This is a genomic window from Streptomyces sp. NPDC020807, assembly GCF_040641575.1.
In the GTDB taxonomy this organism is placed as follows: domain Bacteria; phylum Actinomycetota; class Actinomycetes; order Streptomycetales; family Streptomycetaceae; genus Streptomyces.
Genome location: NZ_JBFADU010000023.1, coordinates 1 through 55,155, shown reverse-complemented (window position 1 = coordinate 55,155; position 55,155 = coordinate 1). Strand labels below are relative to the sequence as shown.

Annotated in this window: 53 protein-coding genes and 8 tRNA genes (1 of these 61 only partly in view); 43 read left to right on the top strand and 18 right to left on the bottom strand. The window is 73.0% G+C overall.

The features are described 5' to 3' along the window. Nucleotides 1-1,334: the 3' portion of an MFS transporter gene (locus AB0G79_RS26755; RefSeq protein ID WP_360810690.1), read on the top strand. 211 nt of this gene lie to the left of the window's left edge; the window shows 1,334 of its 1,545 coding nt (coding positions 212-1,545); its start codon lies beyond the left edge, outside the window; its stop codon occupies nt 1,332-1,334. 92 nt (nt 1,335-1,426) lie between these two features. On the opposite strand, the gene AB0G79_RS26750 is transcribed toward AB0G79_RS26755, so the two are convergent. Further along, nucleotides 1,427-2,098 (bottom strand): lysophospholipid acyltransferase family protein, encoded by a 672-nt coding sequence (locus AB0G79_RS26750; RefSeq protein WP_360810689.1) that lies wholly within the window; start codon nt 2,096-2,098, stop codon nt 1,427-1,429. A 227-nt stretch (nt 2,099-2,325) separates the two neighbouring features. Between AB0G79_RS26750 and AB0G79_RS26745 the strand changes: the two genes are divergently transcribed. From AB0G79_RS26745 to AB0G79_RS26735, 3 genes are all read left to right on the top strand, one after another. Beyond that, complete coding sequence (locus AB0G79_RS26745) at nt 2,326-3,537, top strand: glycerophosphodiester phosphodiesterase (protein WP_360810687.1); 1,212 nt, start codon at nt 2,326-2,328, stop codon at nt 3,535-3,537. A gap of 113 nt (nt 3,538-3,650) precedes the next feature. Continuing rightward, nucleotides 3,651-4,214: a sigma-70 family RNA polymerase sigma factor gene (locus AB0G79_RS26740; RefSeq protein WP_360810685.1), complete on the top strand. Its 564-nt coding sequence runs from the start codon at nt 3,651-3,653 to the stop codon at nt 4,212-4,214. 36 nt (nt 4,215-4,250) lie between these two features. Beyond that, a complete protein-coding gene (locus tag AB0G79_RS26735) occupies nt 4,251-4,754 on the top strand; it encodes a GNAT family N-acetyltransferase (RefSeq protein WP_360810683.1) in 504 nt (167 codons plus the stop codon). A gap of 29 nt (nt 4,755-4,783) precedes the next feature. Here AB0G79_RS26735 and AB0G79_RS26730 read toward each other — a convergent pair whose 3' ends face one another. Next, the gene (locus AB0G79_RS26730; RefSeq protein ID WP_360810681.1) at nt 4,784-5,230 is read right to left on the bottom strand and encodes a hypothetical protein; all 447 of its coding nucleotides are present in this window, start codon (nt 5,228-5,230) and stop codon (nt 4,784-4,786) included. A gap of 2 nt (nt 5,231-5,232) precedes the next feature. Next, nucleotides 5,233-5,595, bottom strand: coding sequence for a hypothetical protein (locus tag AB0G79_RS26725; protein WP_360810679.1), 363 nt, complete (start codon nt 5,593-5,595; stop codon nt 5,233-5,235). A gap of 576 nt (nt 5,596-6,171) precedes the next feature. Between AB0G79_RS26725 and AB0G79_RS26720 the strand changes: the two genes are divergently transcribed. The 8 genes from AB0G79_RS26720 (at nt 6,172) to AB0G79_RS26685 (ending at nt 17,371) form a co-directional block, all read left to right on the top strand. Further along, nucleotides 6,172-7,230: an ATP-binding cassette domain-containing protein gene (locus AB0G79_RS26720; protein WP_360810677.1), complete on the top strand. Its 1,059-nt coding sequence runs from the start codon at nt 6,172-6,174 to the stop codon at nt 7,228-7,230. Beyond that, complete coding sequence (locus tag AB0G79_RS26715; protein WP_360810675.1) at nt 7,227-7,895, top strand: methionine ABC transporter permease; 669 nt, start codon at nt 7,227-7,229, stop codon at nt 7,893-7,895. Before AB0G79_RS26720 ends, AB0G79_RS26715 begins: the two co-directional genes overlap by 4 nt. A 95-nt stretch (nt 7,896-7,990) precedes the next feature. After that, nucleotides 7,991-8,854: a MetQ/NlpA family ABC transporter substrate-binding protein gene (locus tag AB0G79_RS26710; RefSeq protein WP_360810673.1), complete on the top strand. Its 864-nt coding sequence runs from the start codon at nt 7,991-7,993 to the stop codon at nt 8,852-8,854. Nucleotides 8,855-9,020: 166 nt separating this feature from the next. Further along, nucleotides 9,021-9,656 (top strand): GNAT family N-acetyltransferase, encoded by a 636-nt coding sequence (locus AB0G79_RS26705; RefSeq protein WP_360810671.1) that lies wholly within the window; start codon nt 9,021-9,023, stop codon nt 9,654-9,656. 130 nt (nt 9,657-9,786) lie between these two features. After that, entirely contained in the window at nt 9,787-11,097 is a 1,311-nt protein-coding gene (gene cbiE, locus AB0G79_RS26700; RefSeq protein ID WP_360810669.1) for a precorrin-6y C5,15-methyltransferase (decarboxylating) subunit CbiE, read from the top strand. Between the two features lie 303 nt (nt 11,098-11,400). Beyond that, complete coding sequence (gene cobT / locus AB0G79_RS26695; protein WP_360810667.1) at nt 11,401-15,027, top strand: nicotinate-nucleotide--dimethylbenzimidazole phosphoribosyltransferase; 3,627 nt, start codon at nt 11,401-11,403, stop codon at nt 15,025-15,027. Nucleotides 15,028-15,234: 207 nt separating this feature from the next. Continuing rightward, a complete protein-coding gene (cobA, locus tag AB0G79_RS26690; RefSeq protein ID WP_360810665.1) occupies nt 15,235-16,467 on the top strand; it encodes a uroporphyrinogen-III C-methyltransferase in 1,233 nt (410 codons plus the stop codon). Between the two features lie 85 nt (nt 16,468-16,552). Continuing rightward, complete coding sequence (locus AB0G79_RS26685; RefSeq protein ID WP_360810663.1) at nt 16,553-17,371, top strand: RNA methyltransferase; 819 nt, start codon at nt 16,553-16,555, stop codon at nt 17,369-17,371. An 86-nt stretch (nt 17,372-17,457) separates the two neighbouring features. Here AB0G79_RS26685 and AB0G79_RS26680 read toward each other — a convergent pair whose 3' ends face one another. Next, nucleotides 17,458-18,672, bottom strand: coding sequence for a serine/threonine-protein kinase (locus AB0G79_RS26680; protein ID WP_360810661.1), 1,215 nt, complete (start codon nt 18,670-18,672; stop codon nt 17,458-17,460). Nucleotides 18,673-19,180: 508 nt separating this feature from the next. Between AB0G79_RS26680 and AB0G79_RS26675 the strand changes: the two genes are divergently transcribed. The 3 genes from AB0G79_RS26675 (at nt 19,181) to AB0G79_RS26665 (ending at nt 20,834) form a co-directional block, all read left to right on the top strand. Continuing rightward, nucleotides 19,181-19,348, top strand: a complete 168-nt coding sequence (locus AB0G79_RS26675) for a hypothetical protein (RefSeq protein ID WP_360810659.1) — start codon at nt 19,181-19,183, stop codon at nt 19,346-19,348. Nucleotides 19,349-19,501: 153 nt separating this feature from the next. Further along, entirely contained in the window at nt 19,502-20,473 is a 972-nt protein-coding gene (locus tag AB0G79_RS26670; RefSeq protein ID WP_360810657.1) for an aminoglycoside phosphotransferase family protein, read from the top strand. A gap of 76 nt (nt 20,474-20,549) precedes the next feature. Then, nucleotides 20,550-20,834, top strand: a complete 285-nt coding sequence (locus AB0G79_RS26665; protein ID WP_360810656.1) for a zf-TFIIB domain-containing protein — start codon at nt 20,550-20,552, stop codon at nt 20,832-20,834. A 49-nt stretch (nt 20,835-20,883) separates the two neighbouring features. Here the strand turns inward: AB0G79_RS26665 and AB0G79_RS26660 are convergent. The 6 genes from AB0G79_RS26660 to AB0G79_RS26635 all read right to left on the bottom strand — a co-directional run bounded on the left by AB0G79_RS26660 (nt 20,884) and on the right by AB0G79_RS26635 (nt 21,475). Continuing rightward, nucleotides 20,884-20,958: transfer RNA gene (locus AB0G79_RS26660), tRNA-Val, on the bottom strand. Nucleotides 20,959-20,996: 38 nt separating this feature from the next. After that, nucleotides 20,997-21,068, bottom strand: a tRNA-Val gene (locus AB0G79_RS26655). Nucleotides 21,069-21,106: 38 nt separating this feature from the next. Then, a tRNA-Val gene (locus AB0G79_RS26650) sits at nt 21,107-21,178 on the bottom strand. Nucleotides 21,179-21,212: 34 nt separating this feature from the next. Continuing rightward, nucleotides 21,213-21,284: transfer RNA gene (locus AB0G79_RS26645), tRNA-Val, on the bottom strand. Nucleotide 21,285: 1 nt separating this feature from the next. Further along, nucleotides 21,286-21,359 (bottom strand) — tRNA-Cys (locus AB0G79_RS26640). A gap of 43 nt (nt 21,360-21,402) precedes the next feature. Further along, a tRNA-Gly gene (locus tag AB0G79_RS26635) sits at nt 21,403-21,475 on the bottom strand. Between the two features lie 232 nt (nt 21,476-21,707). Here AB0G79_RS26635 and AB0G79_RS26630 point away from each other — a divergent pair. The 3 genes from AB0G79_RS26630 to AB0G79_RS26620 are packed head-to-tail and all read left to right on the top strand — an operon-like array spanning nt 21,708 to nt 24,494. Further along, nucleotides 21,708-22,775, top strand: coding sequence for a chorismate-binding protein (locus tag AB0G79_RS26630; RefSeq protein WP_360810654.1), 1,068 nt, complete (start codon nt 21,708-21,710; stop codon nt 22,773-22,775). Then, nucleotides 22,772-23,596, top strand: a complete 825-nt coding sequence (locus AB0G79_RS26625) for an aminodeoxychorismate lyase (RefSeq protein ID WP_360810652.1) — start codon at nt 22,772-22,774, stop codon at nt 23,594-23,596. Before AB0G79_RS26630 ends, AB0G79_RS26625 begins: the two co-directional genes overlap by 4 nt. Before the next feature lie 58 nt (nt 23,597-23,654). Beyond that, complete coding sequence (locus AB0G79_RS26620) at nt 23,655-24,494, top strand: GNAT family N-acetyltransferase (protein ID WP_360810650.1); 840 nt, start codon at nt 23,655-23,657, stop codon at nt 24,492-24,494. Nucleotides 24,495-24,552: 58 nt separating this feature from the next. Here the strand turns inward: AB0G79_RS26620 and AB0G79_RS26615 are convergent, their stop codons facing one another. Then, on the bottom strand, nt 24,553-25,068 hold the full coding sequence (locus AB0G79_RS26615; RefSeq protein WP_360810648.1) for a DsbA family protein: 516 nt from the start codon (nt 25,066-25,068) through the stop codon (nt 24,553-24,555). A gap of 149 nt (nt 25,069-25,217) precedes the next feature. Between AB0G79_RS26615 and AB0G79_RS26610 the strand changes: the two genes are divergently transcribed. After that, nucleotides 25,218-25,634 carry a hypothetical protein gene (locus AB0G79_RS26610; protein WP_360810646.1) on the top strand — a complete coding sequence of 139 codons (417 nt, stop codon included), beginning with the start codon at nt 25,218-25,220 and terminating at the stop codon, nt 25,632-25,634. Between the two features lie 110 nt (nt 25,635-25,744). Continuing rightward, nucleotides 25,745-25,909: a hypothetical protein gene (locus tag AB0G79_RS26605; protein ID WP_360810644.1), complete on the top strand. Its 165-nt coding sequence runs from the start codon at nt 25,745-25,747 to the stop codon at nt 25,907-25,909. A 34-nt stretch (nt 25,910-25,943) separates the two neighbouring features. Here the strand turns inward: AB0G79_RS26605 and AB0G79_RS26600 are convergent, their stop codons facing one another. Both AB0G79_RS26600 and AB0G79_RS26595 read right to left on the bottom strand, forming a co-directional pair. Continuing rightward, nucleotides 25,944-26,501: a CGNR zinc finger domain-containing protein gene (locus tag AB0G79_RS26600; RefSeq protein ID WP_360810642.1), complete on the bottom strand. Its 558-nt coding sequence runs from the start codon at nt 26,499-26,501 to the stop codon at nt 25,944-25,946. A 191-nt stretch (nt 26,502-26,692) separates the two neighbouring features. Continuing rightward, entirely contained in the window at nt 26,693-27,106 is a 414-nt protein-coding gene (locus tag AB0G79_RS26595; RefSeq protein WP_015032345.1) for an SsgA family sporulation/cell division regulator, read from the bottom strand. A 189-nt stretch (nt 27,107-27,295) separates the two neighbouring features. On the opposite strand from AB0G79_RS26595, the gene AB0G79_RS26590 reads away from it, so the two are divergent. Further along, a complete protein-coding gene (locus AB0G79_RS26590; protein ID WP_360810640.1) occupies nt 27,296-27,718 on the top strand; it encodes a TIGR02611 family protein in 423 nt (140 codons plus the stop codon). A 65-nt stretch (nt 27,719-27,783) separates the two neighbouring features. After that, nucleotides 27,784-27,858: transfer RNA gene (locus AB0G79_RS26585), tRNA-Val, on the top strand. 58 nt (nt 27,859-27,916) lie between these two features. Here the strand turns inward: AB0G79_RS26585 and AB0G79_RS26580 are convergent. Further along, complete coding sequence (locus AB0G79_RS26580; RefSeq protein WP_360810638.1) at nt 27,917-30,421, bottom strand: hypothetical protein; 2,505 nt, start codon at nt 30,419-30,421, stop codon at nt 27,917-27,919. Between the two features lie 81 nt (nt 30,422-30,502). On the opposite strand from AB0G79_RS26580, the gene AB0G79_RS26575 reads away from it, so the two are divergent. Together AB0G79_RS26575 and AB0G79_RS26570 are read left to right on the top strand one after the other, a co-directional pair. Continuing rightward, on the top strand, nt 30,503-30,949 hold the full coding sequence (locus AB0G79_RS26575; RefSeq protein WP_360810636.1) for an SRPBCC family protein: 447 nt from the start codon (nt 30,503-30,505) through the stop codon (nt 30,947-30,949). Nucleotides 30,950-30,988: 39 nt separating this feature from the next. Beyond that, nucleotides 30,989-31,060: transfer RNA gene (locus AB0G79_RS26570), tRNA-Val, on the top strand. Between the two features lie 100 nt (nt 31,061-31,160). Here AB0G79_RS26570 and AB0G79_RS26565 read toward each other — a convergent pair. Beyond that, nucleotides 31,161-31,889 carry a 3'-5' exonuclease gene (locus tag AB0G79_RS26565; RefSeq protein ID WP_360810634.1) on the bottom strand — a complete coding sequence of 243 codons (729 nt, stop codon included), beginning with the start codon at nt 31,887-31,889 and terminating at the stop codon, nt 31,161-31,163. A gap of 120 nt (nt 31,890-32,009) precedes the next feature. Between AB0G79_RS26565 and AB0G79_RS26560 the strand changes: the two genes are divergently transcribed. From AB0G79_RS26560 to thrS, 3 genes are all read left to right on the top strand, one after another. Then, nucleotides 32,010-32,576 carry a DUF4365 domain-containing protein gene (locus AB0G79_RS26560; protein WP_360810632.1) on the top strand — a complete coding sequence of 189 codons (567 nt, stop codon included), beginning with the start codon at nt 32,010-32,012 and terminating at the stop codon, nt 32,574-32,576. After that, a complete protein-coding gene (locus tag AB0G79_RS26555) occupies nt 32,576-33,895 on the top strand; it encodes a hypothetical protein (protein ID WP_360810630.1) in 1,320 nt (439 codons plus the stop codon). Before AB0G79_RS26560 ends, AB0G79_RS26555 begins: the two co-directional genes overlap by 1 nt. Before the next feature lie 163 nt (nt 33,896-34,058). Beyond that, nucleotides 34,059-36,035: a threonine--tRNA ligase gene (gene thrS / locus AB0G79_RS26550; RefSeq protein ID WP_360810628.1), complete on the top strand. Its 1,977-nt coding sequence runs from the start codon at nt 34,059-34,061 to the stop codon at nt 36,033-36,035. 15 nt (nt 36,036-36,050) lie between these two features. On the opposite strand, the gene AB0G79_RS26545 is transcribed toward thrS, so the two are convergent. Continuing rightward, nucleotides 36,051-36,761: an ion channel gene (locus AB0G79_RS26545; protein ID WP_360810626.1), complete on the bottom strand. Its 711-nt coding sequence runs from the start codon at nt 36,759-36,761 to the stop codon at nt 36,051-36,053. 65 nt (nt 36,762-36,826) lie between these two features. On the opposite strand from AB0G79_RS26545, the gene AB0G79_RS26540 reads away from it, so the two are divergent. After that, nucleotides 36,827-37,390 (top strand): HIT domain-containing protein, encoded by a 564-nt coding sequence (locus AB0G79_RS26540; protein WP_360810624.1) that lies wholly within the window; start codon nt 36,827-36,829, stop codon nt 37,388-37,390. Nucleotides 37,391-37,427: 37 nt separating this feature from the next. On the opposite strand, the gene AB0G79_RS26535 is transcribed toward AB0G79_RS26540, so the two are convergent. Together AB0G79_RS26535 and AB0G79_RS26530 are read right to left on the bottom strand one after the other, a co-directional pair. Continuing rightward, nucleotides 37,428-39,083 (bottom strand): hypothetical protein, encoded by a 1,656-nt coding sequence (locus AB0G79_RS26535; protein WP_360810622.1) that lies wholly within the window; start codon nt 39,081-39,083, stop codon nt 37,428-37,430. Between the two features lie 233 nt (nt 39,084-39,316). Further along, complete coding sequence (locus tag AB0G79_RS26530; protein WP_360810620.1) at nt 39,317-41,527, bottom strand: elongation factor G-like protein EF-G2; 2,211 nt, start codon at nt 41,525-41,527, stop codon at nt 39,317-39,319. 294 nt (nt 41,528-41,821) lie between these two features. Here AB0G79_RS26530 and pgsA point away from each other — a divergent pair, with 294 nt between their 5' ends. The 15 genes from pgsA to AB0G79_RS26455 all read left to right on the top strand — a co-directional run bounded on the left by pgsA (nt 41,822) and on the right by AB0G79_RS26455 (nt 55,013). Beyond that, nucleotides 41,822-42,481: a phosphatidylinositol phosphate synthase gene (gene pgsA / locus AB0G79_RS26525; protein ID WP_360810619.1), complete on the top strand. Its 660-nt coding sequence runs from the start codon at nt 41,822-41,824 to the stop codon at nt 42,479-42,481. Beyond that, a complete protein-coding gene (locus tag AB0G79_RS26520; protein WP_360810617.1) occupies nt 42,478-43,392 on the top strand; it encodes a phosphatidylinositol mannoside acyltransferase in 915 nt (304 codons plus the stop codon). Before pgsA ends, AB0G79_RS26520 begins: the two co-directional genes overlap by 4 nt. Then, complete coding sequence (locus tag AB0G79_RS26515) at nt 43,389-44,540, top strand: glycosyltransferase family 4 protein (protein ID WP_360810615.1); 1,152 nt, start codon at nt 43,389-43,391, stop codon at nt 44,538-44,540. The genes AB0G79_RS26520 and AB0G79_RS26515 overlap by 4 nt, the downstream gene beginning before the upstream one ends. Before the next feature lie 200 nt (nt 44,541-44,740). Continuing rightward, nucleotides 44,741-45,376 (top strand): MBL fold metallo-hydrolase, encoded by a 636-nt coding sequence (locus AB0G79_RS26510; protein ID WP_360810613.1) that lies wholly within the window; start codon nt 44,741-44,743, stop codon nt 45,374-45,376. Nucleotides 45,377-45,387: 11 nt separating this feature from the next. Next, on the top strand, nt 45,388-45,930 hold the full coding sequence (locus AB0G79_RS26505; protein ID WP_360810611.1) for a hypothetical protein: 543 nt from the start codon (nt 45,388-45,390) through the stop codon (nt 45,928-45,930). Nucleotides 45,931-46,044: 114 nt separating this feature from the next. Then, nucleotides 46,045-46,959, top strand: coding sequence for a pyridoxal 5'-phosphate synthase lyase subunit PdxS (gene pdxS, locus AB0G79_RS26500; protein ID WP_184932491.1), 915 nt, complete (start codon nt 46,045-46,047; stop codon nt 46,957-46,959). A 6-nt stretch (nt 46,960-46,965) separates the two neighbouring features. After that, nucleotides 46,966-47,556: a pyridoxal 5'-phosphate synthase glutaminase subunit PdxT gene (gene pdxT, locus AB0G79_RS26495; RefSeq protein ID WP_360810609.1), complete on the top strand. Its 591-nt coding sequence runs from the start codon at nt 46,966-46,968 to the stop codon at nt 47,554-47,556. 62 nt (nt 47,557-47,618) lie between these two features. Further along, entirely contained in the window at nt 47,619-48,371 is a 753-nt protein-coding gene (locus AB0G79_RS26490; RefSeq protein WP_360810607.1) for a YebC/PmpR family DNA-binding transcriptional regulator, read from the top strand. Between the two features lie 146 nt (nt 48,372-48,517). After that, entirely contained in the window at nt 48,518-49,105 is a 588-nt protein-coding gene (gene ruvC, locus AB0G79_RS26485) for a crossover junction endodeoxyribonuclease RuvC (RefSeq protein WP_360810605.1), read from the top strand. Then, the gene (gene ruvA / locus AB0G79_RS26480; protein ID WP_360810603.1) at nt 49,102-49,734 is read left to right on the top strand and encodes a Holliday junction branch migration protein RuvA; all 633 of its coding nucleotides are present in this window, start codon (nt 49,102-49,104) and stop codon (nt 49,732-49,734) included. The genes ruvC and ruvA overlap by 4 nt, the downstream gene beginning before the upstream one ends. A gap of 47 nt (nt 49,735-49,781) precedes the next feature. Beyond that, nucleotides 49,782-50,873, top strand: a complete 1,092-nt coding sequence (gene ruvB / locus AB0G79_RS26475) for a Holliday junction branch migration DNA helicase RuvB (protein ID WP_360810600.1) — start codon at nt 49,782-49,784, stop codon at nt 50,871-50,873. 165 nt (nt 50,874-51,038) lie between these two features. Continuing rightward, on the top strand, nt 51,039-51,494 hold the full coding sequence (gene yajC / locus AB0G79_RS26470) for a preprotein translocase subunit YajC (RefSeq protein ID WP_360810598.1): 456 nt from the start codon (nt 51,039-51,041) through the stop codon (nt 51,492-51,494). Between the two features lie 141 nt (nt 51,495-51,635). Further along, a complete protein-coding gene (gene secD / locus AB0G79_RS26465; RefSeq protein ID WP_360810596.1) occupies nt 51,636-53,396 on the top strand; it encodes a protein translocase subunit SecD in 1,761 nt (586 codons plus the stop codon). A 1-nt stretch (nt 53,397) separates the two neighbouring features. Then, complete coding sequence (gene secF, locus AB0G79_RS26460; protein WP_360810594.1) at nt 53,398-54,465, top strand: protein translocase subunit SecF; 1,068 nt, start codon at nt 53,398-53,400, stop codon at nt 54,463-54,465. Then, entirely contained in the window at nt 54,462-55,013 is a 552-nt protein-coding gene (locus AB0G79_RS26455; RefSeq protein WP_360810592.1) for an adenine phosphoribosyltransferase, read from the top strand. The genes secF and AB0G79_RS26455 overlap by 4 nt, the downstream gene beginning before the upstream one ends. Nucleotides 55,014-55,155 lie beyond the last annotated feature (142 nt).

The window sequence follows — 55,155 nt, the reverse complement described above, 5'->3', positions numbered from 1 at the left end:
CCGGACTCCTCGTCTCCATGGGCAGCCTCGGCGACCGCATCGGCCGCAAGAAGCTGCTGCTCATCGGCGCCACCGCCTTCGGCGCCGTCTCGGTCCTGAACGCCTACGCGACCAGCCCCGAGATGATGATCGTCGCCCGCGCCCTCCTCGGCGTCGCCGGCGCGACCCTCATGCCGTCCACCCTGGCGCTCATCCGCAACCTCTTCCACGACCCGCGCGAGCGCAGCCTCGCCATCGGCATCTGGGGCGCCATGGCCTCGGCCGGCATGGCCGTCGGACCGGTCGTCGGCGGGTTCCTCCTGGAGCACTTCTGGTGGGGCTCGGTCTTCCTCATCAACCTGCCCGTCATGGCCGTCCTGGTCGTCGTCGGCGCGAAGCTGATCCCCGAGTCGAAGAACCCGAACTCGGGCCCCTGGGACCTCCCCAGCGTCGCCCTCTCCCTCGTCGGCATGATCGGCGTCGTCTACGCGATCAAGGAACTGGCCTCCCACGGCCTCTCCCTCGACGCGGTCGTGGCCGCCCTCGCCGGTGTCGCCGCCCTGACCGGGTTCGTCCGCAGGCAGCTCACCCTGCCCATCCCGCTCCTGGACATGCGCCTGTTCCGCCACCGCGGCTTCTCCGGCGCCGTCCTCGCCGACCTCCTGACCATCCTCGGCCTCTCCGGTCTGGTCTTCTTCCTCTCCCAGTTCCTCCAGCTGGTCCAGGGCCGCCAGCCCCTGGAGGCCGGTCTCGCCGAGCTCCCCGCCGCGATCGGTGCCGTCACGGCCGGTCTCGCCGCCGGTCTCGTCGCCCGCCGGTTCTCCGTGCGGTCGGTCGTGGCGGGCGGTCTCGCCGCCATCGGACTCTCCCTCGCCGTCCTGACGAGCATCGACCAGTCCACCGGCTACCCGATGCTCGGCGCGAGCCTCCTCGTCGTCGGTGTGGGCAGTGGCTTCGCCTTCACCGTCACCGCCGACGTGATCCTGTCCAGCGTCCCGAAGGAACAGGCCGGCGCGGCCTCCGCCGTCTCCGAGACCGCGTACGAGCTCGGCGCCGCCCTCGGCATCGCCGTCCTCGGCTCGATCGTGACGGGTGTCTACCGAGGCTTCGCGACCCCGGCCGGCGTCCCCTCCGGTGTCGCCTCGGCCGCCCACGAGTCCCTCGGCGGCGCGGTGGAGGCCGCCGGCGCCCTCGCCCCGGACGAGGCCACCGCCCTGGTGACCGCCGCCCAGGACGCCTTCGTCGACGGCCTGCGCATCGCCGCCGGGGTCGGCGCGGCGTTCCTCCTCGCGGCCGCCGTCGCCGCCTGGTTCCTCCTGAAGGGCCAGAAGCTGGAGGACGGCGTCAGCCACTGACGCACCCGGAAACGCGAAGGTGCCCCGTACGGCCGATCGCCGTACGGGGCACCTTCACGCGTTCACGCGTATACGAGACCGCCGGACGGGCCCTACGCGGCCTTCGCCTTCGTCGCGTACATGTCCACGTACTCCTGCCCGGACAGCCGCATCACCTCGGCCATCACCGAGTCCGTCACCGCCCGCAGCACGTACCGGTCGCGGTCCATCCCGTCGTACCGCGAGAACTCCATCGCCTCGCCGAAGCGGACCGTCACCCTGCCCGGTCGCGGGAACCCGGCGCCGCCGGGCTGGATCTTGTCCGTGCCGATCATCGCGAACGGCACCACCGGCGCGCCCGTCATGAGCGTCAGCCGGGCGATGCCCGTACGGCCCCGGTACAGGCGGCCGTCGGGGGAGCGGGTGCCCTCCGGGTAGATCGAGAAGATCTTGCCCTCCTCCAGGACCCGGCGTCCGGTCATCAGCGCCGCGACACCGCCGCGGCCGCCGTCCCGGTCCACCGGGATCATGCCGACGCTGGTGAAGAACCAGGCCATCGCCCAGCCCTTGAGGCCCTTGCCCGTCACGTACTCGTCCTTGCCGATGAAGTAGACCGGGCGGTCCAGGCAGATCGGCATGATCATCGAGTCGATGAAGGTGAGGTGGTTCCCCGCGAGGATCACGGGACCGGTCCCCGGGATGTTCTCGGCGCCCTCCACGCGGGGGCGGAACATCAGGCGCATGACCGGCCCGAGCACTGCCTTGATGATCGCGAGACGGGACAACGGTTCCTCCGGTGGGACGCGGTCGGTCGACCTGTCGAGCTGACGGTGCAGCTGGCGACGATACTCGCGGGTCCCGGTCGTCCGCACATCGGGTTCATCGAGTGGATACGCAGTGTTGACGTGTGTTTCCGCCATGTTCGGCGGAGGTCAAGCCGCTGGAGGGGCGCCGTGCCTAGCGTCGGAGACCCCCGTTGACAGGTGCGGGACATCACACAGGAGGAGTCCACATGACACAGGGCGCAGGCCGGACCCCGGCGCGGCGGACCGTTCTCGGAGCGGCCGGAGCGGCGGCGGTACTGGGAGCCTCCACGGCCCTCCCCACGGGCACCGCCCACGCCGCCGGGGCGGGCGGCGCCGCGGCCGGGGGCGCGGCCGGGGATGCCGCCGACCGCCGCACCGGCCACGGCCGCGGCTACCGCTCCCTCCCCGTCCCGACCGTCATCGCCCACCGCGGCGCCAGCGGCTACCGCCCCGAGCACACCCTCGGCTCCTACCGCCACGCCCTCGACCTCGGCGCCCACGTCATCGAGCAGGACCTCGTCCCCACCCGGGACGGCCACCTCGTCTGCCGCCACGAGAACGACATCACCGGCACCACCGACGTCGCCGACCACCCCGAGTTCGCCTCCCGGCGGACCACCAAGAGCGTCGACGGCACCTCGATCACCGGCTGGTTCACCGAGGACTTCACGCTCGCCGAGCTCAGGACCCTCCGCGCCAAGGAGCGCATCCCGGCCACCCGCCAGGAGAACACCCTCTACGACGGCCGCTGGACCGTCCCCACCTTCGAGGAGGTCCTGCGCTGGGCCGAGGACGAGGGCCGTCGCCGGGGCCGCGAGATCTGGCTCCACGTCGAGACGAAGCACCCCACCTACTTCCGCTCCCTCGGCCTCGGCCTCGAGGAGCGCCTCGCGAAGCTGCTGCGCCGGTACGGGCGCCACCGCGCCAACTCCCCGGTCTTCCTCCAGTCCTTCGAGCCGAGCAGCATCCAGCGCCTCGCCGGCCTCGTCGACTCCCCGCGCGTGGTCCTGCTCTCCGGCGCCGGCACCCGCCCCTGGGACTTCGTCGAGGCGGGGGACCCGCGCACGGTCGCCGACCTCGTCACGCCCGAGGGCCTGCGCTGGATCGCCTCGTACGCGCAGGGCATCGGCCCCACGCTCGACCTGGTGATCCCGAAGGACGCGTCGGGCCGCCTCACCGCGCCGACCGCGCTCGTCCGCGACGCGCACGCCGAGGGCCTGGTCCTCCACCCGTACACGCACCGCAACGAGAACGCCTTCCTGCCCGCCGACTTCCGCCGGGGCACGGACCCGACGGCGTACGGCGACGCCTTCGGCGCACTGGGGCGGTACCTGGGGACGGGGATCGACGGCATCTTCTCCGACAACCCGGACACGGCCCTGCTCGCGGCGGCGGAGCTGGACGCCGACCGGGTCTGAGAGAGGCCGAGGGGGCGTACGGTCCGGCCGCCGCCGGGCTCGTACGCCCCCCTCACGGGTGGTTTGGGCCCGGTACGGCAACCGCCGCCGTGAGCACGGACATCGTGCCGGACATGACCACCCCCGAAACCCGCCCCGCCCCCGAGTCCACCCGCGGCCTCCTCGCCGCCCTCGCCCCGCTCCTCGCCGCCGAGTCCGACGCCGAGGCCCCCGCCGCCGGTGTCGACCCCGGCGACCTCGAACAGGCCGTCTGGCTCCGCCTCCTGGAGCGACTGCGCGACACCGGCGCCCCCGACCGCCCCGCCGACTGGCTGCGCCGCGCCGTCCGCGCCGAGGCCCGCAGGGCCCGCAGGAACGCCGACCGGGAACGCCCGTACCCCGGCGAACCCGCCCCGGGGCCGGACGCCGACGTCCCGCACGGCTCCCCGGAGGGCTCGCTCCTCGTCGCCGAACGGCACCGCACCCTGCGCGCGGCCGTCACCCGTACGCCCGGCCGCTGCCCCCGGGTGCTCGCCGCCATGCTCGACCCGGAGGACCCCACCTACCGAGAAATCGCAGGAGAGTTGGGTATCTCACAGGGCAGTCTGGGGCCGATGCGTTCCCGTTGCCTGGGATGCCTGCGCAGAATGCTGGCTGCAGAGGTTCCCGTCCCCGGCCGACGGGGAAGGGTGCGATAAACCGACGGCGAAGCACATGAGCGGGAGGCGGCACACATGGGCCTGAGCGTGACCATCTCGGCAGCGGACGCGCGGGACGCGGAGCACATCCTGAAGCTGCAGTACCTCTGCTACCAGAGCGAGGCGGAGCTGTACGGGGACTGGTCCATCGAGCCGCTCACCCAGACGCTCGACGCCCTCCGCGCGGAGCTGGCCGAGGGGTACGGCCTCGTGGCCCGGCTCGGCGACGAGGTCGTCGCCTCCGTGCGGGCCCGCCTCGACGAGGACGGCACGGTACGGATCGCCAAGCTCATCGTCCACCCGCGCATGCAGCGCCACGGCCTCGGCAGCCGGCTGCTCGACGGCATCGAGCGGCACTTCGCCGCGGCCGACGAGACCGCCTCCTCCGCGGAGACGGCGGCGGCCAAGCGCTTCCAGCTCTTCACCGGCCACCGCAGCGAGGTCAACCTGCGGCTCTACCGCAGCAGGGGGTACGAGCAGGTCGGCACCCGGGAACTCGGCCCGAAGCTCACGCTCGTGACCCTGGAGAAGGCCGCCTAGGCGCCCTTCGTGACCCTGGAGAAGGCCGCCTAGGCGCCCTTGGCCGCCTTCCGCAGCCACCAGATGCCGGTCAGCGGCAGCAGCACCGGAATGAAGACGTAGCCGTATCCGAAGTCCGACCAGACCGTCGCGTCGGGGAAGGCGGACGGCTCGACCAGCGTCCAGGTCCCCACGACCAGCACGCCCGCGAGCTCGGCGGCGCAGCAGAACAGCGCCGCCCTGCGGGCCTTCTCCCCGCCGCGTACCAGCGTGTACGTGATGAAGACGTAGACGGCCGCGGCCACCGCCGACAGGCTGTACGCGAGCGGCGCGCGGTCGAACTCGGTGGCGATCTGGTAGATCGACCGGGAGACCGCGCCGACCGACATCACGCCGTACAGCCAGACGAGCAGCATGCCCGGGCCCGTGACCAGCCGGGCCCTGCCCTGAGTGCCGGTGCCGGTGCCCGTGCCGGTCTCGGGTTCGGTCGCGGTCATGGTCAGCCCACCGTCCAGATGTCGTAGAGACGCACTTCCAGCACGGCGAGGACGACCGCTCCGGCCGCCACCGTCGCCGAACCCCACCGGCTCCGCTCGGCGAGCGACATGAAGCCCGCGATCGGGACCGCGCACAGCGCGCCCAGCAGATAGGCGACGAAGATCGTCGTGCCCTCCTCGGCCTTCTCGCCGCGCGCGAGCTGCACGATGCCGACGATCAGCTGGACCAGGACGAGGAAGGTCACCACGGCCATGCCGATGAAGTGCCAGTCCTTGGTCGGCTGGTCGCGGTAGGCGGCGAAGCCGCACCAGGCGGCGAGGGCGAGCGCGGCCACGGAGACCGTGACCGTCAGGGCGTCGAGCATGCGCCCGAGGGTATTACGGGCCGAAGGGCCCAGGACGCGCGCCCCCCTGCGCCCGGACCGGGCGCACGTGGCCTTGGCCACACCCGACGCCCGACGGGGGGTCGCCGACCGGCCGCACCCGTTTCGTCCCGGAACCCGTTCGGCGCAGGCCATGCGCGGGGGAGCGGCGTCCGGGGCCGGTGAAGAGGTGTCCGTATGACGTCTCAACTGGCATCTCAACGCCGTCCGCTATTCGGACACCCCGCTTTCGTTCGCGAGTGCGCATGCTTTACTTGCAGACATGACCACGACGAGCAGCCGCACCCTTGCGACCGAGGCGAACACGACGCCCGGTGCTCGTTGTATGTGTCGAATGTGCGCCTTCTGAGGGCCCCCGCCTGAGTTTCGCGCCCCGAAGCGAGACCCGACGGCCGTGCCGATCCTCCCGCCATCCGGCGGCGGACCGTGCCCGCCCCGCGCACCCCGCTGACCCCCGGCCACCCGCCGGACCGGCTTGATGTGCGCCGACTGTCCGAAAGACGAACGCCACGTGCCCGGCGGAACCCGCGCCGCGCACTCGACAGTGACGGAAATCCTGTGATCACCACATCGGGCCTGACCAAGGTCTACGAGTCGCGCGGCCGCCAGGTCACCGCGCTGGACGGCGTCGACCTCCACGTCCGCGAGGGCGAGGTCTTCGGCGTGATCGGCCAGAGCGGCGCCGGCAAGTCCTCGCTCATCCGCTGCGTCAACCTCCTGGAGCGCCCCACCTCCGGCACCGTGACCGTCGACGGCGTCGACCTCACCGCCCTCGCCGGGAAGAGCCGCCGCGCCGGCAAGGACCTCCGCCGCGCCCGCAGCAGCATCGGCATGGTCTTCCAGCACTTCAACCTGCTGTCCTCCCGCACGGTGAAGGACAACATCGAGCTCCCCCTGGAGATCCTCGGCGTCTCCGGCGCCGAGCGCTCCCGCCGCGCCCTCGAACTCCTCGACCTCGTCGGCCTCGCCGACAAGGCCAAGGCCTACCCCGGCCAGCTCTCCGGCGGCCAGAAGCAGCGCGTCGGCATCGCCCGCGCCCTCGCCGGAAACCCCAAGGTCCTCCTCTCCGACGAGGCCACCAGCGCCCTCGACCCGGAGACCACCCGCTCCATCCTCCAGCTCCTGCGCGACCTCAACCAGCAGCTCGGCCTCACCGTCCTGCTCATCACGCACGAGATGGACGTCGTCAAGACGATCTGCGACTCCGCCGCGCTCATGCAGCACGGCCGCGTCGTCGAGACCGGCACCGTCGGCGAACTGCTCGCCACCCCCGGCTCCCAGCTGGCCGCCGAGCTCTTCCCGGTCAGCGGCGCTCCCACGGGCCCGGACCGCACGGTCGTCGACGTCACCTTCCACGGCGAGTCCGCGACCCAGCCGGTCATCTCCCAGCTCTCCCGCACCTACAACATCGACATCTCGATCCTCGGGGCGGCGATGGACACCGTGGGCGGGAAGCAGATCGGCCGGATGCGGATCGAGCTCCCCGGACGGTACGAGGACAACGTCGTCCCGGTCGGCTTCCTGCGCGAGCAGGGCCTCCAGGTCGAACTCGTGGAAGCGGAAGCGGACGCACAGCCGGGCGCCACGCCCGTACTGGTCAAGGAAGGTGCCAAGTGACCTGGTCGGAGATGCAGCCCCTCCTGGAGCAGGGCACCGTCGACACGCTCTACATGGTCCTCTGGGCCACCGTCGTCACCGTCGTCGGCGGTCTGCCGCTCGGCATCCTCCTCGTCCTCACGGACAAGGGCGGACTGCTCCAGAACCGGCCGGTCAACAAGGTCGTCGGTGCGATCGTGAACGTCGGGCGTTCGCTGCCGTTCATCATCCTGCTGATCGCCCTGATCCCCTTCACCACTTTCGTCGTCGGAACCTTCATCGGCCCCACCGCGATGATCGTGCCCCTCGCCATCGGCGCCATCCCCTTCTTCGCGCGCCTCGTCGAGACCGCGATCCGCGAGGTCGACCACGGACTCGTCGAAGCCGTCCAGGCCATGGGCGGCGGCATCCCCACCATCGTCCGCAAGGTCCTGCTCCCGCAGGCCCTGCCGTCGCTGGTCTCGGCCGTCACCACCACCGTGATCGTCCTCATCGGGTACTCCGCGATGGCCGGCGCGGTCGGCGGCGAAGGCCTCGGCTCCAAGGCCGTCACCTACGGATACCAGCGCTTCGACACCACGTTCATGCTGGTCACCGTCGTCGTCCTGGTCCTCGTCGTGACCGTCGTCCAGCTCATCGGCGACGGGGTCGTACGACTCCTCGCCCGCCGGGGCCGTACCGCGTAACGGCCACCCGGCCACCCAAGACTTCTTCGTCGAGAAGAAACAGCCCGGACTTGTTGTCCAGGCGTCCACCGCACCACCGGAAAGAGGCACTCTTCGTGCGTAAGAACATCAAGCTCACCGCCGGTATCGCCGCCACCGCCGCCCTCGCCCTCGGCCTCACCGCCTGCGGCACCTCCTCGGACCCGTCCACCTCCAAGGACGCCGCCGGCTCCGGCGACACCTCCAAGCCGCTCGTCGTCGCCGCGTCCCCGACGCCGCACGCCGACATCCTCAACTTCGTCAAGGACAACCTGGCCGAGAAGGCGGGCCTGAAGCTGGAGGTGAAGGAGTTCACGGACTACGTCCTGCCGAACACCGCCACCCAGTCCGGCCAGGTCGACGCCAACTTCTTCCAGCACAAGCCGTACCTCGACGACTTCAACAAGAAGAACAAGACCACCATCGTCCCCGTGGTCAACGTCCACCTGGAGCCGCTGGGCCTCTACTCCAAGAGCCTGAAGTCGGTGAAGGACATCAAGGCCGGCCAGACCGTCGCCGTCCCGAACGACACCACCAACGAGGGCCGCGCCCTCCACCTGCTCGCCGAGAACGGCCTCATCACCCTCAAGGACGGCGTCGGCACCGACGCCAAGCTCTCCGACATCACCGACAAGAAGGGCCTGGAGTTCAAGGAGCTGGAGGCCGCCACCGTGCCCCGCGCCCTGAACGACGTGGACGCCGCCGTCATCAACGGCAACTACGCCATCGAGGCCAAGCTCTCCCCGTCGAAGGACGCCCTCGTCCTGGAGAAGGCGGAGGGCAACCCGTACGCCAACTTCCTCGCCGTCAAGGAGGGCAACGAGAAGGACGCCCGCGTGCAGAAGCTCGCCGAGCTCCTCAACTCGCCCGAGGTGAAGAAGTACATCGAGGACACCTACAAGGGTTCGGTCATCCCCGCCTTCGGCGCCGCCGCCAAGTAGGGCACCGGCCAGGTCCCTTCGACGAGGGCCCCCGCACCGCCTCCGGTGCGCGGGGCCCTCGTCGCGTCCTCCGCCCCCGGGCGACCCGGCCATGCGCGCCGACGGCCGCATGCTGCATGCTGTGCGTTCACGGTCGATTCGGACGGTCCACGGCATGGAGCTGAGCATGACTACCACCTTCCCGGACATCTCCATCAACACGGACCGGCTGGTGCTGCGCGCGCTCGAAGAGGGGGACGCCCCCGCCCTCGCCGAGATGATGAACGACGACCAGGTCGGCGCCTGGACCGCCGTCCCCCAGCCGTACAGCGAGGCCGCCGCCCGCCGTTGGATCACCGAGTCCGCCCCCACCGAGCGCGCCGCCGGCCGCGGCCTCGACCTCGGCGTGACCGAGTTCCTCACCCAGCGCCTCGTCGGCATCGTCCAGTTGAGCAACACGAACTGGCGGGTCCGCTCCACCGAACTCTCGTACATCGTCGCCCCCTGGGCACGCGGCGAGGGATACGCCTCCGAAGCCGCCCTCGCCACCGCCCAATGGCTCTTCGGCGACCAGAAGTTCGAGCGCATCGAGCTCCGCACCGCCGCCGACAACACCGCCTCCCAGCAGGTCGCCCAGAAGATCGGCTGCATCAGCGAGGGCGTCCTGCGCAACGCCTGCATAGCCCGCACCCGCACCGAGGACGGCGGCTGGACCGACCTGCGCACCGACTTCATCGTCTGGGGCCTGCTCCCCGAGGACCTCGACGGCGTCGCCGACCAGATGGCCGAGGCCGGGTACTCCTCGTACACCGAGTGGAGCTGAGCCGGAGCCGGCCCGGCCCCCGCCAGGAACAGGTGCGCGAACCGCCCCGCGGAACCGCACCGCGACGCCCCCGTCGGGGTACGCTCGGCACGCCCCCGACCTGCGACGACACCACAGGAGACTGACGACGATGGCCGACCGGGTCACGGTGATCGGCTGGGACGGCTCGCCCCTCACCGCGGCCGCCAGGTCCGCGCTCGCCGCCGCCACCCTCGTGGCCGGCGCCGCCCACCACCTGGCGCTCCCCGAAGTCCCCCCGGCCGCCGAACGCGTCCGCCTCGGCAGCGTCGACATCGCCGCCCGCCGCATCGCCGGCCACCGCGGCACCGCCGTCGTCCTCGCCGACGGCGACCCCGGCTTCTTCGGCGTCGTCCGCACCCTGCGCGCCCCCGAGCACGGCCTCGAGGTCGAGGTCGTCCCCGCCGTCTCCTCCGTCGCCGCCGCCTTCGCCCGCGCCGGAATGCCCTGGGAGGACGCCCGCACCGTCGTCGCCCACCAGCGCACCCTGCGCCGCGCCGTCAACGTCTGCCGCGCCCACCCCAAGGTCGCCGTCCTCACCTCCCCGGGAGCGGGACCCGCCGAACTCGCCCTGCTCCTCGACGGCGTCCACCGCACCTTCGTCGTCTGCGAGGAACTCGGCACCGACCGCGAACAGGTCTCCGTCCTCACCTCCGACCGCGCCGCCGACCACTCCTGGAGCGACCCCAACGTCGTCCTCGTCATCGGCGGCGCCGGCGGCGGCGGGACGCCCGCCCCTCCCTGGCTCGCGGGCCAGGACCCGGCCGTTCGGTCGGTACGGGGCTGGGGCCTGCCCCAGGAGGAGTACGCCTCCGACGGCAACGGCAACGGCAACGGCAACGGCACCAGCACCGGAACCGGCATCGGGGCCCGGCGGCCCGGTGAGCCCGCGACCGCCCCCGCCCAACGCCCCACGGCCGGCGAGGACCCGACGCTCCGCATCGCCCAACTCGCCCGCCTCGGACCGCGCGTCGGCGACCTCGTCTGGGACATCGGCTGCGCCGGCGGCGCGTTCGCCGTCGAGGCCGCCCGCTTCGGCGCCGCCGTCATCGCCGTGGACACCGACCCCGCCGCCTGCGCCCGCACCGAAGCCGCCGCCCGTCGCCACGGCGTCCTCCTCCAGACCGTCCCGGGCCGCGCCCCGCACGTCCTGGAGAGCCTGCCCGAACCCGACGTCGTACGGATCGGGGCCGGTGGCGTCCCCGTCGTCACCGCCTGCACGGAGCGCCGCCCGGAGCGGATCGTCACCCACGCGTCCACCCGCGACGAGGCGGAGGCCATCGGCACCGCCCTCGCCGACGGCGGCTACGCGGTGGAGAGCCTCCTCCTGCAGACCGTCGGCCTCGACCCCGACGACTGGTCGGAGCGCGAGCGTTCGGTGGTCTTCCTGCTGGCCGGCCGCAGGACGGAACACGCCCCGTGATCCCTCCGGGGCGTCAGGGCGGGTAGGCTGGCCGATTGTTGTACCGCACCGGCACGTTCGGCATGTCGTTCGAACGCGCCGGGGTCAACGGCCCACATGGCCGCTGATGTGGTACGAGACCTGGGGGAACCGCGCGACGTGGCGCAGTCCACAGCCCATCGCGGCGGATCTGCCTTCCGCGACGGCCGACGGCCGCGACAATGAGTGGGTGTCCGCGCGTCCTTCGTGCCGCGCGGCGCACGCGCTCGTTGTTGTCGACGGGCGCAGGTCCGAAGGAACACAAGCGATGGGCGAGGGGTACGCATGACGGACACCGGCCAGGTCCCGGGCGAGGGGCAGCCGGAGAACGCAGGCATGGTCGAGCAGCCGGGCATCCCCGCTCCGGGCGCGTACACCTTCCTGGACCCCTCCGAGCACGCAGCCGAGGACGACGACATCCTTCTCATGCCGGGCGCCCAGGGCGCCTGGAGCGAGCACCCCCCGGGTGTCGTGCCCGCGCCGCCGGTGGCCGTACCGGCCCCGCAGGAGGCCCCCGGGCACCCCGCGGCCCCCGCCGTGCCCGTGGTCCCGAACCAGGCGGCGCACCAGGGTGTCCCGCAGCCGGTCGCCCCGGAGGCCGAGGTCCCGGTGGGCGACCCGCTCACCGACCCGCTGCCGGACCCGCTGACCGATCCCCTCACGGGCCCGCTCCCCGACTCCTTCGTCCTCGCCGACGTGCTGACCGCCCCTCAGGGCCAGACCCCGCCGCAGGGCGTGCCGGCCGCGCAGAGCTTCACCACCCCGCCGCACGGCACCCCGGCCGAGGGCCCCCAGTTCCCCGGCACGCCCGCGCACGGCACCCCCGTCCCGGGCGCCGAGGCCCACGGCGTCCCCGCCGCCGCTCAGGAGCAGGTCGTCACCGACCACGGCTACGAGCCCGGCATCCTCGACACCGGCGCCCACGAGGCCGCCGGCCGCGACTCCGGCTCCGTCGACCTCGGCGGCGTCCGCGTCCCGCCGCCGGCCGGAGCCACGCCGCCGCCGTCCCGCCGCCCGCTGCACATGGGCCCGCCGGTGCCCGACGCCACCGGTGGCGTCGTCCTCTCCCTCGCCGACCGCGGCCCCGCCGCCGCGCCGGTCCCGCAGCCCGCGCCCGCACCCGCGCCGGTCGTCGCCACCGGGCCCGCGCCCGTGCCCGTCCGGAACCCGGGACCGCCCACCACGGGCCCCGAGTACTTCGACATCCCGCAGGACCGCCAGCTCGCGCCGCAGGGCGCGGAGCCGTGGGGCGCGCAGCCGCAGGAGTCCCTGGCGCCCCAGGCCGCGGCCCCCGCAGAAACGGTCGTCCCGGCGGCCGGCCAGTTCGTCCCCGTCGACGGTTCCCTCCCGACGGCCCCGCACCTGGCTCCGACGCTCGTCGCCGAGGCCGAGGAGCCGGTCGAGGCCGCCGAGGCGCCCGCGGCGACCGAGACGGCGGAGGAGTCCGCCCCCGAGGCGGTCGCCGCCGAGCCCCAGGCCGTCGTCCCCGCCCCGCGCGAGGGCGAGCCCGCGCCCGAGGTTCTCGTCCCGGTCACCGAGCCCGCGGCGGAGCCCGCCGCCGAGACGGCCGTCGAGACGGCTGCCGAGACGACCGCCGAGGCCGAGCAGGCTCCCGAGCAGCCGCAGGAGCCGGTGGCGGTGGCCGTGGCCGCCGAGCCGGTCGCCGAGGCCGAGCTCGCGGAGCCCGCCGCCGCGGCCGCCGCGGAGGTCGCCGCGGAGCCCGTGGCCCCGGTCGAGCAGGCCCCGGAGCAGCCGCAGGAGCCCGTCGCCGCCGAGCCCGTCGAGCCCGTCGAGGAGCCCGCGCAGCCCGTCGCGGAGATCCCCGCCGAGGAGCTTCCCGTCGCGGAGGCCCCCGTCGTCGAGACCCCGCAGGCGGAGGAGCCCGCCGAGGCCGCCGCGCCCGAGCCCGCCGCCCCCGAGGCCGAGCCCGTCGCCGAGAACGCCGCGGGCGCCGAGAGCGCCGAGCCGGTCGAGGCTCCCGCCGCCCCCGAGGCCCTCGCGGCCACCGAGGGCCCCGAGTCGCCCGAGGTTCCCGAGACTCCCGAGGGCTTCGTCGACGCGGCCGAGCTGGTGGACGCCGCCGAGCTCGCGCCCGCCGCCGAAGCCGTCCAGGCCGCCCCCGAGGCCGAGGCGCCCGTCGCGGACGGCGACGCCGGGTCCGAGTCCGAGACCGTCCCCGGTCCTCCGGCCCCCGGCTACGCCGACGCCGAGCGCGAGGCCGTCCTCCGCGTGATGCGCGAGCGCCGCGACATCCGCAACGGCTTCCGCTCCGACCCCATCCCGCACGAGGTGCTGCTCCGCGTCCTGGAGGCCGCCCACACGGCCCCCAGCGTCGGCCACTCGCAGCCCTGGGACTTCGTCGTCATCCGCTCCGCCGAGACCCGGCAGACGATGCACGAGCTCGCCCAGCGCCAGCGCGAGGCGTACGCCAAGTCGCTGCCGAAGGCCCGCGCGAAGCAGTTCAAGGAACTGAAGATCGAGGCCATCCTCGACACCCCGGTCAACATCGTCGTGACCGCCGACCCCACCCGGGGCGGGCGCCACACCCTCGGCCGCTACACGCAGCCGCAGATGGCCCCGTACTCCTCCGCGCTCGCCGTGGAGAACCTCTGGCTCGCCGCCCGCGCCGAGGGCCTCGGCGTCGGCTGGGTCAGCTTCTTCGACGAGCGCGAGATGGTCCGCACCCTCGGCCTTCCCGAGCACCTCGAAGTGGTCGCCTACCTCTGCGTCGGCTACGTCGACGAGTTCCCCGCCGAACCCGAACTGGCGCAGGCGGGCTGGTCCAAGCGCCGCCCGCTCGCCTGGGTGGTCCACGAGGAGACGTACGGCCGTCGCGCCCTTCCCGGCGAGGAGCCGCACGACTTGCTCCAGGAGACCGTCGCCAACATCCGCCCGCTCGACGCCAAGGCGCTCGGCGAGGCCTGGGAGCGGCAGAAGCGCATGACCAAGCCGGCCGGCGCGCTCGGCATGCTGGAGATCATCTCCGCGCAGCTCTCCGGGCTCTCCCGGGTCTGCCCGCCGCCGATCCCGGAGCCCGCGGCCGTCGCGATCTTCGCCGGCGACCACGGCGTCCACGCCCAGGGCGTGACCCCCTGGCCGCAGGAGGTCACCGGCCAGATGGTGGCCAACTTCCTCGGCGGGGGAGCGGTCTGCAACGCGTTCGCCAACCAGGTCGGCGCCGAGGTCTGCGTCATCGACGTCGGCGTCGCCACCGAGCTCCCGGCGACCCCGGGCCTCCTGCCCCGCAAGGTCCGCCCCGGCACCGGCGACTTCACCACCGGTCTCGCGATGACCCGCGACGAGGTCCTCGCCGCGATCGAGGTCGGCATCGAGACCGCCCGCGACCTGGTCGCCGCCGGCAACAAGGCGATCCTCACCGGCGAGATGGGCATCGCGAACACCACCGCGTCCGCCGCCCTCATCTCGGTCTACACCGGCGTCGACGCCGCCGAGGTCACCGGCCGCGGCACCGGCATCAACGACGAGACGCACGCCCGCAAGGTCGACGTCGTCCGGCGCGCCCTCGACCTCCACAAGCCGGACCCGGCGGACCCCGTCGGCGTCCTCTCGGCCATCGGCGGCCTGGAGCACGCGGCCCTCGTCGGCCTCATTCTGGGCGCGTCCTCGCTGCGCACCCCGGTCATCCTCGACGGCGTCTCCACCGGCGCGGCGGCGCTCGTGGCCCGGGCCATCGCGCCCGAGTCCCTCGCCGCCTGCATCGCCGGCCACCGCAGCGCCGAGCCCGGCCACGTGGCCGCGCTCAACAAGCTGGGCCTGCGCCCCCTGGTCGACCTCGACCTCCGCCTCGGCGAGGGCACGGGCGCCCTGCTCGCGCTCCCGCTCGTGCAGAGCGCGGCCCGCGCGATGCACGAGGTCGCCACGTTCGACTCGGCCGGCGTCACCGAGAAGTAGCAGCACGCCCCCGGATCCACGCCGCGCGTCCCCCCTCCCCGTACGGGAGCGGGGGACGCGCCGGGATCCCCCACGGGGAGATCCGTCACAGAGTGGCGGCTCCCCGCCACGGATATCGTGGGCACCGGGCCCTCCCGCCCACCCCTTCAGCCGCTTCACCGCAGCAGCGGCCCGCACACGCACCGCCCTCCGAGGAGCCGCTCACCCATGGCCGAGCCCGCCGAGCACCCCGCATACCCCGTCGGACTGCGCCTCGCCGGCCGCCGCGTCGTCGTTCTCGGCGGCGGCCAGGTCGCCCAGCGGCGCCTCCCCGCACTGATCGCCGCGGGCGCCGACATCACGCTCGTCTCGCCGTCGGCGACCCCCTCCGTGGACGTCATGGCCGAGACCGGCGAGATCACCTGGATCAAGCGGCGGTACGAGGAAGGCGACCTCGCCGACGCCTGGTACGCCCTGGTCGCGACCACCGACCCGGCCGCCAACGCCGCAGCCTCCGCCGAGGCCGAGCGCGGCCGCGTCTGGTGCGTGCGCGCCGACGACGCCGAGGCCGCAACCGCCTGGACCCCGGCCACCGGCCGCGACGCGGGCGTCACCGTCGCCGTCCTCACCGGCCACGACCCCCGCCGCTCCGCCGCCGTGCGCGACGCGATCGTCGAGGGCCTGCGCGACGGCTCCATCGCCGCGCCCGCGCACCGCTCCCGTACCCCCTTCGTCGCCCTCGTCGGCGGCGGCCCCGGCGACCCCGACCTCATCACCGTCCGCGGCCGGCGGCTGCTCGCCGAGGCGGACGTCGTCATCGCCGACCGGCTCGGCCCCCGCGACCTCCTCGACGAGCTGCCGCCGCACGTCGAGGTGATCGACGCGGCCAAGATCCCCTACGGCCGGTTCATGGCCCAGGAGGCCATCAACAACGCGCTCGTCGAGCACGCCAAGGCGGGCAAGTCCGTCGTCCGGCTCAAGGGCGGCGACCCGTTCGTCTTCGGCCGCGGCATGGAGGAGGCCCAGGCGCTCGCCGCCGAGGGCATAGCCTGCACGGTCGTCCCGGGCATCTCCAGCTCCATCTCGGTCCCCGGCGCGGCCGGCATCCCGGTCACCCACCGCGGCGTCGCCCACGAGTTCACCGTGGTCAGCGGCCACGTCGCCCCCGACGACCCGCGTTCCCTCGTCGACTGGGCCTCGCTCGCCAAGCTCACCGGCACCCTCGTCATCCTCATGGGCGTCGACAAGATCGGGAAGATCGCCGAGACGCTCGTCGCCCACGGCAAGTCGCCCGACACCCCGCTCGCCCTGGTCCAGGAGGGCACGACCGCCGCCCAGCGGCGCGTCGACGCCACCCTCGCGACCGTCGCCGAGACCGTGAAGGCCCAGGAGGTCCGCCCTCCGGCCGTCATCGTCATCGGCGACGTCGTCACCGAGGGCCCCGACAAGCTGGTGAAGTAGCGGGGGACTCCGCACCGCACGGCGTACGGCGCCGCACACCGCCCCGCACATTGGCACGACACCCCGGACAAGGCAGTATCACCCCGTGGCCGAACTCATCACGATCGACGACCCCGACGACCCGCGCCTGCGCGACTACATCGGCCTGACCGATGTCGAGCTCCGGCGCCGACGCGAGCCCGCCGAGGGCCTGTTCATCGCCGAGGGCGAGAAGGTCATCCGCCGGGCCAGGCAGGCCGGGTACGAGATGCGGTCGATGCTGCTCTCCGCCAAGTGGGTCGACGTCATGCGCGACGTCATCGACGAGGTCCCGGCACCGGTGTACGCCGTCCAGCCGGACCTCGCCGAACGCGTCACCGGCTACCACGTGCACCGCGGCGCCCTCGCCTCCATGCAGCGCAAGCCGCTCCCCGACGCCACGGAGCTCCTCGCGGGCGCCCGGCGGGTGGTCGTCATGGAGTCGGTCAACGACCACACCAACATCGGCGCCATCTTCCGCAGCGCCGCCGCCCTGGGCATGGACGCCGTCCTGCTCTCCCCGGACTGCGCCGACCCGCTGTACCGGCGCTCGGTCAAGGTCTCGATGGGCGCGGTCTTCTCCGTGCCGTACGCCCGCCTCGACAGCTGGCCCCGGGGCCTGGAAGCCGTACGGGAGGCCGGGTTCAAGCTCCTCGCGCTCACCCCGGCCGAGAAGGCGACCTCCATCGACGAGGCCGCCCCGCACCGCCTGGAGCGGGTGGCGCTGATGCTCGGCGCGGAGGGCGAGGGCCTGTCCACCCAGGCGCTGCGCGCGGCCGACGAATGGGTCCGCATCCCGATGGCCCACGGCGTCGACTCGCTCAACGTCGGCGCGGCGGCGGCCGTCGCCTTCTACGCGGTGGCGACGGGCCGTCCGGAGTCCTGACCCGGCCTGACCCGTCCCGGCCCGCCCCGTCCCGGCCTTGATCCGGCCCGACGACGTGGCCTGATCCCCCGGGGGATCAGGCCGGCTCAGCCCTGCAGGGCCTGCGCGGCGGCGATCCCCAGGGCCACCACCAGCGTCACCACGACGAAGACGAAGAGCCGCTGCCGCAGCAGCCGCGGATTGGCCGGGCGGCGCCCCGTCGACGTCGTCCGGGCACCCGGACGCGTCCCCGGGCGCGACTGCCCGGCACGCGAGCCTCCCGTCCGCGGGTCGCCGGTGCGCGAGCCGCCCGTCCGCGGACCCGCCGAGGGCCGCGAGGACGGGCCGGGGCCGCGCTTCGCCCCCCGCTGCTCGCGGTCCGCGTCCCGCTCGGACCCGTGCCCGCGCGTGTCGCGCTCCGTGTACCGCTCGGTCGGCCGTGCGGTGTTCCGCTCCTCGGCCCGCTCGCGCTGCACCGGCGGACGCGAGACCGGCAGTCCCTGCGCCTCGCGTGCCGCGATCTCCTTCAGCCGCATCGACAGCTGGAGCGTGCTGGGACGTTCCTCCGGGTCCTTCGCCAGACAGGCCCTGATCAGCGGGGCGAGGGCGTCGGGGACACCGTGCAGCTGCGGCTCCTCGTGCACCACCCGGTAGAGCATGACCTCGGAACTGCCGTGCCCGAAGGGGGAGTCGGCCATCGAGGCGTACGCGAGGGTGGCACCGAGCGAGAAGACGTCCGTGGCCGGGGTGACGGCAGCGCCCCGCACCTGCTCGGGCGCGAGGAAGCCGGGCGAGCCGACGGCCGTGCCCACGTGCGTGAGGGTGCTGGCCCCGGTCGCCCACGCGATGCCGAAGTCGATGATCCGGGGGCCCTTGGGGGAGAGCAGGATGTTCGAGGGCTTCAGGTCGCGGTGGACCACGCCGGCCTCGTGGACGGCGACGAGCCCCTCCGAGAGCGCGGCCCCGATCGCGGCCACGTCCGCGGCGCGCAGCCCGCCCTCCTCGGCGACCCGGTCGTGCAGGGAGGGCCCCGGCACGTACTGGGTGGCGAACCAGGGGCGGTCGGCCTCCAGGTCGGCGGCGACCAGCCGTGCCGTGCAGCCGCCGCGGATCCGCCGGGCCGCCGACACCTCGCGGGCGAAACGCGAGCGGAACTCCTGGTCCTCGGCCAGGTCCGGCCGGATCACCTTGAGCGCCACGCGCTGCCCGCGCCGGTCGGACCCGAGGTACACGACACCCATACCGCCGGCTCCCAGCCTGCGGTGGAGCCGGAACGACCCGACGATCCGCGGATCCTCGCGCCGGAGCCGCATCATCGCCATGTCCGTCCCCTCGTCCGTTCGACGTGGCACAGCTTACGTAGTGGCGCCCGGACGCGCTCATAGGCCGCGCCCTCTCGCCGGGATCGATTGTCAGTGCTGAGGGGGACGGGCGACAGCCGTCCGGACGCATCGTCCACCCCTCAACCTCCCTTGTCCGTCCATCACTTGACCCGGGAGTGCGGAAACCCGGCCGGCCGGCGGCCGTCCGCCGGGGGCGGCCGGGGGAGCGGAGGCGGGGGCTCCACCGGACGACGTGAGCCATGTCACTCCCCGTGACCCGTCGGCGCCCCCCTGTCCCCTGGGGGAAGACCCCCAGTTCCGGACCGTCGTCTCCACCCAGGGGAGTACGCCGCCCGGGCGGGCGTCATCCTCCTGGAGGCCCGAAAGCCGGTACGCGGGCATGACGCCCCGGCCCCGCCCGCTCCCTACTGTTGTTCTCAGCGGTGGGTGCGGCACTCGTCCCCCGAGGTCACGCACCCACCGCGCCAGACCGGACAGGAGAGGAACCATGGCGTACACGGCACCGCGGTCGACCAGCAGCCCCTCGGGCCGACGTCACCCCCTGGTGGCCACGGCCATGGTCCTCCCTCTCGCGGCCCTGCTCGTCGTCGTCTTCGGCGGCTGGGACGCGGTGGTCACCCAGGCGTCGTCCGTGGGCGTGATGTTGGGGCGCTGACAGCGCCCGCACCCGGGAGAGCGGCCCGGGTCGGGGACATCGGTCCCGTTCAACCCCGTGGGGACGGGGGTGTGGCGGACGGCAGCGTGAGGCCGGTCAGCTGGGGAGCTGACCGGCCTTCGCGCGTCCAGGCCCGCCGCGTACGCTCCCGACGTGGACCCCGCACCCCGGACGCCCCCCGACTCCCTCGCCCGCCTCGCCGCCGTCGCGCGGGCCGCGGCCCACCGCCCCGGCGCGCCCTGCCACTGCGCGAGCGCCCAGATCGGCGTGCTCGCCGACCGGGACGACGGCACGGTCGTACGTCACGGGTCCCTCGTCGCCAAGGCCCATGCCCCCGGCACCGACCCCGAGGCGCACCGCGCCCGCCTGGCCCTGGCCGCCCACCCCGACGTCCACGGCGTCCTCCTGCCGCCCGTGCCGCTCCCGCCGGGCGGCGCCGCCGGGGCCGGCGCGCTCGACGGACGGCCCGTCACCGTCTGGCCGTACGGGCCGCCCGTCGACCCAGAGGACCCGGACGCGGCCCCCTGGGAGGAGGCGGCCCGCCTCCTCGCCCGGCTGCACCGCACCCCGCCCCCGCCCGGCCTCGCCGCGCGCCTCCCCGGCATGCGGGCCCCGCTCAAGGTGACCCTCGCCGTGGACCGGATGCGCCGGACCGCGCCCGGCCATCCGGCCGCGGCGACCGTGCTGCGCGCCTGGCGGACGGTCCCCGACGCGGGCGCCGACACGACGGGCCGGCGGCTGCTCTGCCACGGCGACTTCCACCTGGGCCAACTGGTCCGCGCCCCGCGACCGGTGGGCGCCCCGGCGGGGGAGTGCCCCTGGCGCCTCATCGACGTCGACGACCTCGGCCTCGGCGACCCGGCCTGGGATCTCGCCCGCCCCGCCGCCTGGTTCGCCGCGGGCATCCTGCCGCCGGAGGTGTGGACCCGCTTCCTCGGCGCGTACGAGGCGGCGGACGGCCCCGCCGTCGGTGCCGACCCATGGGCCCGACTCGACGTCCCCGCCCGGTCCCTGACGGTCCAGACGGCGGCGCTCGCCCTCGCCAAGTCCGCGGCCGAGCGTCGGCCGCTCGACGAGGTCGAGGAGGTGATGATCGACACGTGCGCGCGGATCGCCGCAGCCTGAACCGACCGGGCCCGCAAGGCGTCCACGTACAGTGAAGCCACCATTCGAACGGCGAAGTCAGGGAGTTGAGCCGAGCATGCAGTGTCCCAAGTGTCATGCGGCCATGCACACGTACAACCGCAACGGTGTCCAGATCGAGCAGTGCAGCGGCTGCCGCGGCATATTCCTGGACTTCGGCGAGCTGGAGGCCCTGACCCGCCTGGAGTCCCAGTGGGCCCAGCAGGCCCCGCCGCCGCCCGCGCCGCCGGCCGCCTACCCGGCCCAGCCCGCCTGGGGCGCCCCGCAGCACGGCGGTCACCACGGCGGCCACGGCGGTCACTACCGCCAGCGCGGCTTCGGCCGGATGCTCTTCTCCTCCTGAGCCCCCGAGCACGAAGAAGCCCCCGGCCGAGGCCGGGGGCTCCTTGATGTGGTGCGCGATACTGGGATTGAACCAGTGACCTCTTCCGTGTCAGGGAAGCGCTCTCCCGCTGAGCTAATCGCGCGGGATGTGCACGCGCACCCGAAGGTGACGCGTACTGCGTGCGCGATACTGGGATTGAACCAGTGACCTCTTCCGTGTCAGGGAAGCGCTCTCCCGCTGAGCTAATCGCGCGGGGTCCACACGTCGTGACCGACGTGCTCCGTACTGTGTGCGCGATACTGGGATTGAACCAGTGACCTCTTCCGTGTCAGGGAAGCGCTCTCCCGCTGAGCTAATCGCGCGGGTGATCCGAAGATCAAGGACCCGAAGATCCAGTGGACGATACTGGGATTGAACCAGTGACCTCTTCCGTGTCAGGGAAGCGCTCTCCCGCTGAGCTAATCGTCCTTGGAGGTGGAGACGGGATTTGAACCCGTGTAGACGGCTTTGCAGGCCGTTGCCTCGCCTCTCGGCCACTCCACCAGGAGTGTTGCAACACAGGGGTTCGGGAAGATCCCCCACATCGAGCGGACGACGAGATTCGAACTCGCGACCCTCACCTTGGCAAGGTGATGCTCTACCAACTGAGCCACGTCCGCTTGTCGTTTCCGTTTCGCTTGCGCGTCCCGGCGACGTGTTGAACTCTAGCGGATTCCTGGGCCAGTACAAAAACGCGTTTCCGCAGCGTGCTGACCTGCGAGGCGATCAGGGCGCCCGGCGGGCCGTCGCGGAGGGTTCGCGTGGCGTTCACTCGCCGTGGTCTCCCTCGGGCCGCAAGCCCCCGCCCGTTCGAGCCGGAGGTCCCGGCCCCGGCCGACCTAGACTCGATGCGTGCACGACTTTGCTCCTCTGGCCCGCTTCGGCGGCCTCGTCGCGACCGACCTCCGGGACGTCACCCACGACCCCGAGGCACTGGACTCCTCCGGCTTCTGGGCCGTCTGCGCGGACTTCGAGGGCCGCCTGACCTGCGCGCGCTTCGGCGACGTGCGTCGGGACCCGGTCCCCACGCCCGTGCCGGGCGCCTGGCGCGGACCCGCCGCCGGTGACTGGACGTCCTCCCTCGACCGCACCGCGTACACCGCGGGCGTACGGCGCGTGCGCGAGCACATCGCGCGCGGCGAGGTCTACCAGGCGAACCTCTGCCGGGTCATGAGCGCGCCGCTGCCGGACCTCGCGGGCGCCGACGTCGACGCCCTCACCGCGCTCCTCGCCCGGGGCAACCCCGCCCCCTACGCCGGAACGATCCGGCTGCCCGCCCACGGCGTGGAGATCGCCACCGCCTCCCCCGAGCTCTACCTCCGCCGCGAGGGCGCCCTCATCTCCTCGGGACCCATCAAGGGGACCGGCCGCACCGCGGCCGACCTCCTTCCCAAGGACCACGCCGAGAACGTGATGATCGTCGACCTGGTCCGCAACGACCTCGGCCGCGTCAGCGAGACCGGCACGGTCGCCGTCCCCGGCCTCTGCGAGATCGAGGAGCACCCCGGCCTCGTCCACCTCGTCTCCACCGTCACCGGCCTCCTGCGCGAGGACGCAGGCTGGCCCGAGCTGCTCGCCGCCACCTTCCCTCCCGGCTCCGTCACCGGCGCGCCCAAGTCCAGCGCCCTGCGGATCATCGAGGCCCTGGAGACGGCCCCCCGCGGCCCGTACTGCGGCGGCATCGGCTGGGTCGACGCCGACGCGGACACCGCGCAGCTCGCGGTCGGCATACGCACCTTCTGGATCGATCGTCCCGAGGGCGTCCTCCGCTTCGGCACCGGCGCCGGCATCACCTGGGGCTCGGACCCCGAGCGCGAATGGGAGGAGACCGAGCTGAAGGCGGCCCGCCTGGTCGCGATAGCGTCGGGAACCTACGAGTCAGGCGCCCACGAGGCGAGCGGAAAGGCCATCTCTCGATGAAAATCTGGGTCAACGGCGGGCTGCACGACGCGGAGGCCGCCCGGGTCTCCGTCCTGGACCACGGGCTGACCGTCGGCGACGGCATCTTCGAGACGGTCAAGGCGGAGCGTGGAGAAACGTTTGCTCTCACCGCCCACCTGGAGCGCCTCACCCGCTCCGCCCGCGGCCTCGGCCTGCCGGACCCGGACCTCGACGAGGTCCGCCGCGCCTGCGCCGCCGTCCTGGACGCCAACCCGATGGAACTCGGCCGGCTGAGGATCACGTACACCGGCGGACTCTCCCCGCTCGGTTCGGAGCGCGGCGACGCCGGGACGAGCCTCGTCGTCGGCCTCGGCGAGACGAGCCGCCGCGCCGACTCCACCGCCGTGATCACCGTGCCCTGGACCCGCAACGAGCGCGGCGCGCTGACGGGACTGAAGACCACCTCGTACGCGGAGAACGTCGTCGCCCTCGCCAGGGCGCACGCCGCCGGGGCCAGCGAGGCGCTCTTCGGGAACACGGTGGGGCAGCTGTGCGAGGGCACCGGCTCCAACGTCTTCGTCGTGCTCGACGGCCGCGTCCACACCCCGCCCGTCGCCTCCGGCTGCCTGGCGGGCATCACCCGCGCCCTCGCGGTCGAGTGGACCGGCGCCGAGGAGACCGACCTCCCGCTCGACGTCCTGGAGACCGCCGACGAGGTCTTCCTGACCTCGACCCTCCGCGACATCCAGGGCGTGCACCGGGTCGACGGCCGCGAGCTCGCCGCCCCCGGACCGGTCACCGCCAAGGCCATGCGGATCTTCGACGAGCGCGCGGCGCAGGACCGGGATCCGCGCGTCTGACGCACCGGACGCGGAAAACCGGATGACGGACGGGTCGCCGATGGGTAGAACCACCCTGATGACCACCACCCTGCGGCCGGCCGAGCCGCTTCAGCAGACGCCCGACGGCGGCCGTTCCCGTGCCTACGACGTGTGCGTGAACAGCCGCCGCGTCGGCTCCGTCCGCCTTTCGACCGATCCCGGCTTCGGAGCCGCCTCCGGCGTGATCGAGGGACTCGGAATCGACGAGCGCGACCGGCGACGGGGCCGCGGCACCGTCGCCGCGCTCGCCTCCGAGGAGGTACTGCGCGGCTGGGGCTGCGCCGAGGTGCAGATATCGGTGCCCGCGGACGCCGAGGCGGCGCTGCGCATGGCCGTGGCGCTCGGCTACACCGAGCGCAGTCGGAACATGGTGAAGGAGCTCGGCGCCGAACCGCCCGCCCTGCCCGGGGGCGCCGAGGTACGGCCCATGACCGAGGCCGAGTTCACGGTCTGGGACGAGCGGGCCAAGGCGCTGTACGCGCAGAGCTGGATCGACCGCGGCGTCCCCGAGGACCAGGCCAGGGCCAAGGCCGAGGACAGCCACCGCCGGTACCTCCCGCAGGGTCTGGCCAGCCCCGGCGTCGCCATCCACGTGATCGTCGAGGACGGCGAGGTCGCCGGCCACGTCTGGACCGGACGCATCGAGCTCGAACCGGGGCGGTGGGCCGCCTTCGTGTACGACATCGAGGTCGACGAGGCCCACCGCGGGCGCGGCCACGGCCGCACGCTCATGCTGCTCGCCGAGCGGGTCGCCCTGGAGGCCGGGGACGACCGGCTCGGCCTCCACGTCTTCGCGGGCAACACCCCGGCCATCCGGCTCTACGAGTCCCTCGGCTTCCGCACCACGTACGTCAACAGCGCCAAGACGCTGCTGTAGACGGACCGCACGCGGGGCGCGCGGGCTCTCGGCTCCGCGGCCTGCGGGGGCTTACGGCTCAGGCCTTCAGGAGGCTCTCGGCGATCTCCGTGATCCGCTCCCGCAGGCCCTCCTGGCTCTGGCCGCCGTCCAGACGCTCGCCGCCGATCACGTAGGTCGGGGTGCCGGTGACCTTGATCGCCTTGCCCTCGGCCTCGTCGGCGTCGACGGTCAGCAGGTGACGGCCGTCGATCAGGGCCGTGTCGATCTCCTCGGCGTCCAGGCCGAGCCCGGTCGCGACGTCGAGGAGGAGCTGCTCGCCCCCCTCGCCGAGCTCGTCGGTCCTGGCGAGGAGCGCCTCCACGTACGGCCAGCCCCGACCCTGCGCGAAGGCCTCCTCGGCGGCCTGGGCGGCGGCGTACGCGTGCTTGTGCTTCGCCAGCGGGAAGTGGCGCAGCTGTACGTCGAGCCGGTCGCCGAAGTGGTCGCGCAGCGCGCGGACGTCGTCGAGGGCCGCGAAGCAGTCGGGGCACTGGAGGTCGAACCAGGCCTCCAGGACGACGGGGGAGGCGGGTGCGGTGGTGGTGTCGCTCATGACAGCAGTCTCCCCTACCGGCACCCGCGGAGGAGATGCCGGTAGGGGAGACCCGGAGATCTCCCTGAGATGCGCCACGCGGCGTGGCCCCGGGCGTCCTCGGCGGTGCAGGATGGAAGGGACGTAACAGCCGGAACCAGGAGGATCGCATGCTGGCCGAGACCATCTGTTCCGCGGCCGCCGCGGCGGGCCTGGGCATCGCCGCCGTCGCGGCGTACCGGAAGCGCTACCTGTCCGCCGCCCGGATCGCGGCCTACGCGCTCGTGCCGCTCGGGCTCGTGATGACCGGCGCCGTGGAGTGGATCGCGGACACGGCCTTCAGCCCGGTGGCCTGGGCCGGCTTCGGCGTCCTCGGCGGCGCCTGGCTGCTCCTCTCGTCGACCCGGGCGATCGAGCGGCGCCGCGGCGGCCGGACGGACGGGGGCGGGGGAGCGGAGGCCGTCGGCAGAGCCGAGCGGGCGGCCGTGGCGCCCACCGCGTCCGCGCCCCGTGCCGCCGCCACCCCGAAGCCGGCTGCCGACGACTTCAGCGACATCGAGGCGATTCTGAAGAAGCACGGAATCTGACCGCTTCTGGCGCTTCTCGTTTCCGCACATCACGGGAAGGAGTGAACAGCCTTTACGGCGTGGCGTGTTGCGGGATTCTCCGGGGGAGTGTGCGTCATCATCCCCCCGAGATGCTCGATACCTCGCGGGAGTCCGCCCCCGCCGCCGATGCCCCCGCCGCCGAAGAGCCACGAGGCTGCCTGTACGCGCTCTCGCAGCCGCCGCTCATGATCTTCCTGGCGGTGATCGGCTGCCTGCTCCTCATGGCCGCCGTGCACGACCTGTTCCTGCTGTGACCGGGCGGCCGGCGGGCCGGCCCGAGGGCGCTCCTCAGCCCGTGGCTTCCTTGCGGCGCGCCCGGTAGGCCGCCACGTGCAGGCGGTTGCCGCAGGTGCGGCTGTCGCAGTAGCGGCGCGAGCGGTTGCGGGACAGGTCGACGAAGGCCCGGCCGCAGTCGGGTGCCTCGCAGCGCCGCAGCCGCTCCTGCTCGCCGGCCACGACGATGAAGGCGAGGGCCATGCCGCAGTCGGCGCCGAGGTGGTCGGCCGCCGAGGCGCCCGGTGCGAAGTAGTGCACGTGCAGGTCGTAACCGTCGTGGTCGGTGAGCTGCGGGGTGGTGCCCGCCGCCGCCACGAGCCGGTTGATCAGGGGGGCCGCGATCCGGGAGTCGGGGGCCGAGAAGATCGCCGCGAACTTCTCCCGTACCTCCCGCACGGCCTTCAGGTCGTCGGGCCCGAGCTCGCCCACGTCGCTGAACTTGTGGGTGCGCACGAAGGACCGCAGCGCGTCGAGGTCGGCGAGCCCGTCCGGGCGGTCGCCCTGGGGGGCGGTGTTCATCAGATCGACGACGATGTCGAGGGCGATCCGGGTGTCGTGGGGGATCAGCACGATTCGCTCCCTGGCCAGCCGCGGGCGGGCGCCCGCGGAACGGCGCTGACTCTAGCGCGGCCCGGAACGGGACAACGGCGCCCACCACCGCGCCGGCTGCGCGGTGGAGAGCGCCGTTGTCCTGGCTGGGTGGTCGCCCACGCGGCGCCGTCGCCCCGAGTCGGACGGCGCCGTGTGGCTCTCGGCCTGGCTCAGCTGTCCGCCAGGATGTGGGAGAGCTCCGTATCGAGGTCGAAGTGCCGGTGCTCGGTGCCCGGTGGCACGGCCGCGTCGGTCCGCTTCAGGAACGACTCCAGGGCCCTCGCCGGGGCCTCGAGCAGGGCTTCTCCCTCGGGGGAGCTCAGTGCGATGCAGACGACTCCCTGGCCGTGACTACGGGATGGCCAGACGCGGACGTCGCCCGTGCCGGTGGGCCGGTGCAGCCCCTCGGCGAGAAGGTCGCGGGCGAAGACCCATTCGACCGTCTCTTCGGCTCCGGTGTGGAAGGTGGCGTGCACGGCATACGGATCGGCCGTGTCATACCGCAGGCCCGCGGGTACAGGCAGTGAGGACTCGCTCGACACAACGAGGCGCAGGTGCAGCTCGCAGCTGACCGTGGTGTTCATAAGCGCCAGGGCCTTTCGCTCAGTGTGCGCTCGGGGATTCGCACGTCGGCGAAATCGACATGCCACCTCCGTGGCCGTTGTAAACCCCTCTGTCCGTTTTGTGATCGTCCAGGTAGCTCGAACGGCCGCGTGTGACCACGGGTAATACCGCCATACCAGTGGGGCCCCTGTGTCCGGTAGGTTGGGGTCATGCATGCGGAGAGTGACGAGCGCGCAGGGGACTCGGCGAGCGGCCAGGACGCCGAACTGGGATCCCGCGCGCCGCAGTTCATCAAGTCCCGACGGAGCCTGCACCTGAGCTGGCAGGTCGGTGTGTTCATCGTCGGACTCGCCGTGGTCGGCGCGGGCGTCGTGATGCTGCCGCTGCCCGGACCCGGCTGGCTGGTCATCTTCGCCGGCATGGCGATCTGGGCCACCGAGTTCGTCTGGGCGCAGCTGGTGCTGCGCTGGACCAAGCGGAAGGTCACCGAGGCCGCCCAGCGCGCCCTCGACCCCAAGGTCCGTCGCAGGAACATCATCCTCACCACCGTCGGCCTGGTGATCATCGGTGTCCTGCTCGGCGTCTACCTCTGGAAGTTCGGCCTCGTCATGCCGTGGAAGATCGACGAGTAGCGGACCGCGGGACCCCGCGATGGTTCGGAAGCCCCGCTGACATGGGGTAATGTTTGCGGTGCGCCGGGCGATTAGCTCAGTGGGAGAGCACTTCGTTCACACCGAAGGGGTCACTGGTTCGAACCCAGTATCGCCCACCACCCGGCCCGAAGGCCCGGAGACGAACACCGTCTCCGGGCCTTCGGCGTTCCCACCCCGTCACCGCATCCGGGCCAGCCGCTCCCGCAGCCTCCGGGCGTCCCGCAGCCGCTGCTCGTACGTGGCCCCCACCGCGAGCAGCAGCAGCCCGGCCACCGCCGGCGGCAGCCAGCGCGGCAGCGCGCCCACGACCTGCACCACGTACGGCGCCAGCTCGTGCAGCCCGTCCAGGGCCAGCGTCACGCCGCCGAGCACCAGGAGCGCCTGGAGCCGGAACCGCGCCCCGAGCAGCGTCACGACCAGCGCGGCCGCCCCCAGGAGGAGCGGGCGCACCCAGTCCGGGTCCGTCCAGGCCGCCACCAGGCTCGGCAGCAGCGTCGCGGCGAGGCCCGGGCCGTACGCCGTCCAGGACGAGGTCTCCGGGTCGCGGCGCCGCCGCAGGTACCCGACCACGAGCGCGGGCACCGTCACCGGCAGGCTGTACGCCTCCGGGGCCGACACCTCCGAGGCACCGAGCCGCACCCACGTCGCCAGCAGGAACAGGACCGCCGCCGTCCAGGAGGCGAACCGGCGTCGCTCGGGCCGCACCGCCGTCGCCGCCGCGATCACCCCGCCCAGGGCGAGCACCAGCGCAAGGAACTCCGGCCGGGCCTCCGTGAACCCCAGGGCGAGCAACCCCACCGACGCGCCGGTCACCTCGACCGCCAGGACCGCCGGGCCCCGGCGCACCCGGGCGCCGACGGCCGCCGTCGCCGCCGGGATCCCGAGCACGGCCAGGGCCGTCCACTGGTCCTCCAGCTCGGCGGCGGCCGCCGCCGCGAGGACGAGCCCGGTCGCCGCGAGCACCGCCAGGCAGCCAGAGGCCACCCTGCGCCCGCCCTCGCCGGCAACCGCGACGGCGGCGAGCAGGGCGAGGACCGCCCCGAGCACGGTGAACGTCGCCGCGCGGACGTCCAGGGAGAGCGCGAGCGCGCTCCCGGCGGACGCGAGCCCCACCGCGTACGCGCTCCACCCGAGCACCGTGCCCGGCTCCACGGCCTTCGCCGGAGCCGCCGGCGGCCGCGGACCCCAGGTGCCCGGCACGGGAGCCGCCGGGGCGGGAGCGGGCGCGGGCGCCTCGGGACGGGGCGGCAGGCCCCGGACCAGGACGCCGGGACGCACGGCCACCGCCATGGCGGCCGCCGTCGTGACCAGCTGCAGGGCGAGCGTCACCCCGTACGGCAGCTCCAGCGAGACCGGCAGCGCCGTCAGCAGCGCCCAGGCCAGCACGAGCGCGCCGCAGCGGGCCCGGAGCCGGGGAACGGCCGCGAGCGCGGCGGCGGCCACCAGGAGCACCAGGGCGGCCGTCCCCGGGAAGGACGCCAGGGCGCCGTCCGTGTGCTCGCCGGACCACACGGCCGTCGTCCGGGCCATAGGCCCGAGCAGCCCGGCGGCGACGGGCGGGAGCGCCCACACGACGCCGAGGCCCACGATCCCGGCACCCGCGACGCCCAGCCCGAGCCGCACCCCGCGCGGCGGCCACGCGCGACCGCCGGCCGCGTCCGTCCCGTCGTCGGCGGGGGAGGGGACCGCCTCCGGGGCTCCCGGCGCCGTCAGGTGCCACACGGCGGCCAGCGCGAGGCCGCAGAGCACGTAACCCGGGACCGCCCAGTCCGAGGGCACGGCCGCGCGGAGCAGGCCGCCGAGGGACGCCGTCGCCGCGAGACCCGCGAGGGCCCCGGCCGGAACCGCGAGCGCGGGCCGGCGCCAGGCCGCGTACAGGACCAGCGCCGCGCCCGTCAGGAGGAGCGGCGCACCGCGCCACGGGGCGACCAGCGAGAGCCAGCCGCCGGTCACCAGCGCCCAGCCGCCCAGCGTCACCGCGCCGACGACCGCCGTGACCCGGACCGCCGCCGGGCGGGCCCACAGCGCCACCGCCACGTCCCCGGCCGCCGTCACCAGCGCCGCCCAGGCGAACGCGGTCGGCCCGCCGTCCGCCGCCAGCACGCCCAGCGGCAACGGCAGCTGGGCCGCGACCACGGCCGCCGGCAGCGGGATCCGCAGCCGGGACAGCGCGGAGCCGTACGCCGTCCACGCGCCCGCGAGGACCGCCGAGGCCACCGCCGTGTACCCGAGCCCGCCCGTCCCCTCCAGCGCCGCCCGGTGGAGCGCGTACGCGTCGAGCACCATCAGCACCAGACCCAGCGCCGCCACCGACTCGCCCGTCGAGACCAGGCCCTTGCGCAGCAGCGCCACCGGCACCGCGAGCGCCGCCGAGGTCACCACGGACAGCACCGCCGCACGACCGCCGATGCCCATCGAGCCCCAGCTGACCAGGGTGAAGGCGATCGCCGCGATCGTCAGCAGCGTCCCGCCGAGCGTCAGCAGCACGTTCTGCGCGCTCCGCGGGGTCGAGTCGGCCGGCGCGGGGCCGGGACCGTACGGCGCGGCCACCGGCACCGGCGGGTACAGCGCCCGGACCAGCCAGGCCCGTCGTGCCAGCAACTGGGTGCGGCGCGCGTCGAGTTGCGCCAGCTCGCGGTCGACGAGCACCAGCTCTTCGGCGGGCGGCAGGGAAGTGTCCATACCGGGAGTGTGGCCCCGGCCACACGCGGCGGGAATGCGTCGTCGTACTCAGATCCGGGACTGAGTACGCACACTGGGGACATGGACTGGTGCCGCTACCGATTCCGCAGCGTCTGGCGGCTCGCCGCGCCGCCCGACACCGTCTACGCCGTCCTCGCCCGCCCCGAGGAGTACCCCCGCTGGTGGCCCCAGGTCCGCGAGGTCCGCCCCCTCGACGACTCCACCGGCACCGCCCGCTTCCGCTCCCTCCTTCCGTACGACCTCGTCGTCACCGCCCGCGCCCTGCGCCGCGATCCGGCGGCGAGGGTCCTGGAGATCGGCCTCGAAGGCGACCTGGAGGGCCGGGGCCGCTGGACCCTCGTCCCGGAAGGGGGCGGCACCCGCGCCGTGTACGAGCAGGAGGTCGTGGTCCACGCCCGGCTCCTGCGCCTCCTCGCCGTGCCCGGACGGCCGGTCTTCCGCGCCAACCACGCCCTGATGATGCGCGGCGGGAGGAGGGGGCTCGCCGCCCACCTGCGATCGGTTTGAAGGAACGGCGGGAAGGCCTGTATGGTTCAACCCGTTCCCGGGCGATTAGCTCAGCGGGAGAGCACTTCGTTCACACCGAAGGGGTCACTGGTTCGATCCCAGTATCGCCCACCGGGAAAGGCCGGTCCGTCGAAAGACGGACCGGCCTTTGTCCTGCTGCCGACGCACACGCCGCCGAGGCTCACGCCGCCGACGCACATGCCGCCGAGGCTCACGCCGCCGTCCGCAGCTCCGGCCGCAGCGGCCACGACGGATCCACCGTCTCCGGCGTCCCCTGCCGCGTGAACCAGGCCTGGAGGCCGCGCGCCTGCGCCGCGTGCCACACCGCCTGGAGCGTGTGCAGCTCCCCGGGCGTCAACCGCTCCAGACGGGACGAGAAGCGCCGCGCCACCGCCCGGACGACCTCCATCGCCGCCGTCGCGTCCGCCGCCGCGTCGTGTGCCCCCGCCAGCTCCACCTCGTAGTGCGCGCACAGGTCCGTCAGCGTCCGGCGGCCCTTGCGGTACCGGTCGAGGTGCTTGTCCAGGACCCGCGGGTCGAGCACGCACAGCGGCGAAGCCGCCAGGTACGTCCCCAGGGAGGACGCCCGGTGCCGCCGCAACTCCCGGTCCAGGAGCGTCAGGTCGAACGGCGCGTTCATCACCACCAGCGGCCGCCCCGACGCCGTCTGCTCGGCGAGCGCCCGCGCCACCTCCTCCATCACCGGCGCCGGCCACCGGCCGTTGCGCTGGAGGTGATCGTCCGTCAGGCCGTGGATCGCGGTCGCGCCCTCCGGCACCGGTATGCCCGGGTTGACCAGCCAGCGCGTCACCCGCGGCCGCGCCCCGGCCGCGTCCTGCACGACGAGGGCGGCCGACACGATCCGGTCCTCCTCGACGTCAACTCCCGTGGTCTCCGTGTCGAAAGCGGCCAGGGGCCCTTCGTACCAGTGCGTCGTCATCCCCGAACTCCTCGCGCGCCGACGGCAGATGGCCAACCCCCCTGCCGAGACGGTGATACCCGCACTGTTTGCGCCGTACGCGGACCGGTCACAACACCAGGGACGGGGAAGGACACTCACATGGCGCTCGCCCAGCCCGAGTCGGGAGGGCTGCCGCCTCAGCGGGCAGCTTCGACGCGCGGCTCACTCGCCACCACCGCCTGCATGGAGACCCTCCAGGTGGGCTACCTCCACGCGGTCGCCGCGGCGGCCGGCTGCTCGTTGTCCCAGCCCTTTCCGGACAACGGCATCGACTGGCACGTCAGCCACGGCTCTCCGGCCCACACCGTGGACGACGAGGTGACCATCAAGGTGCAGCTCAAGTGCACCTACCAGATACCGCCGCGCCCGCCGGGCGACGCGTTCTCGTTCACGCTCGACAACGACCACCTGGTGAAGCTCGCCCGGACCCCCGTGTCCGTGCACAAGATCCTCGTGGTGATGCTCGTCCCGAGGTCGCCCGAGGACTGGCTGCGGGCCGGGCACGACCGGCTCGACCTGCGGCACTGCTGCTACTGGATCAACCTGGCCGGCCACCCGGTCACGGGACGCCGCCGGACCACCGTCCGCGTTCCGACGGCACGGATCTTCGACGACCGGGCGCTCTGCGAGATCATGACGCGGGTCGGCGTGGGAGGGAGACCTTGATGCACCGACCGACCGACGACCCGACCGACGGCCCCTTCGACGGATCCGACGGCCCCTTCGACGGCTCGGGTGGCGGACACGGAGCCAGGCCCGGAAGCGGGCCCGGCCACGGCTCCGTGCCGCCGCCCTACCGGCCCCACCCCACGCCGGGCGACACCCCCGACCCGGGGCGCGTCGACCCGCGCGTCCTCGGCGCCCTGCTCGCCCGCCACGGCTGGCGGCGCCGGGGCGGCGCGGCCGGCCGCTACACCCGCTGGACCCCGCCCGCCTCCTCCGGCACCGGCGGGACGAGCCTCCTCGTACCCGAGAGCCGTGCCTTCCCGGACTGCGAGGACCTGCTCGGCGAGGCGCTCGCCGCCCTCGCCCACAGCGGTACGCCCTCCGCCCGCGAGGTCCTCACCGGCCTCACCGTCCCCAGCGACGAGATCCGCTGGTGGCGCGACGTCCCGACGGGACCGTCCGGCACCGTCCCGTGGGCCGTGGGGGAACAGCTCGCCTCGGCGGCCCGGCAGCTCCTGCTCGCCGGGGCCCTCGCCGTGCGCGGCCGCGCCGGCTACCACGGGTCCCGGCACCGCCGCTCCGCCCGGGGGCTCCTGGAGGCGGCGGTCGTCGGCACGGCCTCCGGCGGCCGCGGCCTGACCGCCTTCCTGCCCGTCGACCCCGGCCGCCCCGTCGCCGTCCTGCTCTACCACGCCCTGTACGCGGCCCGGGAGGCCACCGACTACCAGCGGGCCACCGGCGGCACGGAGGCCTTCGACGCCGCCGTCCGGGCAGGTGTCAGCCGCGAGCTCACCGAAGCACTCGTCGCCCTGGTCCGGGGCACCGAGGGCGCCCGGATCGCGCTCGAATGGGCCCCGGCCGCCGGTACCCCCGAGGGCTGCGCCGCCCGGCCCGAGCCCGTCGAGTTCTCGCCGGGCGACCTGCCCGCCCTGCGCGAGGCGAGCGCCCGCTACCTGACGGACGAGCCCTCCGTACCGGTGCGGATCACCGGGACCGTGGTGCGGATGCGCCGCTCCGGGCCGCGCGGGGACGGCACCGTACGGCTCCGGGTGCTCGGCGGCGCGGAGGTCCCGCACGTCCGCGTCACCCTCGACGAGGAGGCGTACCGCACGGCCGTCCACGCCCACCTCGTCGGGCTCCCGATCCGGCTCGTGGGCCGCCTGCAGAGCCGGGGCGGCTTCCGGCGGCTGACCGACGCCTCCGACGTCGTCCCCGTGCAGGTGGACGAGGCGGAGCGGGACCGGCTCATGAAGTGGATCCACGGGAACGCCGAGGAGATCGACTTCTTCGAGGAGGGCCGCGGGCCGGACGAGGACTGACCGGGGGCGTACGGCGGAGGCGGGGGCCGGAGGCGGGGAAACCGTTTCGCGGGCGGACCCGACCGGTCGGTAAGATCGGCGGCGACGCGGCACCTCGTCTCTGCCGCGCGTCATCGGCACCGGCACCTCGTGTCTGCCCGTGCCCCAAAGGAAGAAGAACACCGTGTCCGAAGTCCGTGTGACCGTCCAGTCCGGCTCCGAAGCAGAGGAGAGGGCGGTGAGCGCGGGCACCACCGCCGGTGCCCTCTTCGCCGACGACCGCACCGTCATCGCCGCCCGCGTCGGCGGCGAGCTGAAGGACCTCTCGTACGAGCTCGCCGAAGGCGACGTCGTCGAGGGCGTCGAGATCTCCTCCCCGGACGGCCTCGACATCCTGCGCCACTCCACCGCGCACGTCATGGCCCAGGCCGTGCAGGAGCTCTTCCCCGAGGCCAAGCTGGGCATCGGCCCGCCGGTCCGGGACGGCTTCTACTACGACTTCGACGTCGAGAAGCCCTTCACTCCCGAGGACCTCAAGGTCATCGAGAAGAAGATGCAGGAGATCCAGAAGCGCGGCCAGCGCTTCGCCCGCCGCGTGGTGACCGACGAGGCCGCCCGCGAGGAGCTCGCCGACGAGCCGTACAAGCTGGAGCTCATCGGCATCAAGGGCGCCGCGTCCACCGACGACGGCGCGGACGTCGAGGTGGGCGGCGCCGAGCTGACCATCTACGACAACCTCGACGCCAAGACCGGCGAGCTGTGCTGGAAGGACCTCTGCCGCGGTCCCCACCTGCCGACCACCCGGAACATCCCGGCGTTCAAGCTCATGCGCAACGCGGCCGCCTACTGGCGCGGCAGCGAGAAGAACCCGATGCTCCAGCGCATCTACGGCACCGCGTGGCCGTCGAAGGACGAGCTCAAGGCCCACCTCGACTTCCTCGCCGAGGCCGAGAAGCGCGACCACCGCAAGCTCGGCAACGAGCTCGACCTCTTCTCCATCCCGGACGAGATCGGCTCCGGCCTCGCGGTCTTCCACCCCAAGGGCGGCATCATCCGCCGGGTCATGGAGGACTACTCGCGCAAGCGCCACGAGGAGGAGGGCTACGAGTTCGTCTACTCGCCGCACGCCACCAAGGGCGCCCTCTTCGAGAAGAGCGGCCACCTCGACTGGTACGCGGAGGGCATGTACCCCCCCATGCAGCTCGACGGTGGTACCGACTACTACCTCAAGCCCATGAACTGCCCGATGCACAACCTGATCTTCGATGCCCGCGGGCGCTCCTACCGTGAGCTGCCCCTGCGGTTCTTCGAGTTCGGCACCGTGTACCGGTACGAGAAGTCCGGCGTCGTCCACGGTCTGACCCGCGCCCGTGGCTTCACCCAGGACGACGCGCACATCTACTGCACCCGCGAGCAGATGGCGGAGGAGCTCGACAAGACCCTCACCTTCGTCCTCAACCTGCTCCGTGACTACGGTCTGACCGACTTCTACCTGGAGCTGTCCACCAAGGACCCGGAGAAGTTCGTCGGCTCGGACGAGGTCTGGGAGGAGGCCACCGCCGTCCTCCAGCAGGTCGCCGAGAAGCAGGGCCTCCCGCTCACCCCCGACCCGGGCGGCGCCGCGTTCTACGGCCCGAAGATCTCGGTGCAGGCGCGCGACGCCATCGGCCGCACCTGGCAGATGTCGACCGTGCAGCTCGACTTCAACCTGCCGGAGCGCTTCGACCTGGAGTACACCGCCCCGGACGGCACCAAGCAGCGCCCGGTCATGATCCACCGCGCGCTGTTCGGCTCCATCGAGCGGTTCTTCGCGGTGCTCCTGGAGCACTACGCGGGCGCCATGCCTCCGTGGCTGGCCCCGGTCCAGGCGGTCGGCATCCCGATCGGCGACTCGCACGTCGAGTACCTGCAGGAGTTCGCGGCCGACGCGAAGAAGCTGGGCCTGCGGGTCGACGTGGACGCGTCCTCGGACCGGATGCAGAAGAAGATCCGCACCCAGCAGAAGCTGAAGGTGCCGTTCATGATCATCGTCGGCGACGACGACATGGCGGCCGGCACCGTCTCCTTCCGCTACCGCGACGGTTCGCAGGAGAACGGCATCGCCCGCGACGAGGCGCTGGCGAAGCTCGTCGACGTCGTGGAGCGCCGAGTCCAGGTCTGACCGGCGTACGCGTGATCAGGCCCCCGGGGAATCCTCCGGGGGCCTCTTCGCGTCCCCGGGCGCCCCTTCCTTCTCGTCCTCCCTGGTGAACGCCTGGATCAGCCAGGAAGAGAAGGAACCCGTCACCGCGCCGAGCAGCGCCAGGCCGCAGGCCATCAGGCCCACCGCCACCAGGCGGCCGATCGGGGTCACCGGAGCCACGTCCCCGTACCCGACGGTCGCCAGCGTGGCGCAGGTCCACCACACCGAGTCGCCGAAGGTGAGGATCGTGGCGCCGGGAGCGTCCACCTCCTGCTGGTAGACCGCGAGCGCCCCGGCGAACCCGAGGAGCGTGACCGTGAGGCCGGCGTAGACCATCACGCGCGCGTACAGGCTGAGCCGGGGCTGGTCGCGGCGGCGCTGGACCCGGTCGGCGATGGCGACCATCCGCACCGGCCGGAGCAGTGGCATGGCCACGACCACCGTGTCCAGGAGGTGGGTCCGGAGGAAGCGGAGCGGGCCGAGGCCGCTGAGGCGGAGCCGTACCAGGTAGTCCACGACGAAGAGGGACCAGGAGGCGATGGTCATGGCGAGGCACAGGTCCAGCCAGGCCTGGGGGAGGTTGCCGCGGCCGAGGACCCGGATCGCGTACCCCGCCAGATAGACGAGGGAGGCCACGGCGAGCGGGTTCTCCATGCGATGGTCCCAGCGTTCCAGGCGGGGCGGTTTCGGTGGCCTGTCGTTCATCGGATCAGCATGGCGGCTGGAGTGATCTTCCGCCCCGACGACACGTTCCGAACGGACGACGCAATATGCTGCTCGGCATGACGACTGAGCCGGAGCAGCAGATCGGGGTCGGGACGCCGGACGCGTTCCAGCGACTGTGGACGCCTCACCGGATGGCGTACATCCAGGGCGAGAACAAGCCGACCGGGCCGGGGGCCGACGACGGCTGTCCGTTCTGCTCGATCCCGGCGAAGTCGGACGAGGACGGCCTGGTGATCGCCCGCGGCGAGAGCGTGTACGCGGTGCTCAACCTGTACCCGTACAACGGCGGACACCTGATGGTCGTCCCGTACCGGCACGTCGCGGACTACACGGACCTGGACGCGGCGGAGACGGTGGAGCTCGCGGACTTCACCAAGCGGGCGATGGTCGCGCTGCGGACCGCCTCCGGGGCGCACGGCTTCAACATCGGCATGAACCAGGGCGCCGTCGCGGGTGCCGGGATCGCCGCGCACCTGCACCAGCACGTGGTGCCGCGCTGGGGCGGCGACACCAACTTCATGCCGGTCGTCGGGCACACGAAGGTGCTGCCGCAGCTCCTGGCCGACACACGGAAGATGCTGGCCGACGCCTGGCCGGCCGGCATCTGATCCGTACGCCTCCGACCACGGCGGCCCCGGCCGGCGTCTACGCCTCGTAGACGTCGGCCTTCCTCGGTGCGGTGTCCTGGATCAGGCCGCTGACGACCACCGAGCGGGTGGTGAAGCGCTCCGTGTCCACGTTGTGCTCGTCGAGCATCGCGATCGTCGCCGCCTGGACCGCGCGGACGACCGGGGTCGCCATGCGGATCGCGTCGTCGGCCATGAAGCGGTTCTTCCACGGCGGGCCGGCCCAGACGTGCCGGAGGCCGAAGGGCTCGGGGAGGGCGATCTTGCCGCCGAGGTAGTCGAGGACGGGCGGGTACCAGGTGAGCGGGGCGCGCACGGCGAGCCGTACGACGTCGTCCGTCTCCAGCAGGGGCTGCTGGATCTCCCTGGTCTCCCAGAAGCGGACGGACTTGGAGACCTCCTTGGTCTTGGCCTTCGGCTTGTCGCCGAAGGGGCCGACCAGGGGGCCGAGGGCGTGGCCGGTGACCTCGACGCGCAGCGTGTGGTGGAGCGAGGTCACGGTCACGAGCATGGTGAGGACGAGGTTGCCCTGCCAGAGCGTGAACTGCACGCCGAGGTAGTGGCGGTTGCCCTCGTCGAACTGCTGCTCGTTGCAGATGCGCTGTATCTCGTGCGGCTTGACCTGGTAGTGGACGACGTTGTCGCCCTCGGGGCGCGCCACCTCGTCGGCGCCTTCGCCGACCGGCGAGACGACCCAGTGCTTGACGGTCGGCTTGGGGAAGCCGGACTTGAGGGAGCCGCGGTCGAGCAGCGTGAGCTGCTCGTGGATCTTCCGTATGACGTCCCAGGCGCGGAAGTCGTGGATCTCCAGGCCGGGCTTGGCGACCAGGTTCTCGGCGAGGGTCCAGCTGCCCCACCGCGTGCCGAGGCCGAGGATGCCCTTCGTGCCGGCGTAGAAGACGACGTTGGACTGCTGCTCGGCGGAGAGCTTCTCCAGGTTGACCCGGAGCTCCTCCGCCGCCTTGTCGCTCGGGTCCTGGGGGGCGGACTTGGGGACGTGGGGGCCGATGCCCCCGCCGCCGAGCAGGCCGGCCCAGCGCTCGCGGAGGTCGACGGCGGAGCTGAGGCAGATCCGCTGGGCGAGGAACCAGCCCACGACGGGCGCGACGATCATCGCGCGGATGTAGTTGGGCAGGAGGCCGTCGAACGGCAGCCGGACGACTGCGATGGCGGCGAGGAGCCCGGCCGCGATCAGGACGGTGGTGCCGATGGCGCTGTTGCGCTTGTTCTCGGAGCCCGCGACGGCCCGGCGGAGCTGGATGACGGCGAGCCAGAGGAGCAGACCGGGCAGGAAGAGGACACCGCAGAAGAAGGTGACGAGGGTGAGCTTGATGTCCCGCTGCCTGCGGATGTGCGTGGCGGCGAGGCAGTGCTCGACGACCGGCTGGGGGTCGGCGCCGAAGGACTGGATGAGGGGCTTGCGGGCGCCGCCGAGGGCGCGCACCTGGACGGCGCGCGAGAACGCCTCGCCGAGGTCGGGGCGGAAGAACCGCCACTTCCCTTCCTTGACCGCCGTCTTGTAGTGCTCGTTGTCCGCCTTCGTGATGTCGGTGACAGGGCTGTCCCGGTACGCCATCGAGGCGAGGGAGTTCGTCGCTCCCGTGCCACCGCCGGAGCCCTGGACGGGGATCTGTGCCCCGGGTCCGAAACCGCTGATCGCCACTGCCGCCCCCATCGCGCGCGAGTACCTGTGCGGGCTGTTTCCCAACTGCCGTGCCCCGCACACCTTCTGAGCTGGGCACCACAGCGTAACCGGGTGGCGCCCGATGCGTCACCGGCTGTGGACAACCCGGCCGAATGCCGCCCGGCGCGCGGGGCGCACGCCCGTCTCGCGCCCGGTTCCGCGCGGGGCCGCCCCCCGCCGTCCCCTTGCCGATTCGATTGGCCTTTCCCTTGTCGGCCCGTCAGTCAGCCGCCCTTACCGGCCTGTTCACGGAGCTTCCTGTCGGCGAGCTGCGGGGGCATCGGCTCGTGCCGGGCGTAGGAGCGGTCGAAGCGGCCGGTGCCGTGGGAGACGGACCGGAGGTCGACGGCGTACCGGCCGATCTCCAGCTCGGGGACCTCGGCGCGGACGAGGGTCCGTCCCGGGCCCGCCTGTTCGGTGCCGACGACCCGGCCCCGGCGGCCGGACAGGTCGCTCATGACCGGGCCGACGTACTCGTCGGGGACGAGGACCCGGACCTCGGCGACCGGTTCGAGGAGGTGGACGGGGGCGTCGGCGGCGGCCTCGCGCAGGGCGAGCGCCCCGGCCGTCTGGAAGGCGGCGTCGGAGGAGTCGACGGAGTGGGCCTTGCCGTCGCGGAGGGTGATCCGGACGTCGACGAGGGGGTGGCCGCCGGTGACACCGCGGGACGCCTGGGCCCGTACGCCCTTCTCGACCGAGGAGACGAACTGGCGGGGGACCGCGCCGCCGACGACCTTGTCGACGAACTCGATGCCGCTGCCGACCGGGAGGGGCTCGACGTCGATCTCGCAGACGGCGTACTGGCCGTGGCCGCCGGACTGCTTGACGTGCCGCCCCTTGCCGGTGGCGGCGGCGCCGAAGGTCTCGCGCAGGGCCACCTGGTGGGGGACGGCGTCGACCTGGACCCCGTACCGGCCGCGGAGCCGTTCGAGGACGACGTCCTGGTGGGCCTCGCCCAGGCACCACAGGACCACCTGGCCGGTGTCCTGGTTGTGTTCGAGGCGCAGGGTCGGGTCCTCGGCGACGAGCCGGGCGAGTCCCTGGGACAGGCGGTCCTCGTCGGCCTTGCCGTGGGCCTCGACGGCGAGGGGGAGCAGGGGCTCGGGCATGGTCCAGGGCTCGATGAGGAGCGGGTCGTCCTTGGCGGAGAGGGTGTCGCCGGTCTCGGCGCGGCCGAGGCGGGCGACGCAGGCGAGGTCTCCGGCGATGCAGGCGGGGAGGGGGCGCTGCTGTCTGCCGAAGGGGGAGGTGAGCCCGCCGACGCGTTCGTCGACGTCATGGTCCTCGTGGCCCCTGTCCGCGAGGCCGTGGCCCGAGACGTGGACGGTCTGGTCGGGGCGGAGGGTGCCGGAGAAGACGCGGACCAGGGAGACACGGCCGACGTACGGGTCGGCGGTGGTCTTGACGACCTCGGCGACGAGGGGGCCGTCGGGGTCGCAGCTGACCGGCGGCCGTGGCCGGCCGTCGGGGGTGGTGACGGCCCGGGGTTCGTGTTCGAGGGGCGAGGGGAAGCCGCCGGTGACGAGTTCGAGGAGTTCGAGGGTGCCGAGGCCCTGGGTGCCGCCGTCGGCGGCGGGGGCGGCGGCGAGGACGGGGTGGAAGGCGCCGCGGGCGACGGCCTTCTCCAGGTCGTCGACGAGGGTCTCGACGTCGATCTCCTCACCGCCGAGGTAGCGGTCCATGAGGGTCTCGTCCTCGCTCTCGGCGATGATCCCCTCGATGAGCCGGGCGCGGGCCCCGGCTATCGTCCGGCGCTGGTCGTCCGTGGGTTCCCGCTCCTTCCGTACGCCCGTCGCGTAGTCGAAGACCTTGCCCGAGAGGAGCCCGACGAGACCGGTGGCGGGGGCGTGGCCGTCGGCTCCCTCGGAGCCGCGCACGGGCAGGTAGAGGGGGAGGACGGCGTCGAGGTCGTCGTGGCCGAAGAGGTCGGCGCAGACGGCGGTGAGCTCGGTGAAGTCGGTGCGGGCGGTGTCGAGGTGGGTGACGACGATCGCGCGGGGCATCCCGACGGCGGCGCACTCCTCCCAGATCATGCGGGTCGAGGCGGCGACGGCGTCGGCCTCCTGGGCCGCCGAGACGACGAAGAGGGCCGCGTCCGCCGCGCGCAGGCCGGCCCGGAGCTCGCCGACGAAGTCGGCGTAGCCGGGGGTGTCGAGCAGGTTGATCTTGTAGCCGTCCCAGCCGACGGGGACGAGGGAGAGCTGCACGGAGCGCTGCCGGCGGTGCTCGATCTCGTCGTAGTCGGAGACCGTCCCGCCGTCCTCGACGCGCCCGGCCCGGTTGAGCGCCCCCGCGGTCTGCGCGAGGGCCTCGACGAGGGTGGTCTTGCCGGATCCGCTGTGGCCGACCAGGACCACGTTCCTCACGGACGCGGGCCGGTCGGCCGCCAAGGCCCTGCCGGCGGCTCCGGCGGCCGTGTTCGCCTTGTCACCCATGGTCTGTTCCTCCCGACTGCTCACGCGGTGCGGCGGAACGCGGGCGCGGGGGAGTGGCGTGTCGCGGTGCGGCTCCTCGGGTGCCCGCGGTGGTCCTTCGAGCTTTGCACCGGCGTCGGAACGCGTCCATACGTCGTACACCGGCAGGGCCGTCCGTCGTACGCGGACCGGCCCCGGCGGGGGACGGCGACGCGGCGGGAGCGGGTGCCCGCCACGTCGGCGGGGCGGGCGTGGCTACGATGGGTGAGCCGGTGGTCATAAGGGCCGCCCGGCCCGACGAACCTCGGGAAGGCCATGCTGAACAAGTACGCGCGTGCATTTTTTACGCGTGTCCTCACACCGTTCGCCGCGTTTCTGCTCCGCCGGGGTGTCAGCCCCGACGCGGTCACGCTCATCGGCACGGCGGGAGTGATGGCCGGTGCGCTGGTCTTCTTCCCCAGGGGCGAGTTCTTCTGGGGCACGATCGTCATCACCCTCTTCGTCTTCTCCGACCTCGTCGACGGGAACATGGCCCGGCAGGCGGGGACCACCAGCCGCTGGGGCGCCTTCCTCGACTCGACGCTCGACCGGGTCGCGGACGGTGCGATCTTCGGAGGCTTCGCGCTCTGGTACGCGGGCAAGGGCGACGACAACGTGATGTGCGCCGTCGCGATCTTCTGCCTCGCGAGCGGCCAGGTCGTCTCGTACACCAAGGCCCGTGGCGAATCGATTGGCCTGCCGGTCGCCGTCAACGGCCTCGTCGAGCGCGCCGAGCGGCTCGTCATCTCGCTGGTGGCCGCCGGTCTCGCCGGCCTGCACGCCTTCGGTGTGCCGGGCGTCCAGGTGCTGCTGCCGATCGCCCTGTGGATCGTCGCGGTCGGCTCCGCGGTGACCCTCGGCCAGCGGGTCGTGACCGTGCGGCGGGAGTCCGCCGAGGCGGACGCCGCGGCCCGGGGGAGCGAGGCGGCCTCGTGAGCACCCTCAAGGACCGGCTGACCGACGGGCTGTACGGCCTCGGGTGGGCGACCGTGAAGAAGCTGCCGGAGCCGGTGGCGACGGCGCTCGGCCGGAAGATCGCCGACACCGCGTGGAAGCGCCGCGGCAAGAGCGTCCTGCGCCTCGAATCGAACCTCGCGCGCGTGGTGCCGGACGCCACGCCCGAACGGCTCGCCGAGCTGTCGAAGGCCGGCATGCGCTCGTACATGCGGTACTGGATGGAGTCCTTCCGGCTGCCGACGTGGAGCAGGGAGCGGGTCGCCGCCGACGTCGACATCAAGGACGCCCACTACCTGCACGAGGGGCTCGCCTCCGGGCGGGGCGTCGTGCTCGCCCTGCCGCACCTGGCCAACTGGGACCTGGCGGGCGTCTGGGTGACCCGCGCGCAGGGCGTGCCGTTCACGACGGTCGCCGAGCGGCTCAAGCCCGAGTCGCTGTTCGACCGCTTCGTCGCCTACCGCGAGTCGCTCGGCATGGAGGTCCTGCCGCACACCGGCGGATCCGCCTTCGGGACGCTCGCGCGGCGGCTGCGGGCCGGCGGCCTGGTGTGCCTGGTCGCCGACCGCGACCTGTCGGCCTCCGGGGTCGAGGTCTCGTTCTTCGGGGACACGGCGCGGATGCCGGCCGGCCCCGCGATCCTGGCGCAGCAGACGGGTGCGCTGCTGCTCCCCGTGACGCTCTGGTACGAGGACGGGTCGACCATGCACGGACGGATCCACCCGCCCATCGACGTACCCGAGTCAGGCACGCGGGCCGAGAAGACGTCCCAGATGACGCAGGCACTCGCCGACGCCTTCGCCGGCGGTATCGCCGACCACCCGGAGGACTGGCACATGCTGCAACGACTGTGGCTCGCGGACCTGGAGGAGCGGGAGGGGCCGAGCACGTGAAGATCGGGATCGTCTGCCCGTACTCCTGGGACGTGCCGGGCGGCGTCCAGTTCCACATCAGGGACCTCGCCGAACACCTCATCCGGCTCGGTCACGAGGTCTCCGTCCTCGCGCCGGCCGACGACGACACGCCCCTCCCGCCGTACGTCGTCTCGGCGGGCCGGGCCGTCCCCGTCTCGTACAACGGCTCGGTGGCCCGGCTCAGCTTCGGCTTCCTGTCCGCCGCGCGCGTACGGCGGTGGCTGCACGACGGCACCTTCGACGTCGTCCACATCCACGAGCCGACCTCCCCGTCGCTCGGGCTGCTGACCTGCTGGGCCGCGCAGGGGCCCATCGTCGCCACCTTCCACACCTCCAACCCCCGGTCGCGCGCGATGATCGCCGCGTACCCGATCCTCCAGCCGGCCCTGGAGAAGATCAGCGCCCGGATCGCGGTCAGCGAGTACGCCCGGCGCACGCTCGTCGAGCACCTCGGCGGCGACGCGGTCGTCATCCCCAACGGCGTCGACGTGGACTTCTTCGCCCGCGCCGAGCCGAAGGCGGAGTGGCAGGGCGAGACGCTCGGCTTCATCGGACGCATCGACGAGCCGCGCAAGGGCCTGCCGGTCCTCATGAAGGCCCTGCCCAGGATCCTCGCCGAGCGGCCGGGGGCTCGGCTCCTCGTCGCCGGGCGCGGGGACGAGGAGGAGGCGGTGGCCTCGCTGCCGGCCGAGATGCGGTCCCGGGTGGAGTTCCTCGGGATGATCAGCGACGAGGACAAGGCGCGGCTGCTGCGCAGCGTCGACGTGTACGTGGCGCCGAACACCGGCGGCGAGAGCTTCGGCATCATCCTCGTCGAGGCGCTGTCGGCGGGCGCGCCGGTGCTCGCCGCCGACCTCGACGCGTTCGCGCAGGTCCTCGACCAGGGGGCGGCGGGCGAACTCTTCGCCAACGAGGACGCGGAGGCGCTCGCGAACGCGGCGATCCGGCTCCTGGCCGACGAGAAGCGGCGCACCGAACTGTCCGAGCGCGGCTCCGCGCATGTGCGGCGCTTCGACTGGTCGACGGTGGGGGCGGACATCCTCGCGGTCTACGAGACGGTGACGGACGGGGCGGCGGCGGTGGACACCGACGAACGAGTGGGCCTCCGCGCGAGACTGGGCCTGTAGCCCCACCTGGGGCTCCGCCCCGGCTCCCTGCCGGCCAGGGGCGCCCTCCCACGCGCGCGGGAGGGCCCCAGCCCCGGGGCCGGCGCCCGTCGCCCCCACCGTGCGTGGACGGGGTCGTCCGGCTGGGCGGTGCGCGCGCCCTGCGGGACCGTCGCTGGACCCGCAGGGTTGGTTCGTCCCGTAGCGGGCAGGGTACGGGGATGGTTTCCGTCGAGCGGCTCGACCTCGGTCACTTCACCCGCCCCGCAGAGGAATGGCACGGCCCCGCCCCCCGCCTCGAACCCACCCTCGCCTACCTCGTGCGCCACCCCGCCGTGCGCCTGCTCTTCGACACCGGCATGGGCACGGGATCGCCCGAGACCGACGCCCACTACCGCCCGGTCCGGCACCCCCTCCCCGTCGGGCCCGGCGACATCGACCTCGTCGTGAACTGCCACCTCCACTTCGACCACATCGGCGGCAACCAGCGCTTCCCCGACACGCCCGTCCTCGTCCAGCGCGTCGAGCTGGCGACCGCCCGCGCCGGTGGCCACACGATCGACTCGCTCCTGACCGGCGTCCGGTACCGGGAGCTCGACGGCGAACACGAGATCGCTCCGGGCGTCCTCGTCGTCCCGACGCCGGGACACACGGAAGGCCACCAGTCGCTCGTTCTCGACGAGGGCGACCGCGTGACGGTCCTCGCGGGCCAGGCGTACGACGTCGCGGCCGAGTTCGGGACGCCGTACCGCCCCTGGCTCGACCGCCTCGCCGAGCTCGCCGACGGACGCCCGGCCCGTGTCCTGTTCGCCCATGACCGCGACCTTTGGGAAGGCGTGCTGCCGCCGCCCCGGTAGCCTGTGCGCCCGTGACCGAAACCCTGATCTGGACCGTTGTCGGGCTGATTCTCATCGGCGTCTATCTCAGCTGGACCGCCGGGCGGCTCGACCGGCTGCACACGCGCATCGACGCCGCCCGTGCCGCGCTCGACGCGCAGCTGCTGCGCCGGGCCTCGGTCGCGCAGGAGCTGGCCACCTCGGGGGTGCTCGACCCCGCCGCGTCGATCGTGCTGTACGAGGCCGCGCACGCGGCGCGGCAGGCGGAGGAGGACCACCGGGAGGTCGCCGAGAGCGAGCTCAGCCAGGCGCTGCGGGCGGTCTTCGGCGAGCCCGAGCAGGTGGAGCTCGTGAGGGAGGCGCCGGGCGGCGAGGAGGCGGCAGGGGAGCTCGCCCAGGCCGTGCGCCGGGTGCCGATGGCCCGCCGGTTCCACAACGACGCCGTGCGGGCGGCCCGCGCCCTGCGCCGCCACCGCAAGGTCCGCTGGTTCCGGCTCGCGGGCCACGCCCCGTTCCCGCTGGCCTTCGAAATGGACGACGAACCGCCGGTGGCCCTTGCCGATCGCCCTGCCTGACCCCCCTAGCCAGCGAAAACGATCCACCGGGTCCACATTGGCCCTTGATGTGAGGCGCAGGTGGCCTGTTTCCTCTTCTTGTCGTCAACCCCTGTTGTCACGAGTGAGGTATCCGTGTCCACCACGCCTTCCACCACCTTCCAGTCCCCCGAGACCGGCACCGCGCGCGTCAAGCGCGGCATGGCCGAGCAGCTCAAGGGCGGCGTGATCATGGACGTGGTCAACGCCGAGCAGGCGAAGATCGCCGAGGACGCCGGCGCCGTGGCCGTCATGGCCCTGGAGCGGGTCCCCGCGGACATCCGCAAGGACGGCGGCGTGGCCCGCATGTCGGACCCGAACATGATCGAGGAGATCATCGGCGCGGTCTCCATCCCGGTCATGGCCAAGTCCCGCATCGGCCACTTCGTCGAGGCGCAGGTCCTGCAGTCCCTCGGCGTCGACTACATCGACGAGTCCGAGGTCCTGACCCCGGCCGACGAGATCAACCACTCCGACAAGTGGGCCTTCACGACCCCCTTCGTCTGTGGCGCCACCAACCTGGGCGAGGCCCTCCGCCGCATCGCCGAGGGCGCGGCCATGATCCGCTCCAAGGGCGAGGCCGGCACCGGCAACGTCGTCGAGGCCGTCCGACACCTGCGCCAGATCAAGAACGAGATCGCCAAGCTGCGCGGCTTCGACAACAACGAGCTCTTCGCCGCCGCCAAGGAGCTGCGCGCCCCGTACGAGCTCGTCAAGGAGGTCGCCGAGCTCGGCAAGCTGCCGGTCGTGCTGTTCTCCGCCGGTGGCGTCGCCACCCCGGCCGACGCCGCGCTCATGCGCCAGCTCGGCGCCGAGGGCGTCTTCGTCGGCTCCGGCATCTTCAAGTCGGGCGACCCGGCGAAGCGCGCCGCCGCCATCGTGAAGGCCACCACCTTCTACGACGACCCGAAGGTCATCGCGGACGCCTCCCGCAACCTGGGCGAGGCCATGGTCGGCATCAACTGCGACACCCTCCCCGAGTCCGAGCGCTACGCGAACCGGGGCTGGTAAGCACCCATGAGCACCCCCGTCATCGGTGTCCTGGCTCTCCAGGGCGACGTACGGGAGCACCTGATCGCCCTGGCCTCGGCTGACGCCGTGGCCAGGCCGGTCCGGCGCCCCGAGGAGCTCGCCGAGGTCGACGGCATCGTCCTCCCCGGCGGCGAGTCCACCACCATCTCCAAGCTGGCCGCGCTCTTCGGCCTGATGGAGCCCCTGCGGGAGCGGATCGCCGCGGGGATGCCGGTCTACGGCACCTGCGCGGGCCTGATCATGCTCGCCGACAAGATCCTCGACCCGCGCTCGGGCCAGGAGACCTTCGGCGGCATCGACATGATCGTCCGCCGCAACGCCTTCGGCCGCCAGAACGAGTCCTTCGAGGCCGGCGTCTCGGTCAGGGGCATCGAGGACGGTCCCGTCGAGGGCGTCTTCATCCGCGCCCCGTGGGTCGAGTCCGTCGGCGCCGAGGTCGAGGTGCTCGCCGAGCACGGCGGACACATCGTCGCCGTACGGCAGGGGAACGCCCTGGCGACCTCGTTCCACCCCGAGCTCACGGGTGATCACCGCATTCACGGCCTGTTCGTCGACATGGTGCGCGCGGCGCGGTGACTCGATCCCGGTAGGATCTCTCGGGTTCGTTCAGAAATGGGTTACGCGAAGGAGACAGGCAGATGTCCGGCCACTCTAAATGGGCTACGACGAAGCACAAGAAGGCCGTGATCGACGCCAAGCGCGGCAAGCTCTTCGCGAAGCTGATCAAGAACATCGAGGTCGCGGCCCGCACCGGCGGTGCCGACCCCGAGGGCAACCCGACGCTGTTCGACGCCATCCAGAAGGCGAAGAAGAGCTCGGTCCCGAACAAGAACATCGATTCCGCGGTGAAGCGCGGCGGCGGCCTGGAGGCCGGCGGTGTCGACTACGACACGATCATGTACGAGGGCTACGGCCCGAACGGTGTCGCGGTGCTCATCGAGTGCCTCACCGACAACCGCAACCGCGCCGCGTCCGACGTGCGTGTCGCCATGACGCGCAACGGCGGCTCCATGGCGGACCCGGGCTCGGTCTCGTACCTGTTCAACCGCAAGGGCGTCGTCGTGCTCCCCAAGGGCGACCAGACCGAGGACGACGTCCTCGAGGTCGTGCTCGACGCGGGCGCCGAGGAGGTCAACGACCTCGGCGACTCCTTCGAGATCATCAGCGAGTCCACCGACCTGGTCGCGGTCCGATCCGCCCTCCAGGGCGCGGGCATCGACTACGACTCGGCCGAGTCCCAGTTCGTCCCGACCATGCAGGTCGAGCTGGACGAGGAGGGCGCGCGCAAGATGTTCAAGCTGATCGACGCGCTGGAGGACAGCGACGACGTGCAGAACGTCTTCGCCAACTTCGACGTCAGCGACGAGGTCATGGCCAAGGTCGACGCCTGATCGCGTCCGATCTCACTGATCGCGCCTGATCACGGCCGTTTCGCAGCGGGCCGACGGGGACACACCCCCGTCGGCCCGCTGCGTTGTCAGTGGCAGCCGATAGCCTGCACAAACAGGTGAGCGAAAGCGGTCCAGGGAGGGGCACAGTGCGCGTTCTCGGGGTGGACCCCGGACTGACCCGGTGCGGCGTCGGCGTCGTCGAGGGCGTCGCGGGCCGGCCGCTGACCATGCTCGGCGTGGGCGTCGTCCGGACGGCCGCCGACGCGGACATCGGTGTGCGCCTGGTCGGCATCGAGCGCGGCATCGAGGAGTGGCTCGACCGCTTCTCGCCCGAACTGGTCGCCGTGGAGCGCGTGTTCAGCCAGCACAACGTGCGGACGGTCATGGGTACGGCCCAGGCCAGCGCGGTCGCCATGCTGTGCGCGTCCCGCCGCGGCATCCCCGTGGCCCTGCACACCCCCAGCGAGGTCAAGGCCGCCGTCACCGGCAGCGGGCGCGCGGACAAGGCCCAGGTCGGCGCCATGGTGACCCGGCTGCTGCGGCTCTCCGCGCCGCCCAAGCCGGCCGACGCCGCCGACGCCCTCGCCCTCGCCATCTGCCACATCTGGCGGGCCCCCGCCCAGAACCGACTCCAGCAGGCCGTCGCCGCGCAGAACCGCCTCCAGCAGGCGGCCGCCCGGCACGCGGCCACCGCCACGACCCCGACCAGCGCCCTGAAAGGCCGAACCCGATGATCGCCTTCGTCAGCGGCCCGGTCGCCGCCCTCGCCCCCTCCACCGCCGTGATCGAGGTCGGCGGTGTCGGCATGGCCGTCCAGTGCACCCCGAACACCCTCTCCACGCTGCGGATCGGCCAGGAGGCCCGGCTCGCGACCTCCCTGGTCGTCCGCGAGGACTCCCTCACCCTGTACGGCTTCGCGGACGACGACGAGCGGCAGGTCTTCGAGCTCCTCCAGACCGCCAGCGGCGTCGGCCCCCGCCTCGCCCAGGCCATGCTCGGCGTCCACAGCCCCGACGCCCTCCGCCTCGCCGTCTCCACCGGCGACGAGAAGGCCCTCACCGCGGTCCCCGGCATCGGCAAGAAGGGCGCGCAGAAGCTCCTCCTCGAATTGAAGGACAAGCTCGGCGCACCCCTCGGCAGCAGCGGCATGGTCGGCGCCCAGCGCGCCGCCGCCGCGGGGCCCGCCCCCTGGACCGAGCAGCTCTCCGCCGCCCTCATCGGCCTGGGCTACGCGAGCCGCGAGGCCGAGGAAGCGGTCAGCGCCGTCACCCCGCAGGCCGAGGCCGCCCTCGCCGAGACCGGCACGGCGCCCGTGTCGCAGCTGCTGCGCGCCGCCCTCCAGACCCTCAGCCGGGCCCGCTGACCCGACGCATCCGCCGCCAGGCCCGTACGAACGAAAAGGCAACCACCGTGAACTGGGACGACGAGACGCCACCGGCCCCCGACGAGCGCATCGTCGGCGCCACCGCCGAGGGGGACGACCAGGCCGTCGAAGCCGCCCTGCGCCCCAAGGACCTCAGCGAGTTCGTCGGCCAGGAGAAGGTCCGCCAGCAGCTCGACCTCGTCCTCAAGGCCGCCCGCCAGCGCGGCGCCACCGCCGACCACGTCCTGCTCTCCGGCGCCCCCGGCCTCGGCAAGACCACCCTGTCGATGATCATCGCGGCGGAGATGGGCGCGCCGATCCGCATCACCTCGGGCCCCGCCATCCAGCACGCCGGAGACCTCGCCGCGATCCTCTCCTCCCTCCAGGAGGGGGAGATCCTCTTCCTCGACGAGATCCACCGCATGTCCCGGCCCGCCGAGGAGATGCTCTACATGGCGATGGAGGACTTCCGCGTCGACGTCATCGTCGGCAAGGGCCCCGGCGCCACCGCCATCCCCCTGGAGCTCCCGCCCTTCACCCTGGTCGGCGCCACCACCCGCGCCGGACTCCTGCCGCCCCCGCTCCGCGACCGCTTCGGCTTCACCGGCCACATGGAGTTCTACGAGGCGGGCGAGCTCCAGCGTGTGATTCATCGCTCGGCCGGGCTCCTCGACGTCGAGATCGACCCCGCGGGCGCCGCCGAGATCGCCGGGCGCTCCCGCGGCACCCCGCGCATCGCCAACCGCCTCCTGCGCCGGGTCAGGGACTACGCGCAGGTCAGAGCGGACGGAGTGATCACCCGCGAGGTCTCCGAGGCTGCCCTCCAGGTGTACGAGGTCGACAGCCGAGGCCTCGACCGCCTCGACCGCGCCGTCCTGGAGGCCCTCCTCAAGCTCTTCGGCGGCGGACCGGTCGGTCTGTCCACGCTCGCCGTGGCCGTGGGGGAGGAGCGCGAGACCGTCGAGGAGGTCGCCGAGCCCTTCCTCGTACGGGAGGGACTCCTCGCGCGCACACCCCGTGGCCGCGTCGCCACTCCCGCGGCGTGGGCCCACCTCGGTCTCGTTCCGCCGCAGGTGGCGGGCCCGGGTGGCCCGGGTACCACACAGGGATCGGGACAACAGGGGCTCTTCGGGGCGTGACGGTGGTGACACTCGCCCGGACCGGAACCGGGGTGCGATGCTGGACGTTGTTCAGTCGATGCGGACTCGCCTAGACTCCGCCGATGCCGCCCTTTCCGGTCGGCGCGCCCACCCCCGAAGATCAGGCCGCGGGTTCTCCGCGACCGTGCGAAGGAAACCCGTCCCGTGAGCATCGTGACCCTCCTCCCCTTCATCGTCCTCATCGGGGCCATGTTCCTGATGACCCGCTCTGCGAAGAAGAAGCAGCAGGCGGCTGCGCAGATGCGTGACGAGATGCAGCCCGGCACCGGCGTGCGCACGATCGGGGGGATGTACGCCACCGTCAAGGAGATCGGCGACGAGACCGTCCTCCTCGAGGTCGCCCCCGGCGTCCACGCGGTCTACGCGAAGAACGCGATCGGCGCGGTCCTCGACGACGCGGAGTACAACCGCATCGTCCACGGCGACGAGCCGGAGTCGGAGACGACCGACACCGTCGTCCCCGACGACGCCTCCTCGCTGACCGAGGCCACGGAGACGGACGCGCCGAAGGCCGACCTGACGAAGAAGTCGGACGCGGCCGAGGCCGACGCCGAGGTTCAGAAGGACGGCAAGGCCGACGGCGAGACCGACGCGAAGTAGTCGCGGCCGGGATTCCGCGCACGCCCACGGCGTGCGCGGCCCCGGAACGGTTCCACGTCTGCGGGGGATGGTCCCCACACACACTTCGTGGCCGTCCCGCGCATACCCGGCGCGGGGCGGTTGGACAGGGAGATACGACAGGTGGCAGCACCGAAGAAGGGCCGAAGGCCGGCCGGGGGACAGAGCCGTCCCGGCCGCGCCCTGGCACTCATCCTGATCGCCATGGTCGCGCTGACCGGCGGGATGTTCGCGTCGGGGCACACCACCCCGCGCCTCGGCATCGACCTCGCCGGCGGTACGTCGATCACGCTCAAGGCGAAGGCCGACCCCGGCCAGGAGTCCGCGGTCAACGAGACCAACATGAACACCGCGGTCGGCATCATCGAGCGCCGTGTCAACGGTCTGGGTGTCTCCGAGGCCGAGGTCCAGACCCAGGGCCGCGAGAACATCATCGTCAACATCCCTCGCGGGACGAACGAGAAGCAGGCGCGCGAGCAGGTCGGCACCACCGCCCAGCTCTACTTCCGCCCCGTTCTCACCGTCGCGGACGGCGCGCCCCAGGCGCCCGCCGCCAAGCCCTCGGGCACTCCCTCCGCCAAGCCGTCCTCCTCCGCGTCCGCGGGGACGAAGTCGGCCACGCCGACGGCCACGGCCACCTCGCAGGGCCGCGTGGTCAGCGAGGCCCTCAAGGCCACGAACCCCACGCCCACCGCGAGCTCCTCCGCGACCCCGAAGGCGTCCGCCACGCCCAAGGCGACCGGCACCCCCACGGCGACTCCTTCCGCCGACGCCTCCACCCTCGCCCTCCAGGAGAAGTTCAGCAAGCTGAACTGCCTGGACCCGAAGCAGCGCACCGCCGCCGGTGAGCGCGTCAAGCCGACCGAGCCCACCGTGGCCTGCGGCGAGGAGGCCCCGGGCCAGTGGGCCAAGTACCTCCTCGGCCCGGCCGAGGTCGACGGCCGTGACGTCGACAACGCCAAGGCCGGCCTCGACCAGCAGACCGGCCAGTGGGTCGTCGACATGGAGTTCACCGACTCGGGCTCCAAGAAGTTCCAGTCGATCACCGGCAAGCTCGCGCAGCAGACCGACCCGCAGAACCGCTTCGCGATCGTCCTGGACGGCGAGGTCGTCTCGGCCCCGTCGGTCCGCCAGACGCTGAGCGCCAACGCCCAGATCTCCGGCAGCTTCAACCAGCAGTCGGCCCAGGACCTCGGCAACATCCTGTCGTACGGCGCCCTGCCGCTCGCCTTCGAGACCCAGAGCGTCGACACCGTCACCGCCGCCCTCGGCGGCGACCAGCTGGAGGCCGGCCTCATCGCGGGCGCCATCGGTCTCGGCCTGGTCATCATCTACCTGGTCGTCTACTACCGCGGCCTGTCGCTCATCGCGATCGCCAGCCTCGGTGTCTCCGCGCTGCTCACCTACGTGCTCATGGCCCTCCTCGGCCCGGCCATCGGCTTCGCGCTGAACCTGCCGGCCGTCTGCGGCGCCATCGTCGCCATCGGCATCACGGCCGACTCGTTCATCGTGTACTTCGAACGCGTCCGCGACGAGCTCCGCGAAGGCCGCACGCTCCGCCCGGCCGTCGAGCGCGCCTGGCCGCGCGCCCGCCGCACCATCCTGGTCTCCGACTTCGTGTCGTTCCTGGCCGCGGCCGTGCTCTTCATCGTCACCGTCGGCAAGGTCCAGGGCTTCGCGTTCACGCTCGGCCTCACCACCCTGCTCGACATCGTCGTGGTCTTCCTCTTCACGAAGCCGCTCATGACGCTGCTCGCCCGCACGAAGTTCTTCGGCAACGGTCACCCGTGGTCCGGCCTGGACCCGAAGCGCCTCGGTGCCAAGCCGCCGCTGCGCCGCTCGCGCCGTGTCTCCTCCGCCACCGTCGACCCGAAGGAGGCGTGAGATGTCGAAGCTCGGCGATCTCGGCGCCCGGCTGCACCGTGGTGAGGTCGGTTACGACTTCATCGGCAACCGCAAGATCTGGTACAGCATCTCCATCCTGATCACGATCACCGCCATCGTGGCCCTGGCCGTCCGCGGCCTCAACATGGGCATCGAGTTCCAGGGCGGCGCGGTCTTCACCACCCCCAAGACGGACGTGTCCGTCAGCCAGGCCCAGGAGTACGCGGAAGAGGCCTCCGGCCACGACGCGATCGTCCAGCAGCTCGGCAACGGCTCCCTGCGCATCCAGGTCGGCGGCCTCGACACGGCCCAGTCCGACCAGGTCCGCGCGGAGCTCGCCGAGGACCTCAAGGTCCCCGAGGACAAGATCGCGGCCGAGCTCGTCGGCCCCAGCTGGGGTGAGCAGATCGCCACCAAGGCCTGGACGGGCCTCGGGGTCTTCATGATCCTCGTGGTGATCTACCTCGCCATCGCCTTCGAGTGGCGGATGGCGGTCGCGGCACTGATCGCGCTCATCCACGACCTCACGATCACGGTCGGCATCTACTCGCTGGTCGGCTTCGAGGTCACCGTCGGTACCGTCATCGGTCTGCTGACGATCCTCGGCTACTCGCTGTACGACACCGTCGTCGTCTTCGACTCCCTCAAGGAGCAGACGAAGGACATCACGAAGCAGACCCGCTTCACCTACAGCGAGCTCGCCAACCGCTCGATCAACGGCACCCTGGTCCGTTCGATCAACACCACCGTCGTCGCGCTGCTGCCGGTCGCCGGCCTGCTCTTCATCGGTGGCGGCGTCCTCGGCGCCGGCATGCTCAACGACATCTCGCTGTCGCTGTTCGTGGGTCTCGCCGCCGGTGCGTACTCCTCGATCTTCATCGCCACCCCGCTCGTCGCCGACCTCAAGGAGCGCGAGCCGGCGATGAAGGCCCTCAAGAAGCGCATCCTGGCCAAGCGGGCCTCCGCCGCCGCCAAGGGCGAGCCCCTCGACGACTTCGCGGCCGACGCCGAGACCGCCGTCGTGGGCCAGCGCGCGGGCCACCGCGGCGCGTCGGAGCACCTCGGATGACCGCCGAGGCCCAGGACGTCACCGGACTCCTGCTCAGCCGCATCCGTGACGTCCCCGACTACCCGAAGCCGGGCGTGCTGTTCAAGGACATCACGCCGCTGCTCGCGGACCCCGAGGCGTTCACGGCCCTCACCGACGAGCTGGCCGAGCTGTGCGTCAAGCACGGCGCGACGAAGATCGTCGGCCTCGAGGCCCGCGGCTTCATCCTGGCCGCCCCGGTGGCCGTCCGCGCGGGCCTGGGCTTCATCCCGGTCCGCAAGGCCGGCAAGCTCCCCGGGGCCACGCTCCGCCAGGCGTACGAGCTGGAGTACGGCACCGCCGAGATCGAGGTGCACGCCGAGGACCTGGCCGCGGGCGACCGCGTCATGGTCATCGACGACGTCCTCGCCACCGGCGGCACGGCCGAGGCCTCGATCGAGCTCATCCGCCGCGCCGGCGCCGAGGTAGCCGGTGTCGCGGTCCTCATGGAGCTGAGCTTCCTCCCGGGCCGCACCCGGCTGGAACCCGCCCTTGACGGCGCCGCGCTGACGGCGCTGATCACGGTCTGACATCGGGGGTCGACCCCCTGAGGGGGGGGGCCGGGACAAACCCGCGGCGCCCGCCCCGTGTGCCCGGGTGCCCCGGCTCCCCCGCGCGGGCCCCCCGGCCGGGGTGACAACACCCGGGGGGGGCGGACCCACCGTCATAGGG

Coding starts and splice junctions, on each gene's coding strand:
- AB0G79_RS26555 (WP_360810630.1), top strand. CDS start 32,576: ATGCACCGACCGACCGACGACCCGACCGACGGCCCCTTCGACGGATCC.
- AB0G79_RS26680 (WP_360810661.1), bottom strand. CDS start 18,672: ATGGCGATGATGCGGCTCCGGCGCGAGGATCCGCGGATCGTCGGGTCG.
- AB0G79_RS26575 (WP_360810636.1), top strand. CDS start 30,503: ATGGACTGGTGCCGCTACCGATTCCGCAGCGTCTGGCGGCTCGCCGCG.
- AB0G79_RS26605 (WP_360810644.1), top strand. CDS start 25,745: ATGCTCGATACCTCGCGGGAGTCCGCCCCCGCCGCCGATGCCCCCGCC.
- AB0G79_RS26615 (WP_360810648.1), bottom strand. CDS start 25,068: ATGAGCGACACCACCACCGCACCCGCCTCCCCCGTCGTCCTGGAGGCC.
- pdxT (WP_360810609.1), top strand. CDS start 46,966: ATGAGCACCCCCGTCATCGGTGTCCTGGCTCTCCAGGGCGACGTACGG.
- AB0G79_RS26735 (WP_360810683.1), top strand. CDS start 4,251: ATGGGCCTGAGCGTGACCATCTCGGCAGCGGACGCGCGGGACGCGGAG.
- ruvA (WP_360810603.1), top strand. CDS start 49,102: ATGATCGCCTTCGTCAGCGGCCCGGTCGCCGCCCTCGCCCCCTCCACC.
- AB0G79_RS26510 (WP_360810613.1), top strand. CDS start 44,741: ATGGTTTCCGTCGAGCGGCTCGACCTCGGTCACTTCACCCGCCCCGCA.
- AB0G79_RS26560 (WP_360810632.1), top strand. CDS start 32,010: ATGGCGCTCGCCCAGCCCGAGTCGGGAGGGCTGCCGCCTCAGCGGGCA.
- AB0G79_RS26675 (WP_360810659.1), top strand. CDS start 19,181: ATGGCGTACACGGCACCGCGGTCGACCAGCAGCCCCTCGGGCCGACGT.
- AB0G79_RS26595 (WP_015032345.1), bottom strand. CDS start 27,106: ATGAACACCACGGTCAGCTGCGAGCTGCACCTGCGCCTCGTTGTGTCG.
- AB0G79_RS26565 (WP_360810634.1), bottom strand. CDS start 31,889: ATGACGACGCACTGGTACGAAGGGCCCCTGGCCGCTTTCGACACGGAG.
- secF (WP_360810594.1), top strand. CDS start 53,398: ATGTCGAAGCTCGGCGATCTCGGCGCCCGGCTGCACCGTGGTGAGGTC.
- pgsA (WP_360810619.1), top strand. CDS start 41,822: ATGCTGAACAAGTACGCGCGTGCATTTTTTACGCGTGTCCTCACACCG.
- cbiE (WP_360810669.1), top strand. CDS start 9,787: ATGGCCGACCGGGTCACGGTGATCGGCTGGGACGGCTCGCCCCTCACC.
- AB0G79_RS26580 (WP_360810638.1), bottom strand. CDS start 30,421: ATGGACACTTCCCTGCCGCCCGCCGAAGAGCTGGTGCTCGTCGACCGC.
- AB0G79_RS26705 (WP_360810671.1), top strand. CDS start 9,021: ATGACTACCACCTTCCCGGACATCTCCATCAACACGGACCGGCTGGTG.
- AB0G79_RS26610 (WP_360810646.1), top strand. CDS start 25,218: ATGCTGGCCGAGACCATCTGTTCCGCGGCCGCCGCGGCGGGCCTGGGC.
- cobA (WP_360810665.1), top strand. CDS start 15,235: ATGGCCGAGCCCGCCGAGCACCCCGCATACCCCGTCGGACTGCGCCTC.
- AB0G79_RS26620 (WP_360810650.1), top strand. CDS start 23,655: ATGACCACCACCCTGCGGCCGGCCGAGCCGCTTCAGCAGACGCCCGAC.
- cobT (WP_360810667.1), top strand. CDS start 11,401: ATGACGGACACCGGCCAGGTCCCGGGCGAGGGGCAGCCGGAGAACGCA.
- AB0G79_RS26745 (WP_360810687.1), top strand. CDS start 2,326: ATGACACAGGGCGCAGGCCGGACCCCGGCGCGGCGGACCGTTCTCGGA.
- AB0G79_RS26540 (WP_360810624.1), top strand. CDS start 36,827: ATGCTGCTCGGCATGACGACTGAGCCGGAGCAGCAGATCGGGGTCGGG.
- AB0G79_RS26455 (WP_360810592.1), top strand. CDS start 54,462: ATGACCGCCGAGGCCCAGGACGTCACCGGACTCCTGCTCAGCCGCATC.
- AB0G79_RS26490 (WP_360810607.1), top strand. CDS start 47,619: ATGTCCGGCCACTCTAAATGGGCTACGACGAAGCACAAGAAGGCCGTG.
- AB0G79_RS26740 (WP_360810685.1), top strand. CDS start 3,651: ATGACCACCCCCGAAACCCGCCCCGCCCCCGAGTCCACCCGCGGCCTC.
- AB0G79_RS26725 (WP_360810679.1), bottom strand. CDS start 5,595: ATGCTCGACGCCCTGACGGTCACGGTCTCCGTGGCCGCGCTCGCCCTC.
- AB0G79_RS26535 (WP_360810622.1), bottom strand. CDS start 39,083: ATGGGGGCGGCAGTGGCGATCAGCGGTTTCGGACCCGGGGCACAGATC.
- AB0G79_RS26530 (WP_360810620.1), bottom strand. CDS start 41,527: ATGGGTGACAAGGCGAACACGGCCGCCGGAGCCGCCGGCAGGGCCTTG.
- AB0G79_RS26590 (WP_360810640.1), top strand. CDS start 27,296: ATGCATGCGGAGAGTGACGAGCGCGCAGGGGACTCGGCGAGCGGCCAG.
- AB0G79_RS26625 (WP_360810652.1), top strand. CDS start 22,772: ATGAAAATCTGGGTCAACGGCGGGCTGCACGACGCGGAGGCCGCCCGG.
- AB0G79_RS26665 (WP_360810656.1), top strand. CDS start 20,550: ATGCAGTGTCCCAAGTGTCATGCGGCCATGCACACGTACAACCGCAAC.
- AB0G79_RS26730 (WP_360810681.1), bottom strand. CDS start 5,230: ATGACCGCGACCGAACCCGAGACCGGCACGGGCACCGGCACCGGCACT.
- AB0G79_RS26545 (WP_360810626.1), bottom strand. CDS start 36,761: ATGAACGACAGGCCACCGAAACCGCCCCGCCTGGAACGCTGGGACCAT.